41 protein-coding genes (2 of these 41 running past the window's edge) are annotated in these 57,671 nt (G+C 47.5%); 22 read left to right on the top strand and 19 right to left on the bottom strand.

Going from position 1 to position 57,671, the window contains the following annotated elements; genetic code table 11:
• From BMZ54_RS28035 to BMZ54_RS28005, 7 genes are all read left to right on the top strand, one after another.
• Positions 1 to 368 carry the 3' portion of a cellulase family glycosylhydrolase gene (locus BMZ54_RS28035; protein ID WP_089919786.1) on the top strand. Its footprint begins 1,087 nt before the window's first position, so only the last 368 of its 1,455 coding nucleotides appear in the window; the start codon falls outside the window, past its left edge; its stop codon occupies positions 366 to 368.
• A 111-nt stretch (positions 369 to 479) separates the two neighbouring features.
• A complete protein-coding gene (locus BMZ54_RS28030) occupies positions 480 to 2,942 on the top strand; it encodes a glycoside hydrolase family 2 TIM barrel-domain containing protein (RefSeq protein WP_089919784.1) in 2,463 nt (820 codons plus the stop codon).
• An 18-nt stretch (positions 2,943 to 2,960) separates the two neighbouring features.
• Positions 2,961 to 5,048 (top strand): beta-galactosidase, encoded by a 2,088-nt coding sequence (locus BMZ54_RS28025; protein WP_089919782.1) that lies wholly within the window; start codon positions 2,961 to 2,963, stop codon positions 5,046 to 5,048.
• Between the two features lie 27 nt (positions 5,049 to 5,075).
• Entirely contained in the window at positions 5,076 to 6,671 is a 1,596-nt protein-coding gene (locus BMZ54_RS28020) for a GH39 family glycosyl hydrolase (protein WP_089919779.1), read from the top strand.
• Positions 6,672 to 6,716: 45 nt separating this feature from the next.
• Complete coding sequence (locus tag BMZ54_RS28015; protein WP_089919778.1) at positions 6,717 to 8,795, top strand: discoidin domain-containing protein; 2,079 nt, start codon at positions 6,717 to 6,719, stop codon at positions 8,793 to 8,795.
• A 67-nt stretch (positions 8,796 to 8,862) separates the two neighbouring features.
• Positions 8,863 to 9,459, top strand: a complete 597-nt coding sequence (locus BMZ54_RS28010; protein WP_089919776.1) for an AraC family transcriptional regulator — start codon at positions 8,863 to 8,865, stop codon at positions 9,457 to 9,459.
• 56 nt (positions 9,460 to 9,515) lie between these two features.
• Positions 9,516 to 9,872, top strand: coding sequence for a nuclear transport factor 2 family protein (locus BMZ54_RS28005; protein WP_089919774.1), 357 nt, complete (start codon positions 9,516 to 9,518; stop codon positions 9,870 to 9,872).
• A gap of 73 nt (positions 9,873 to 9,945) precedes the next feature.
• Here the strand turns inward: BMZ54_RS28005 and BMZ54_RS28000 are convergent, their stop codons facing one another.
• From BMZ54_RS28000 to BMZ54_RS27955, 10 genes are all read right to left on the bottom strand, one after another.
• Positions 9,946 to 11,124: an MFS transporter gene (locus BMZ54_RS28000; RefSeq protein WP_089919773.1), complete on the bottom strand. Its 1,179-nt coding sequence runs from the start codon at positions 11,122 to 11,124 to the stop codon at positions 9,946 to 9,948.
• A gap of 5 nt (positions 11,125 to 11,129) precedes the next feature.
• Positions 11,130 to 12,299, bottom strand: coding sequence for a glycoside hydrolase family 76 protein (locus BMZ54_RS27995; protein WP_089919771.1), 1,170 nt, complete (start codon positions 12,297 to 12,299; stop codon positions 11,130 to 11,132).
• 51 nt (positions 12,300 to 12,350) lie between these two features.
• The gene (locus BMZ54_RS27990; RefSeq protein WP_089919768.1) at positions 12,351 to 13,550 is read right to left on the bottom strand and encodes a glycoside hydrolase family 76 protein; all 1,200 of its coding nucleotides are present in this window, start codon (positions 13,548 to 13,550) and stop codon (positions 12,351 to 12,353) included.
• 25 nt (positions 13,551 to 13,575) lie between these two features.
• On the bottom strand, positions 13,576 to 14,721 hold the full coding sequence (locus tag BMZ54_RS27985) for a SusE domain-containing protein (RefSeq protein WP_089919766.1): 1,146 nt from the start codon (positions 14,719 to 14,721) through the stop codon (positions 13,576 to 13,578).
• A gap of 38 nt (positions 14,722 to 14,759) precedes the next feature.
• Positions 14,760 to 16,364 (bottom strand): RagB/SusD family nutrient uptake outer membrane protein, encoded by a 1,605-nt coding sequence (locus BMZ54_RS27980; protein ID WP_162277689.1) that lies wholly within the window; start codon positions 16,362 to 16,364, stop codon positions 14,760 to 14,762.
• A 22-nt stretch (positions 16,365 to 16,386) separates the two neighbouring features.
• On the bottom strand, positions 16,387 to 19,476 hold the full coding sequence (locus BMZ54_RS27975; protein ID WP_089919763.1) for a SusC/RagA family TonB-linked outer membrane protein: 3,090 nt from the start codon (positions 19,474 to 19,476) through the stop codon (positions 16,387 to 16,389).
• A gap of 58 nt (positions 19,477 to 19,534) precedes the next feature.
• Entirely contained in the window at positions 19,535 to 21,862 is a 2,328-nt protein-coding gene (locus tag BMZ54_RS27970) for a GH92 family glycosyl hydrolase (protein ID WP_089919761.1), read from the bottom strand.
• Between the two features lie 58 nt (positions 21,863 to 21,920).
• The gene (locus BMZ54_RS27965; RefSeq protein ID WP_089919759.1) at positions 21,921 to 23,699 is read right to left on the bottom strand and encodes a class I mannose-6-phosphate isomerase; all 1,779 of its coding nucleotides are present in this window, start codon (positions 23,697 to 23,699) and stop codon (positions 21,921 to 21,923) included.
• 2 nt (positions 23,700 to 23,701) lie between these two features.
• A complete protein-coding gene (locus tag BMZ54_RS27960) occupies positions 23,702 to 24,616 on the bottom strand; it encodes an ROK family protein (protein ID WP_162277688.1) in 915 nt (304 codons plus the stop codon).
• A 76-nt stretch (positions 24,617 to 24,692) separates the two neighbouring features.
• Positions 24,693 to 25,424, bottom strand: a complete 732-nt coding sequence (locus tag BMZ54_RS27955) for a GntR family transcriptional regulator (RefSeq protein WP_089919980.1) — start codon at positions 25,422 to 25,424, stop codon at positions 24,693 to 24,695.
• A gap of 315 nt (positions 25,425 to 25,739) precedes the next feature.
• On the opposite strand from BMZ54_RS27955, the gene BMZ54_RS33020 reads away from it, so the two are divergent.
• Entirely contained in the window at positions 25,740 to 25,892 is a 153-nt protein-coding gene (locus BMZ54_RS33020) for a hypothetical protein (protein ID WP_156093031.1), read from the top strand.
• A 93-nt stretch (positions 25,893 to 25,985) separates the two neighbouring features.
• Here the strand turns inward: BMZ54_RS33020 and BMZ54_RS27945 are convergent, their stop codons facing one another.
• The gene (locus tag BMZ54_RS27945) at positions 25,986 to 26,450 is read right to left on the bottom strand and encodes a hypothetical protein (RefSeq protein ID WP_089919754.1); all 465 of its coding nucleotides are present in this window, start codon (positions 26,448 to 26,450) and stop codon (positions 25,986 to 25,988) included.
• Between the two features lie 216 nt (positions 26,451 to 26,666).
• Between BMZ54_RS27945 and BMZ54_RS27940 the strand changes: the two genes are divergently transcribed.
• The 12 genes from BMZ54_RS27940 (at position 26,667) to BMZ54_RS27885 (ending at position 42,924) form a co-directional block, all read left to right on the top strand.
• On the top strand, positions 26,667 to 27,674 hold the full coding sequence (locus tag BMZ54_RS27940; RefSeq protein ID WP_089919752.1) for a sensor histidine kinase: 1,008 nt from the start codon (positions 26,667 to 26,669) through the stop codon (positions 27,672 to 27,674).
• Between the two features lie 2 nt (positions 27,675 to 27,676).
• On the top strand, positions 27,677 to 28,372 hold the full coding sequence (locus BMZ54_RS27935; RefSeq protein ID WP_089919750.1) for a LytR/AlgR family response regulator transcription factor: 696 nt from the start codon (positions 27,677 to 27,679) through the stop codon (positions 28,370 to 28,372).
• Positions 28,373 to 28,793: 421 nt separating this feature from the next.
• A complete protein-coding gene (locus BMZ54_RS27930; RefSeq protein ID WP_089919749.1) occupies positions 28,794 to 31,631 on the top strand; it encodes a T9SS type A sorting domain-containing protein in 2,838 nt (945 codons plus the stop codon).
• Between the two features lie 189 nt (positions 31,632 to 31,820).
• A complete protein-coding gene (locus tag BMZ54_RS27925; RefSeq protein WP_238386707.1) occupies positions 31,821 to 33,716 on the top strand; it encodes a glycoside hydrolase family 97 protein in 1,896 nt (631 codons plus the stop codon).
• A 171-nt stretch (positions 33,717 to 33,887) separates the two neighbouring features.
• Entirely contained in the window at positions 33,888 to 35,537 is a 1,650-nt protein-coding gene (locus tag BMZ54_RS27920) for an alpha-L-fucosidase (RefSeq protein ID WP_089919748.1), read from the top strand.
• 157 nt (positions 35,538 to 35,694) lie between these two features.
• Complete coding sequence (locus BMZ54_RS27915) at positions 35,695 to 36,711, top strand: aldo/keto reductase (RefSeq protein WP_089919746.1); 1,017 nt, start codon at positions 35,695 to 35,697, stop codon at positions 36,709 to 36,711.
• Between the two features lie 15 nt (positions 36,712 to 36,726).
• Positions 36,727 to 37,062, top strand: coding sequence for an L-rhamnose mutarotase (locus BMZ54_RS27910; RefSeq protein ID WP_089919744.1), 336 nt, complete (start codon positions 36,727 to 36,729; stop codon positions 37,060 to 37,062).
• A 25-nt stretch (positions 37,063 to 37,087) separates the two neighbouring features.
• Complete coding sequence (locus BMZ54_RS27905) at positions 37,088 to 37,990, top strand: alpha/beta hydrolase (protein WP_317043259.1); 903 nt, start codon at positions 37,088 to 37,090, stop codon at positions 37,988 to 37,990.
• Between the two features lie 58 nt (positions 37,991 to 38,048).
• Entirely contained in the window at positions 38,049 to 39,482 is a 1,434-nt protein-coding gene (locus BMZ54_RS27900) for a family 43 glycosylhydrolase (RefSeq protein ID WP_089919742.1), read from the top strand.
• Positions 39,483 to 39,573: 91 nt separating this feature from the next.
• Positions 39,574 to 41,112, top strand: a complete 1,539-nt coding sequence (locus BMZ54_RS27895; RefSeq protein ID WP_202909381.1) for a glycoside hydrolase family 43 protein — start codon at positions 39,574 to 39,576, stop codon at positions 41,110 to 41,112.
• Between the two features lie 138 nt (positions 41,113 to 41,250).
• Positions 41,251 to 41,478 (top strand): hypothetical protein, encoded by a 228-nt coding sequence (locus BMZ54_RS27890; protein WP_089919737.1) that lies wholly within the window; start codon positions 41,251 to 41,253, stop codon positions 41,476 to 41,478.
• Between the two features lie 51 nt (positions 41,479 to 41,529).
• Positions 41,530 to 42,924 carry a sialate O-acetylesterase gene (locus tag BMZ54_RS27885; RefSeq protein WP_089919736.1) on the top strand — a complete coding sequence of 465 codons (1,395 nt, stop codon included), beginning with the start codon at positions 41,530 to 41,532 and terminating at the stop codon, positions 42,922 to 42,924.
• A 76-nt stretch (positions 42,925 to 43,000) separates the two neighbouring features.
• Here the strand turns inward: BMZ54_RS27885 and BMZ54_RS27880 are convergent, their stop codons facing one another.
• Positions 43,001 to 44,311 (bottom strand): alpha-L-fucosidase, encoded by a 1,311-nt coding sequence (locus BMZ54_RS27880; RefSeq protein WP_162277687.1) that lies wholly within the window; start codon positions 44,309 to 44,311, stop codon positions 43,001 to 43,003.
• Positions 44,312 to 44,432: 121 nt separating this feature from the next.
• Positions 44,433 to 47,228: a T9SS type A sorting domain-containing protein gene (locus tag BMZ54_RS27875; RefSeq protein ID WP_143081164.1), complete on the bottom strand. Its 2,796-nt coding sequence runs from the start codon at positions 47,226 to 47,228 to the stop codon at positions 44,433 to 44,435.
• Positions 47,229 to 47,877: 649 nt separating this feature from the next.
• On the opposite strand from BMZ54_RS27875, the gene BMZ54_RS27865 reads away from it, so the two are divergent.
• On the top strand, positions 47,878 to 48,465 hold the full coding sequence (locus BMZ54_RS27865) for a class I SAM-dependent methyltransferase (RefSeq protein WP_089919728.1): 588 nt from the start codon (positions 47,878 to 47,880) through the stop codon (positions 48,463 to 48,465).
• Between the two features lie 255 nt (positions 48,466 to 48,720).
• Here BMZ54_RS27865 and BMZ54_RS27860 read toward each other — a convergent pair whose 3' ends face one another.
• Positions 48,721 to 49,179, bottom strand: coding sequence for a MaoC family dehydratase (locus BMZ54_RS27860; RefSeq protein ID WP_089919726.1), 459 nt, complete (start codon positions 49,177 to 49,179; stop codon positions 48,721 to 48,723).
• Positions 49,180 to 49,305: 126 nt separating this feature from the next.
• Positions 49,306 to 51,558, bottom strand: a complete 2,253-nt coding sequence (locus BMZ54_RS27855; protein WP_089919724.1) for an excinuclease ABC subunit UvrA — start codon at positions 51,556 to 51,558, stop codon at positions 49,306 to 49,308.
• Positions 51,559 to 51,609: 51 nt separating this feature from the next.
• On the opposite strand from BMZ54_RS27855, the gene BMZ54_RS27850 reads away from it, so the two are divergent.
• Positions 51,610 to 52,035, top strand: coding sequence for a MarR family winged helix-turn-helix transcriptional regulator (locus BMZ54_RS27850; protein WP_089919722.1), 426 nt, complete (start codon positions 51,610 to 51,612; stop codon positions 52,033 to 52,035).
• 75 nt (positions 52,036 to 52,110) lie between these two features.
• On the opposite strand, the gene BMZ54_RS27845 is transcribed toward BMZ54_RS27850, so the two are convergent.
• From BMZ54_RS27845 to BMZ54_RS27830, 4 genes are all read right to left on the bottom strand, one after another.
• The gene (locus BMZ54_RS27845; RefSeq protein WP_089919720.1) at positions 52,111 to 54,552 is read right to left on the bottom strand and encodes an ABC transporter permease; all 2,442 of its coding nucleotides are present in this window, start codon (positions 54,550 to 54,552) and stop codon (positions 52,111 to 52,113) included.
• Positions 54,553 to 54,938: 386 nt separating this feature from the next.
• Positions 54,939 to 55,721, bottom strand: a complete 783-nt coding sequence (locus BMZ54_RS27840; protein ID WP_202909380.1) for a hypothetical protein — start codon at positions 55,719 to 55,721, stop codon at positions 54,939 to 54,941.
• A gap of 576 nt (positions 55,722 to 56,297) precedes the next feature.
• Positions 56,298 to 57,329: a ligand-binding sensor domain-containing protein gene (locus BMZ54_RS27835; protein WP_089919719.1), complete on the bottom strand. Its 1,032-nt coding sequence runs from the start codon at positions 57,327 to 57,329 to the stop codon at positions 56,298 to 56,300.
• Between the two features lie 14 nt (positions 57,330 to 57,343).
• Positions 57,344 to 57,671 carry the 3' portion of a hypothetical protein gene (locus BMZ54_RS27830; RefSeq protein WP_089919972.1) on the bottom strand. Its footprint extends 203 nt past the window's final position, so only the last 328 of its 531 coding nucleotides appear in the window; its start codon lies off the right edge, out of view; it ends in the stop codon at positions 57,344 to 57,346.

Below are 57,671 nucleotides of genomic sequence, written 5' to 3'. Positions count from 1 at the left end.
GTAAAATGTTCTATTACTGGGGTACCGGACATCATTCAACCATTGAACCTGAACGCAATGCCACCTGGGGTGAGGAAAGTGATGTGAACGCCTCCATGGCCAGAATGAAAACGAAATACACCGATAAGCAGATCCCGGTTATAATGGGCGAATATGGAACCTACAGACGTGGTAACACTAAGTATGTTCCCAAAGACCTGGCCACCCATAATGATGCAGTAGATTATTGGCTGACCTATGTAACCAAACAGGCCATAGCCAATGGTCTTAAGCCCTTTTACTGGGATACGGGCGGCGCTTTGGACCGGCGGAATAATACCGTGCTTGATAAACGTTCTATTGACGCCCTTTTAGCAGGCAGTAAATAGTTTCAGAAGATCGATTGACTTGTATGTATAAGGGATGAGCGTTAGTGCATCCCTTATACATTTTCTTAAATACAGACATGGAAAGTGAAGCCAGCGCTTAAGGTTCAACACATGAAAAAGTACAGGGGATTAGTAGCTGCATTGATTGCAGCGTTTTTTTACCAGCCGTTATGTTACGCCCGGATCGATTTGCCGGAAGCAGGAAATGAAACGCCCGCAGGCATTGCGCGGAAGCAATTATTTGATGATAGCTGGAAATTCTTTTTAGGCGATGTACCTGAAGCCAGGTCAAAAGACTTCAGGGATGAAGGTTGGCGTGATCTCAATTTACCACATGACTGGAGCATAGAAGGAAACATAAGTCCCAAAAATCCAACAGGAGGTGGAGGCGGATACTTCCCAGCAGGTGTAGGCTGGTACCGGAAAACCTTTCAGGTTCCGGGGGAATGGAAGGGCAAACATATCTCCATTTATTTCGAGGGTGTTTACATGAACTCCGAGGTTTTTATCAATGGGAGATCCCTTGGTATTTACCCATACGGCTATTCTTCGTTTAGTTATGACCTTTCCCCTTTTTTGGAGTTTGGACAGGAGAATGTTATAGCAGTAAGGGTAGATAATTCTCAGCAGATGAACAGCCGCTGGTATAGCGGCTCCGGGATCTATCGCCATGTTTGGATGATGGTTACGGGCCCTGTGCATGTGGCGCAATGGGGTGTAGCAATTTCAATTCCCAATGTTACTTCCCAAAAGGCAGCTGTTCAGGTAACAACGCGGATGAAAAATGAAACACCTGTAAGCCAAAGCATTGTACTTAAAGCCCTTCTCTGGAATAAAAATTCCAAAAATGCAGGTGCTGACCAGGTGAAGGTGGAGCTACCCGCCAATAGTGAAAAGGAAATTACACAAACCATACAGGTATCAAACCCTTTGCTTTGGTCACTAGAGTCTCCCAATTTATACCAGGCGCAGATCCAGGTGTTACAGGATAAAAAGGTAGTGGATGATACCCAAACCGCTTTTGGTATCCGTTCCATAAAATTTACTGCCGTAAATGGTTTTCAGCTTAACGGCAAAACAGTGAAAATAAATGGCGGCTGTGCCCATCATGATAATGGTTGCCTGGGCGCTGCCGCTTTTGACCGTGCAGAGGAACGCAAGGTGGAGCAGCTGAAGGCCGCCGGGTTCAATGCGGTAAGAACTTCCCATAATCCTCCTTCTGAAGCTTTTTTAAATGCCTGCGATAAATTAGGTATGCTGGTGATGGATGAAGCGTTTGATTGCTGGAGAAAAGGAAAAACGAAATATGATTACGCCATGTATTTTGATAAGTGGTGGAGCCGTGATCTTGGATCAATGGTGCTGCGCGACCGTAATCATCCTGCTGTTATAATGTGGAGTATAGGTAATGAGATACCGGAGAGAAGTGAGCCCGAAGCTGTAAATACCGCTAAAATGCTTGCAGATGCTATAAAGAAAATAGATAGTACCCGCCCCGTTACATCGGCTATTGTAGAAAATGGTAAGGATTGGACAGTGTTTGATCCGCTAATGGCAGTACACGATGTTGCCGGTTATAATTATCACCTGTTTGCTGCACCCTCAGACCATCAACGGGCTCCTTCACGTATGATCGTTCAAACAGAATCTTATCCGAAAGATGCCTTTACAAACTGGAAGCTGGTACAGGATAACAGTTATGTTATCGGAGATTTTGTGTGGACAGCCATTGATTACCTGGGCGAATCGGGAATTGGCCGCTGGTACTACTCCGGCGATGTTCCCGGCGAACATTGGGAGCATGATCTTTTCCCCTGGCATGCTGCATATTGTGGTGATATAGATCTGGTTGGATGGAGAAAACCCATATCGCATTATAGAAGCATGTTGTATAATAATGATGAAAAGCTCTACATGGCTGTCCGGGAGCCGGCTCCGGAACCCATTGACATCAAAGAAACCTGGTGGTCCGTATGGCCAACCTGGGAAAGCTGGACATGGCCCGGAGCTGAGGGCAGGAAGGTGCAGGTGGAAGTTTATTCCAAATATCCCAAGGTCCGGCTTTACCTCAACAACAAGCTTATTGATGAACAGGCAACCACCGCTGAACAGCAGTTTAAGGCAACATTCTCTGTGCCTTATTCACCAGGTATACTGAAAGCAGTTGGTGTGGAAAGTAATAAGGAAGTTGGATCGGCCATGCTCCAAACGGCCGGTATTGCAGCAACAATAAAGCTGACTGCCGACCGGAAAGAAATGCTGGCAAACGGGGAGGACCTGGTATATGTTACCATCGAAATAACGGACAGGGACGGAGTATTTCAGCCCAATGCCGCAAACCGTTTGCATTTCAAAATAGATGGGCCGGCAGTTGTTGCAGGAATAGCCAATGCTGATATTAAAGATACGGATCCCTATGTAGGCGATACCCGTAAAGCATGGCATGGAAGGGCATTGGCTGTGATCAGAAGCACTCTGCACGCCGGGGATATTAAGCTTATGGTTAGCTCACCCGGTTTGCCGGAAAGCACTATCAGCATTAAAGCAAATACCATTACGGCAGGCACTGAATAACACATAAAAGATCTTCAGATGAATAAATACGCAATACCCATTATCATAACCCTTTTGATCTCAGGACTGAACGCAGCTGCGCAGGGAGGCAACCGCTTTTTTCCTGAAAAAGATCTCATTACAACCGGTATCTATTACTATCCTGAGCATTGGAACGAAAATCAATGGGAACGGGATATAAAGAAGATTGCCGGTATGGGTTATGAGTTTGTACACCTGGCGGAGTTTGCCTGGTTTAAAATGGAACCCGAAGAAGGGAAATTTGAATTTGACTGGCTGGATAAAGTAATGGCGCTCTGCGCTAAATACAACCTGAAAGTGATGATGTGCACACCTTCTGCAGCCACGCCGGCATGGATGAGGGTGAAGTATCCTGAAACTTTTGTAATGGATGGCCATTATATCCGCGCTGAGCATGGCACACGCGGGTTAGGGTCAATCGTTAATCCTGCCTACCGGCGGTTTGTAGCAGCCATTGTAACAGAAATGGCTAAACGCTATGGGCAGCATAAAAATGTGATCGGCTGGCAGCTGGATAACGAGCCGGATGCCAAACCTGACTATAGCCCATCTTCGCAGGAAGCCTTCCGGCAATGGCTCAGGAACAAATACAAAACCATTGAGGCATTGAATGCTGCCTGGGGCGCTGCTTTCTGGAGCCAGTGGTACGATAGTTTTGACCAGGTTATTATTCCCAATACCAACCTGGTAGGCTGGTGGGGCAATAATCCCCATGCCTTGCTTGATTTTAAAAGGTACTCGGCAGATGCCCAGGCGGAGTTCCTGGATTTTCAGGCTGCAACATTGCGGAGCTACATTTCTAAGGAGCAGTTTATAACCACCAATTATACAGCAGTATCCACCGGCGCTGATCCGCGGCGGACGAATAAGCTTGATTTTGCAACTTATACCGCCTATCCGAATGGCGGTACCAATAATATCGGGGAGCTGGGTTTTCGTTTGGGAAATAGTAAGGTGATCCTCTTTGCCGCTGAATATTATAAAAACGTAGGCGGCGTATCCGGCGTAATGGAAATTCAACCCGGGCCGGTGAACTGGGGCAGCTACAACCCGCTGCTTTTGCCAGGCACCGTACGTATGTGGCTGTACCACACTTTTGCTGCAGGTGGAAAGCTGGCCTCTTCTTACCGGTTCCGCCAGATCAATTATAGTGCAGAGCAATACCATGCCGGCGTAATACTGCCGGATGGTGTAACCCCTTCACCCGGTGGTGAGGAGTATATGCAATTCATGAAAGAAATAAAAGCGCTGCGCAAACAATATAAGCCGGGTGCTACCATGCCGGCAACACTGGCTGCACGGTCAACAGCCATCCTCTGGAACCTGGAAAATTACTGGACTATTGACCGGCAAAAACAAACCTGGCAATGGGATACCTGGAACTACCCAATTAAATTCCTTGAAATAGCAAAATCATTCGGCGCGCCGGTAGATGTGATCCCGGAAACTGCCGACCTGTCTAAATACAGGTTTGTGATTGTACCGGCCTACGAAATGGCCGACAGTGCTTTGGTAAAAAAATGGAGTGAATATGCGGCTAACGGAGGGCATTTGATCATTACCTGCCGTACCGCAACCAAGGATCGCATGGGCCATTTCTGGGAGGCGGAATGGGCTGCTCCCATATCCACCCTTATAGGGGCGCAGGTAAAAGCAACCGATATGCTTTCAAATAGCGGCAAAGGAGAGATCCTTATGGGATCAGCCCATTACAGCTGGAATAACTGGGCCGATCTGCTGGCGCCGGATAAGAATACGGAAACACTTGCTGTATTCGATAACCAGTTCTATAAAGGAAAAGCAGCGGTAGTAAAACATAAGGTTGGTAAAGGCTCTATAACCTATATCGGCGTGGATACTGATGATTCAAAGCTGGAACAGGACGTGCTGCACGGCATTTATACCGGTGCAGGGGCTACCACCGAGAATTATCCGCCCGGCATATATGTTTACTGGCGGGATGGTTTTTATGTAGCGGTAAATTATTCCTCGGATAATTATACCATGAACATGCCTGCAACAGCTAACATTATGGTAGGTGAGAAAATATTGCAACCCGGTGGAGTGCTGGTATGGACTGAATAGTTATAAGAAAGATAAAAGGCTTTAAGAATGAAAAAGAATCTAATACTGTTAACGACCCTGTTTGCTTCCATTTCAGGAACACTGGTTGCGCAAACGGCAAAGCGCAGCGGAACGGCCGCGCAGGAACGGGCAATCAATATTGATTTCAACAAAACAGCGGGAAAGTTCAGCACCATGTTTAATGAGTGTGTGGGCGCAGGCCGCGCCAACGAAGGGCTGCGGGCCGACTGGCAGCAGCAGCTTGCATATGTAAGAAAAGAATGCGGTTTCAGGTACATCCGCATGCATGGACTGTTAACAGACGACATGGCTGTATATACAGAGGATAGTAAAGGTAACCCGGTTTACAACTATATGTACATTGATGCTTTAGTTGATTTTTTACAAAGCATTGGCATGAAACCCTTTGTTGAGCTGGGCTTTATGCCTTCAGCGCTGGCCAGTGGATCCAAAACGATCTTCTGGTGGCGGGGGAATGTAACGCCTCCGAAGGATTACGAAAAGTGGGGTGCATTGGTGAAGGATCTTACCCGGCATTTTACAGAACGTTACGGCGCCAGCGAAGTAAAGACCTGGTATTTTGAAGTTTGGAATGAGCCTAACCTGGATGGTTTCTGGGCAGGGACGCAGGATGACTACTTTAAATTATACACCTATAGCGCTAAAGCTATTAAAAGCGTTAATTCATCTTATCGCGTTGGAGGGCCGGGAACTGCCGGAGCTGCCTGGGAAACCGAAATGATTGCATACTGCCAGAAGAATAATGTACCCATAGATTTTATAAGCACCCATGCCTATGGTGTAAAGCAGGGATATCTCGATGAATTTGGCAATTCAGGTACCGTGCTCGATAAAAATCCCATGAGTGTGAGCGGTGATGTGCTGCAGTCACGAAAAGAAATTGCCGGTTCAGCAATGCCTGATCTGGAGCTCCATTACACCGAATGGAGCGCATCCTATACCCCGGCTGATCCTATTCATGACAGCTATCATGAAGCAGCATATGTACTGCAAAAGCTGAAACAGGTTGGTAAGGCTGCCAACTCAATGTCGTACTGGGTATTTACCGATATTTTTGAAGAGCCCGGGCCACGCTTTACACCTTTTCATGGAGGATTTGGCATGCTGACCATACAAGGCATTAACAAACCGGTATTCTATGCCTACCAGTTTATGAACCGGCTGGGAAATATTGAATTGGCAAATACAGATTCCACTTCATGGGTGTGCAGGGATTCAACCGGAAATATACAGGTGCTGGCCTGGGATTTTACCAATACGCATCCGGGAGATTCCGTGCACAATCAGCAATATTATATCCGCGATCTTCCTTCAAAACCCAAAGGGAAATTGAAGATCAATATTGCAAACGTACCTGCCGGAACATATGCGCTTGAAGTATATAAAGCAGGTTATCGCTGCAACGATGCTTATTCCACTTATCTCTCCCTGGGGAAACCCGCACAGCTTAGCAGGCAGCAGGTGGAGCAGATTAAATCGCAGAATGACGGCACGCCGGTTTCAAAAGAGATCATAAAAGTGAAAGACGGGACCCCTTTTTCAAAGGAGCTGGCGATCTGGGAGAACGATGTTTACTTTCTGAATTTCATTAAGGTGGATTAGAAAAAATTAATACATTGAGCTGAAGAATAATAAACCCATAGTGTGATGTTTCGGAAAATTTGTAAGGTAATAACGGTAATAGGATGTTTGGCAGTAAGTGGTTATGCTCAAACCAGGGCGCCCGCTCCCTGCGGCCCGGTTCCCTCTGAAAACCAGATGAGATGGCAGGAAATGGAATATTACGCATTCATCCATTTATCTACCAATACTTTTACAGACCAGGAATGGGGATACGGTGAAGACGATCCTAAGATCTTTAACCCGGTTAACCTGGATTGCCGTCAATGGGCCCGTGTTTGTAAAGAAGCGGGTATGAAGGGTATTATTCTTACAGCCAAGCATCATTCAGGATTTTGTTTATGGCCATCAAAGTATACTGAATATTCTGTTAAAAATTCTTCCTGGCGCGGTGGCAAAGGGGATATTGTTCGTGACCTGGCAAATGCGTGTAAGGAATACGGCCTGAAGCTGGGTATTTATTTGTCGCCCTGGGACCGGAACAGCGCGGTGTACGGAACACCGGAATACATCACTTACTTCAGGAACCAGCTGAAAGAGCTGCTTACAAACTATGGTGATATTTTTGAAATATGGTTTGACGGAGCTAATGGTGGTTCAGGCTATTACGGTGGCGCCAGGGAAACCCGCAAAATAGACCGGACCACCTATTATGACTGGAAGAACACTTATAAGCTCATACGCCAGCTGCAGCCAAAGATCGTTATATGGAACGACGGTGGCGATCGCGGTGACCTGCGCTGGGTAGGCACAGAGGGTGGTTATGTTGGGGAAACGAACTGGAGCCTGCTGAATGCTACCGGAGAAGTACCGTATGATATGTTGCATCATGGAGTGGAGAACGGTGATTCCTGGGTACCGGCTGAGGTGAATACCTCCATCCGTCCCGGATGGTTCTATCATGCCTATGAAGACAGCCGCGTAAAATCCCTGCCCGATCTGCTGAATACCTACTACAGCTCTTTTGGACGTAACGGCGCCCTGCTGCTGAACTTTCCTGTAGACAGGAGAGGCCTGATCCATGAAACCGATGAGAAGGCGGCGCTGGCGCTGGCAAAAGCCGTAAAGGAAGCATTTGCAGTGAACCTTGCTGAAAAGAAAAAAGTGAGCGCTTCAAATGTGCGCGGTAACGCAAAAACATTCAGCGCAGGCATGGCAGTGGACGGAAATAAGAACACCTATTGGGCAACCGATGATGCAATAACAAACGCATCACTGACTATAGACTTCAGCAAACCCACTACTTTTAACCGTTTTCTTGCCCAGGAATATATACGCTTAGGCCAGCGGGTAAAAGCTTTTAAGGTCGAGGGATTGGTAAACGGCAGCTGGAAGGAGCTGGCGAATGGAACTACTATTGGTTACAAACGTATCCTGCTTTTCCCGGCTGTAACTGCTACGCAGCTACGTTTTACCATTACAGCTGCAAAAAGCTGCCCGCTTATATCCAATATAGGGGTTTATAATGCACCGCCTATTCTTATAGCACCTGAAATTATCAGGGATCAATCCGGGACGGTATATATCAGGCCCGCTGATAAGGGATCTGTTATTTATTATACCCTGGATGGCAGTCAGCCCACAATGGATGCAAAGCGGTACGAAGCCCCTGTACAAACGGATGGAAAAGTGAATGTAAAGGCCATTGTTTATGACCCCATATCGAAAAAGAGCAGCGCCGTAGCAGAAGAGAAATTTGACATATCCAGGAAGGACTGGAAAATATCAGGTATTAATGACGAAAAAGTTAACCGTGTGATAGACGGAGACCCTGCAACAGCCTGGTACCAGGAACATGATACAAAACTGCCGGCAGATCTTGATATTGATATGGGTAAGACGGAGAATGTATCCGGTTTCAGATACCTGCCAGGCCAGGGCCGCACCGATGGGATTATTACGCACTACCAGTTCTATGTATCAGAAGATAACAAAGAATGGAAGATAGCAGATGAAGGAGAGTTTTCCAATATTAAGAATAATCCATTGTGGCAGATAAAGGAATTTAAGCCGGTAAAAGCCCGTTATATCAGGCTGCGTGCATTACGCAATACCCAGCAGAACGATGCGGCGGGTTATGCTGAGCTGGATGTGATCACCCATTAACTTCAGCTTTTTAAATAAATATAGGCCGGAGCATAGAAAACCACCTAGACTTTGTAATTTGGAGCCTATGATCCGGCTGTATGAAAATTTCAACCAGCACAAGGCAAAAGTAGAGCTGCTGTATGCAGATGGCGCCATGAAAATGGCATTCTGCCAGTACCGCCGCTCATCCGAAGATGCGTTCTTCATACCTTATACCACGCTTACGTATGTACGCGAAGGGCGGAAAGTGATTTTCCTTAACGGTGAGTGTTATGATATGAAAGCCGGTGATACGCTTTTGGTTCCGAAAAATTCCATTTTATATTCTGACATCCGCGTGAAGCGGGAACCTTTCGTAAGCCTGAACCTGTTGCTGGGCGATGCAGATACCTTGCTCAGTCCTATGGCCTGCCACATTGCAGACCGTATGCAGCTGCAATATTACGCCGGCATGCATAACATGAGTCTGAGCACCTTTAAACGGTGGTTCAAAAAGGAAGTAGGCTGCAGTCCCGGTCAATGGATGATCGAAAAACGTTTACAGCAGGCAAAATACCTGCTGCAGCACAAGCGTTTATCCGTGAAGGAAGCCTGCTATAACAGCGGGTTTGAGGATGTATCTTACTTTATCCGCAGGTACAAACAGGCCTTTGGCCATACACCGGGGCAGGCAGCAATTTGACCTTTTTGTCTTATTCCTTCATATTCCTGCGACCTACCTTTATTAAAAAAAAGAATATGATCTCACGTGAACAAGCCCTGCATTTTGCGGACGAATGGGTAGCTGCATGGAACGCGCACGACCTGGATGCAGTACTCGCACATTATACGGAAGACTTTGAAATGAGCAGCCCCTTTATACAACAGATGGGCATCAGCCCGGATGGCCGCCTGAAAGGAAAGGCAAACGTGCGGAATTACTGGGAAAAGGCTATGGTGAACTATCCTGATCTTCATTTCGACCTGCACGAAGTTTTATCCTGCATGAATACAGTGATCATTTATTACACCAGTGTGAAGGGAAAGAAAGCGGCGGAATTTTTTGTGTTCAATGAGGAGGGGAAGGTATTCCAGGCCATGGGGCATTACAATTAGCAGCACCTGCCTAATCCCGTGTAGTAAGCTGTTTCAGACGGCTGACTACCGGGCATTTTTACGTCCCGGAAAATCAGCCGCGCTCTTTTGTGGCCAGCCACCAGTGGTACAGGCAGCATAGCAGTAATACCACTACCGCGCCCCACTGCCCCCCTGCGGCATCGGATGTTATGCCCATCAGGAAGGGGAAGATAGCTCCGCCGGAAACCCCCATGATCAGCAGGCCGGAAACTTCGTTGGAGCGGTCAGGCATGCGCTGCAGCGCAAAAGAGAATAATATGGAAAAGATGTTTGCACAGGCAAAACCGGCCAGCGCAACCCCCGCATAGATCAGGCCTGCATTTGCTGCAAACAGCAGCACCACCATTGCAGCAACGGCCGCAAAAGCAGAAATACGGTAGAAAAGACGGGCCGGCCATTTAGCCAGCAGTAGGGCCCCCAGGAAGGCGCCTGCCGTTTTGAACACAAAGTATATGCTGGCTATATAACCCGCCTGCTCTAAGGCTATTCCTGTTCTTTCCATCAGGATCTTGGGTGCTGAAACATTCAGGCCCACATCAATACCCACCAGCGTAAGTATGCCCAGGAAGTAAAGGAATATTTTTACATCTCCCAGCAGCGCAAAACATTTCATGATGGTGGAAGTAGTTTCTTTACGGCTGTTCTCATATACAGGTGTAACACTCAGCCACAGGAAAGAAAGCAGGGTAATACAGGCATACACAGGGAACAGCCATTGCCACTGATGGAACCGCGCAACGGCAAAAGCGGCTATAACAGGGCCCAGGAAAGAGGATATTGCTTTGATGAACTGCCCGGCCGTTAAGCTGCTCGTAAGCCGGTCCTTACCTTCTACATCCGTAAGCAAAGGGTTGAGGGAAACCTGCATGAGCGTATTGCCTGTGCCAATGAGGGCAAAGGCTGCCAGTATCACCGGCAGGCTGTATGACAGCATGGGTACCAGCAACCCGGCGCCCGTTATCACCATGCTAAGCTGCACTGTGCGCTTTCTCCCGATCCTGTTCATCAGCATGCCGGTGGGCACGGAAAAGATCAGGAACCAGAGAAAAACCGCCATAGGCAGCATGTTCGACAACGTATCCGACAGGTGAAAATCCTTTTTTACATAGCTGGTGGCAATGCCCACTACGTCTGCAAATCCAACGATAAAGAACCCAAAGAGAATAGGCGCCAGCCGTAAAACATTTGATCCGGCAGCGGTTTGTGATGTGTTGCTGATTGTTTGTGACATAAATACTATCTTAAATCCAGGAGCGCTATACGGGCATATAATTCTGCAATGCAGGCTTCATCCAGCAGCCATTTCGGCTTGCCGGCGGTATCACGCGCATCTGCCCAGTTATGGTTAAGCAGGCCATTGCCGTCACGGTTATCCCAGGCATGGTCTATCCTTGCGATCATTGCTTTCAAATATTGCGGATCCTTATCCGCCTCATAAAGCGCCACATATCCGCGGAACAGTACCGTGGCAAACCAGGGCAGATCGCAGAACTCACTGCGCAGGCCTTTCTCGGGCCGGCCGAAGTAAGTGAAGGCAGCTGCCGCAGTTTGTCTGGCATCCCGGTAATACTTTTGCTCTTTCGTAAAATGATATAATAGCATGGCCGCTTCCAGCATGGAACCGGAGTTATAGGTGTAATACACCGGGTTGATGGCGGCGGTAACGGTTTTAATATCATTCACATACAGCCCGGTGGAATCGCGCAGGCGCTGGTTCATCCACTCATAAAAACGGATGCCCTGCTGCAGGTAATAAGGCTCTTTCGTGATCCCGTAAATTTTCAGCGCAGCCAGTGTAGCCATGCCATTGCTGCAGGCAGGTTTCTGATCATGGTGGCCTTCCAGCCAGGTAACGCCGCCATCAAGCACATTTGTCCAGCCACTCATAATGAAGGTGAACACTTCTTTTGCGCGGGCCAGGTACAGGGGATTGCCGGTATTGGTATAGGCTTCGGCGTAGTCTATTGCTACCAGGCCATTGTCGTCATAATAGCGGTCCACCTTTTCAAACTTTGCGGGGTAAGCCTGGTAACCGGCCGGTGTGCGGGATGTATCGCGGTATTGATACATGGCCTGCATGGCCGAATCTACATAAGGAAGGTAAGCGGCCTTCCGGCCACGCATACGTACCATGATATTGGCGGAGGAAGCCACACCGCTGAGCGGCCACAGATAGCTCACCTCTTTTGATTGCACATTTCCATCCTGCATATAAGTGAGTGAATCCTTATGTTGCTGCGGAAAATACTCTGAAAACAGGCCGTGTTGCGGTACACGGTACAAGGTCCATACCCGGTGGAACATTTCTGCTGCCCTGCGCTCATATTCCTGCGCGGGCTGCAGCTGCTGCGCCGCTGCTGTTATTGTCCATCCGCCTAATACCAGGCTGAAAAAGATCCTTTTCATAATATCTGTTAAAATGCATACCACGGCCCTGCGCCGCGGTATGCACACTATTTATTGTTCATGCTTCCAGATCGATATTCTTGCATAGATCTCTACCATAGCCAGCTGCGTAAGCAGTGAGTGATACCTGCCGAGGTCAGATCCTGTCCAGTCTTCATAGAACTGGTTGGTCTGCGGCATTCTTGCATGCTGCCATGCATAATCAACATTCGCAACAAGGGTATTAATGTAATCTGCTTTCTTGTCTATTGCATGCAGCTCAAGGTATCCCCTGAGCAGTACCGCCGTAAACCAGGGATCGTGCTGAACATAGAACCGTCCCAGGCCCGGCGCCTCATAGGTGAACAGGTTGTATGCAGCCTGCGCCCATGTTTTTGCATCAGTGAGGTATGCTTCGTCGCCGGTGATCTTATACAGCAGCGCTGCATTCTGGATCATGGCGCCGGAGTTATATGCCCATTTTGCATAGTTAATGCTGCCGTCTTTGATCCGGATGGAATTCCAGAAACCTTTGTCAACGGGGTCCAGCATTTTTTGTTTTACCCAGTTGTACCAGCGTGTGGCAGATGCCAGGTATGCATCACTTTTCTCCTGCTGGTAAAGCTGCAGCGCCAGTGTGGCCGACAATGCAGTTACGTTGGTGGCTTTAATGTAATCAGGATGGTCCGGGTTATTAAGCACCCCTTCGTTCCAGTACAATCCGCCACCAGCTTCCGTGCTTTCGCCAGAAGCGCAGAAGGTATAACACAGCTTTGCTTTCTGCAGCAGCTGCGTATTACCGGTTACGTGAAAGGCTTCAAGCATGTCTATCCCGGTAATGGCGTTATCGTCATAAAAACGGTCAGCCCTGCCTTCGCTAACGGGAACGGACTGATAGGCAGCGGGTGTCCGGCTGGCGTCAAGATAACCCTCCATGCCGCTGGCGGTGCTGGTGTAATAACCTTGCGCCACTTCATCTGTATATCCCAGCTGCTTTAACAGCGTAGCCCCGGTGAACATAGCTGAATAGGGCCATAGATAGGCATACTTCGGGTCTCCGGGCTGCACCGGAAAGCTTTCTTTAACGTACACACTACCGCTGATGCCGTAGCTTCTATAAATATCGTCGAGGACCTGGCGTGCCTTCAGCTTGTAGGTGAGCGTGGTGGAAGTGGTATCTCTGCCCACTTTCACCGGCACATCGTCCCGCTGTTTGTAACATCCTGTAAGCAGGAGCGCTGCGGCCGTTATACTTAAAATGATAGATCTCATGTGATTCTCTTTAATGATTCAGCAATCAATGCACGGTCAGTTGATAGGAGTATTCTCCCTGGGCATTCAGTTTCAGGGTAAAGTCGCCGGCTTTGCCGTCAGAACCGCCGGGGTACTTGTAGGTGTAATCCCATTGGGAATTATCCACCGGTACTATGCGGTAGTAAGCTTCCGGCGTATTGGCATCCGGCGGGGTTGAGTTAGACTGGTTTACGCTGCCGTAATACATAGTGCCGGCTGTGCCGCCTGCATCTGCAGTGGTGAACTGGAACTTGAAACGGTCATCTTTCCAGCTGCCAAAATCATAATAGGCAATGGGAACATTTTGCGCAGTCCATGTACCGTTGCCGGTGTAGCTAAGCTTGCCGATCACTTTATTATAGGCGGATGCAAAAACACCGGCATCAGTGATCTCTATCATTTCAGCAGCTGCGTTTGCGAAGTCCAGGCGTATGCGGTAAAGCTTTTCCGCGGCCTGCTGGTTCTCACCTCCTTCCTGGAGGCGGGTACCCTGTACAGAATAGGTAACAGGCGTGCCGCTGTTACGGTCTGCGAAATGGAAGGCGCCGGCCTTCAGGCGTGTGAAGATCTCGAAGATACCATCCGCACCCAGCTTCATGGCAGTTGCTTTTGAGAGATCCGTGCCACCTTCCGTAGCATCGCCTGTAATGAACACGTTGGCCGGTATTTCAGTGAAACCTGAAGGCCTTTCGATCACGATCGTGCGCGTAGAGTCTGCGCGTTTTTCATTAAGCCCTTTGCTGGCGATCACCGTCCATTGCAGCGATCCGGAGGTAGCGGGCTGAATGCCTGCCTTGCTGGCAATGCTGTTCAGCACCTTGTGTGAAAGTGAAAGGGAGTTCTGCACACCGTTGCCATTGGAAGCTACTGTGTATACCGGGCGTTTAAAATCTCCGCCAATGGTATCGAATGCTACCTCATACATCACCAGGCTGCCATCTTCCGCCCTGGCGGCGCTCCATTCAAAATTCACTACCGCATTGGTGGCAGGCTGCAGCTTGAAGTACCTGCCCACCTCCGGGTAATACAGTTCCTTTACGGTAGAGATGTTGCTGTTAAGCTCCTTTTCCTTTTCGCAGGAAGAGAAAGCGCCAAGGGCCGCCAGTACGGCGAAAATGGTATATATCCTGAATTTTAAAGTACGTGTCATGATAGTTGATTTGATAATTGTTGATATAGGTTGGATGATCACCAGCCGCTGTTGTTCGGCAGCAGGTTATTATTCATTTCAATATCCGCCTGCGGCACAGGCCAGAGATAATGTTTGCCGGCGTCAAACACACGGCGGTTTACAGCCAGGTTGCTTGTACCTACCTTCATGCCATAGAGGGTGCCGTTCAGCACCGTCTCTGCTGTTTTCCAGCGGCGGATGTCAAATATCCGGCCGCTTTCCAATGCCATTTCGCTTCTGCGTTCCCGGCGCACCATGTTGATCATGGCGGTATTGCCTATAGCTGCATAATTAGCGTAGCTGAGCGCTGCAGGGTCAGTGAAGCCGGCACGCTGGCGGATGGCTTTGATGGTTTTGTCCCATACATCCTCATTCATCTGGTTCAGCATGACCTTGGCTTCTGCATACATCAGCAGCACATCTGTATAGCGGAGCAGGATCAAATTCAGGCCGGAGTTGTTATTGCCGTCTGCAGTGCGGTCGTAGTACTTGCGGAAGTAGTACCCGGTTGGGGAGGCGTCTGCTTTATCCACAGCGTTATCTCCCGTACCCGGCGCAGTGCGTATGGTAACGGTTTCCCCTCGTTTGGTAACAAAAGAAGATCCGTCATGTATGATGGTAGCTTCCAGGCGGGGATCGCGTTGCGCAAAGGGGGTATTCTCATTGTAGCCGGAACCTGTTTCGTTGATGCCTTTGCCGTTAGCCATAATGAAATCATCTACCAGGGATTGCGAAGGCGCCATACCTGTGATGAGTGTACCTTCTGTAAAAGGAATAAAGAAGCGCTGCATAGACTGTGTTCTTTGTACGGGTACAAATTCCAGGTCAAGCATTACTTCGCTGTTGTTCTCATTCTCAGGCTGAAAGATGCCGGAGAAGGAGGGGTACAACGTGTACGTTCCATAAGTGCCGCCCAGTATGCCTTCCAGCACGGCAGCGGCATCTGCCCACCTGCTTTGATACAGCAGCAGCTTGGCTTTAAGCGCTGCTGCGGCGCCTTTGGTAATGCGGCCTTTGTCTGCTTCTGTATATGCTGACCGCAGCGGCAGCAGGGCCGTCACTTCATCCAGCTCCGAGAGTATATAGCTTACTACATCGGCTTTGGGTGAGCGGCCTATGTTGAAGCTTTCATCGTAAGAGATCTCATCTTTTATCAATGGTACATTGCCATACCAGTTAACAAGATGGAAGTAGTGGAAGGCACGGATAAAACGGGCTTCTGCCTGGTAGCGGGCCTTCAGGTCCGCAGCAAGGCCGGGCACCTTATCTATATTCGCAAGCAGGTTATTGACGTTGCGGATGCCGCCGTAATGGAAAGCCCATTCTCCTGCTACACGGTTGGTACGGCCATCATACGCGCCGGCAGCAATGCTCTGCACTGCGCCGCCGTTAACGGGACTGGAGCAGAAGGCATTATCGCTCAGGCTTTCATTAAAGAAAAAGTAATCGTCTGAATACATGCCTGCATAACAGTTGTTAAGGGTTTGCACCGCCGCTTCCGGCTTTTGCCAGAAACTAAGGTCGGTATCCTGGTAAGAAGGGCCCAGGTCAAGCTTTTTACAGCCTGCAGCAACCAGCAGCAGCCCACCTGTCACTATTAAGAAATACTTTCTTATCCTCATAAATTCGATCATTTAAACGTGGTTAAAAGTTAACATCCAGCCCTATAGCCCATACTTTCTGTACCGGGTAAATGCGTCCGCTGGTGGCGCTGCTTAGCTGGTTCAGGTTAAGGGTATTATTAAACTCCGTGAGCTCAGGATCAAAGCCGCTGGTCATGCTGGTAACGGTGAACAGGTTCTGGCCAGTGAGGTATATTCTCACTTTCTCGATCTTCACTTTCTTTGTAAGATCATACGGTAACGTATAACCGATCTGCGCGTTCTTCAATCTTGCATAAGCGGCATTGGCCAGCCAGAACGTTGAGTTGGCGTTGTTATTCACGGAAGCGGTGCCAATGGTCAGGCGCGGGTAGGATGCATCCGGGTTATTGGGTGTCCAGCGGTCAAGGTGCTGGGAATATACATCGTCCCAGTTATTGTGAAATGCCTCTACACCTTCACCACGCATGTAAACGTTACGTTTTCCAACCCCCTGTATAAAAATGCTGGCATCAAATCCTTTCCAGGTAACACCGTAGTTGAACCCGAAAGTGTAGCGGGGGAACGGGTTCCCCATAACAAAACGGTCCCGGTTGTCGATGATGCCATCTTCATTCCTGTCTACATACTTAATGTCGCCGGGTTTCACCTCATTTGCAAAAGTGGGCCTGGGACTGTTCTTGATATCATCAAGATTCTGATAGAATCCGTTTGCCTGGTATCCGAAGTAGGAGCTGATGGGAAATCCTTCCCGGTTGATGTAGGTAACATCACCTTCCTGTATGGTAGTTCTGCCGCGGAAATCCACGATCTCATTCAGGTTATCTGCCAGGTTGGCTCCAATGGTATGATTGAAGTTGCCTGTTTTAGCGGTATAGTTTATTGCCAGCTCAAAGCCCTGGTTCTTTACCTTTCCTGCATTCTGGAAGGCCGGCGTGGCGCCGTAAAGGCCGGGCGCTGGCAGCTGCAGCAAAATGTTGTCTGTGATCTTGTGAAAGTAATCGTAGCTGATGGTCAGCCGGTTGTTCAGCATAGACAGGTCAAACCCGATGTTCGCAGAATTGGCGGATTCCCAGGTGATCACCGGGTTGCCCACTGCAAAAGAGCTGCCGGATACCGGTATGTTGTTGAAACCGTAACCATTGCTTACCGTAGTGTATATATTCAGGTAACCGTAGTTGGAAATGATCTGCTGGTTGCCCAGCTGGCCCCAGGAGCCGCGGAGCTTCAGGTCGCCAACGTGCTCTTTCACCGCTGCCATGAACGGCTCGTCTGTAATGCGCCATGCGGCGGAGAAGGATGGGAAAAATGCGCCCCGGTTGCCTTTGGCAAAACGGCTGGATGCATCATAACGAAAGTTGAACTCGAAGTAATACTTGTTATTGAATGCGTAGTTTAACCTGCCGAAAGCAGAGTTCAGCGCCCATTGATCAACGCGGGTAACGTAGGTATCATTGAAGCCGGTGAGCGTTTGCGTGCCGGCTATAGAATCACCGGTGTTGTTATCTACGTTCAGGCGGCGGGTCTGGTAATATTTGTTCTTCCAGCCTTCTGTAGCATAACCCAGCAACACTTTTACCTCATGTACCTTATTGAAGGTCTGGCCGTAGTTCAGCAGCGCCTGGAAGTTATCCTGTACACTGCGTGCGTGGTTCACCGTTCTTGCGCTCTGGTTATCGGAGCCGGAGTACGGTGTATAATCAATGGAACGGCGGAACTCGTCCATGTTGTTTTCACGGATATCCGCGCCGTATACCAGCTTGGCCGACAAATATCTGGTGATGGCATATTCCGCATTGGCCATATAGTTATAGCTGTCGTTCTTATACAGCCTGCGGCCGCCCTGTTCAAGCTGTGCCAGCGGATTATTGGATGCCGTTGGCGCCAGGAAATAATGGCCTGCAGTGTCTTTGATCGGATAGATGGTTGGAATGCGGATGGCAGTAGATACCAGCCAGTCTGAATAATACGCATGCTCGCGGATATTCTGGCGGGCGTAAGCAAAGTTACCACCCAGCTTCAGCTTACCCAGCTGTGTGCTAAGATTGGCGCGTGTGTTATAACGCTGGTATCCGTAGCCGGGACCGCGGTAAAGACTGTTCTGATCCAGGTAACCACCGGATACCAGGTAAGCTACTTTGCCTACTGCGCCGGTAACGCCGAGATTATGGTTATGCTGTAAAGCCGCTTTTTTCATCACTTCATCCATCCACCATTTCTCCGTACCCTTTAAACCTTGCTGGCGGATCTGCTCCGGGGAGAACTGCGCTGTTTGCCCGGAATTAACCAGGGCTTCATTTTTCAGCTGCATGTATTCTACGCCGCTCACCGGTTTAAGAAGGAAGGTAGGCTGTTGTGCACCGGCGAAACCGTTGTACGTAACGCGCGGCACTTTATTATGCCGGCCGCTTTTGGTAGTGACCAGTATAACGCCGTTGGCTGCACGGGAACCGTAGATGGCGGAAGATGCAGCATCTTTCAGCACGCTGATGCTTTCAATATCGTTTGGATTGATCAGGTCCAGCGAGCCGGGCACACCATCCACCAGGATGAGCGGGCTGGAATTATTGACGGTGCTTACACCACGCACGTTGATGTTGATGGCTGCACCGGGTTCCGTAGCATTCTGCTGAATGATTAGGTTGGGCGCTGCGCCCTGTAATGCCTGTACGGCGCTTGTAACGGGCTTTCCCTGCAGGTCTTTGGCGGTTACCACGCTTACTGCGCCGGTAAGGCTGGTACGTTTTTGCGTACCGTAGCCTACCACTACAACATCTGATAAAATGCTGCTGGCAGATGAAAGTACTACGTTCAATTGTGCAGCATCCGTAACCGGTACCTCGCGCGGCGCATAACCGATGGAAGAAAATACCAGCAGGGGATTGCCGCCGGCAGGTATGCTTAATGAGAATGTACCATCGGCAGTGGTGGCGGCGCCAATGCCGGTTCCTTTGAGCGAAACAGATACCCCGGGTACCGGCTGGCGGGTGGTGCTGTCTGTGACGCGCCCTGTGATCATGCGTGACTGCTGCGCGTTTGCATAGCCCGTCACCGACACCAGGAGCAGCGCCATCCATAGGCGTCCGGCCCATCGCCGGAGTCTTTCAGGAATAACGTGATAATAATCTAACATAGGCTTAATTTTTCTTTTGATCAGTTGTGGAATGTTGTTTTATAAAATGGCCACCGCATTAATACGCAGCGGGTTTGTCGGAAAGGTTGTACTCCAGTTTTCCGCCCCGGGTCAGCTGCTCAAACGGGATGGCATTCTGTGCAAGCTTTTTGCCGTTGAACGCAGGCTGATGGAGGTAGATGTTGTTTGCGCTGTTATGATGCGTTACGATCTCCAGCTTGTCTCCCTTGTAATATTTTTTATTCAGCTTAATTTCCACCTTGTCGAAAAGGGATGACCCGATCTGCATTACCGGTTGGGCTAAAGCACCGCCCTGCACATCAAAAAGGCCGATAGCGCTCAGCACATACCATGCACCCAGCTGCCCCTGATCCTCATCCTGTCCGTAGCCATAACCGTGAATGCCTTCTATGCCATAGAACTCATTGCAGATGGCACGTACCCATTTTTGTGTCAGGTATGGTTTGCCGGAGTAGTTGAACATCCAGGACATTTGCAGGCAGGGCTGGTTACCATGGTTGTAGGGTGCGCTCAGGCCGGAGAATGCATCGATCGTATTGCCGCCGCCGAAAGTAGTTTTCTGAGCAGCGGTGAAAATGCTGTCGAGCCGTTTGTTGAACTCCGCCTTGCCCATTTTCATGATCAGGCCCTGCGGATCGTGCGGTACGTAGAATGAATACTGGCCTGCATTTCCTTCCTGGAATCCGCGCCATGGCTCAGTAGGTTTAAAATTGTCTGCGAATTTGCCGCTGGCATAACGGGGCCGCATATATTTTGTAGCAGGATCAAAAATGTTCTTCCAGCTGCCGGAGAGTTTCAGCAGGGTATTGTAATCTTCCGTTTTACCGAGCTTCTTAGCCCATTGCGCTACGGCATATGCGCTGAAGGAATACTCCAGTGTATGTGATCCGGAAAAGCACCATTCACCTGGCTTCGGATCTATATGATCAACATAGCCGTATTTGCGGAAGCGGTCTACATCATCTTTTCCGGCGCCTTCCGGCCGGTTTTTATATTCCAGCTCGTTTTTACGGGCAGCTTCATAGGCTTTTGCCACATCAAAATCGCGGATGCCGTAGTTATAGGCGCCGGCCATTACCAGCCCAACGAAGTTGGTACCCACGCCGGATACGTACCTGCTGTTGGCAATGCCATCGCCCAGCCAGCCTGCATCGTTATATACAAGCAGCTGGCTGCTTACGAAGTCGGAATAATATTCAGGATAAGCCAGCGCCCATAGCGGCGTAAGGTTCCAGTATGCGCCCCATACGGCATCGGTATTGTAATGGTTGTGCAGGGGCTTTCCTTTTTCATTCAGCGGTATTTGCCCAACACCGCCGGTGTTCTTCGGATAAGCGCCATTCACATCGCTGGCAAGGCCTCGGCCCAGTACCGCGTGATACAGGCTGGTATAAAATTTAACCCGGTCTGATTCCGTACCACCGCTTACGGCTATACGGCCCAGGTAATTGTTCCATTCCTCATGGGATTGTGTACGGGCTTCATCAAAGCTTAGGTTAGCCGCTTCTGTTTGCAGGTTCAGGCGGGCATTTTCAACAGAGGTGTAGGAAAGGCCGAGACGTACGGTTACTGTTTCCTGGCTGCCAGTAGCAAAAGTAAGGTACATGCCGGCTCCCTTGCCGCTGATCTCCTTTTCTCCGGCTGTTTGCGTTGTACCGCGGAATGTGCCGTAGGATGCGGGCTGCTTGTCTATCACCGCTGAAAAGTACATAGCTACTTCCGAGCCGCGCTGATACTTTTGTACATAGGCGGGCAGGGTGGTTACGTAACCTTCTATGCGGCCGTCCGCTGTCATGTACACACGAGCATCTTTCACATCACCGCTTTCGCCCTGTTTGTTGCCGATGTCGAACAGGATATGTGAGTCATTGCCAGCAGGGAATGTAAAACGTTGAAAGGCTACCCGTGGTGTGGCGGTCATTTCTGCTTTAATACCGTAGCGTTTCAGTAATACGGAATAATAACCGGCTGTTGCTTTTTCGTCTGCACGGTCAAAAGCGGAGCGGTAGCCGGATAACGGATCTTCCAGCTCACCGGGTATGGTGATCAGCGTTCCTTTTGTGGGCATCAGCGACACACCGCCTACCTGGAACTCATGGAAATTGGGAAACCCTTCAATGGAAGTATGCCTGTAATCGTACCCCACTGCTTCCCAGCCGCTTGGGTTGCCGTAATGCCCGTTGGTAGAGGGGCCTGGCTTAGCCATACCAAATGGTGCGGCGCCCGGTGCAAAATGGAACCAGCGGCAATGCGCGGTGCCGATCAGGGGATCTACATAACTGCTTAGCTCTTTCCTGTCCTGTGCGCCCAGGTGTGATACCGTTATAAGCAGCAGCACCCAGAGCATCCAATTTTCCTTTTTCATAACTGAACTTGTTTAGTTGTAATGGGTTTGTCCGCTTCAGCAGCCGGACAGCCTCCTGTTATTTTATAAAAGCCTTTACTACTTTGGCGGTACCGTTACCTTCGTTAATGATCCTGTAAGCGCCTGCTGCGGCGGGGATGGCAAATGTTTCCGCGTAGTTGTAGCGCTGACGCAGGCCGTTCGCTGTTTCCACGGTTATGGAGCTACCTTCCACCAGCATCAGCACATGGCATTTGCCAAAGGTGTTAACCGTTACGCTGCTATTGAATTCCATCCGGTGCAGGTCATAGAAATGTTCCGCATGGGTGGGCACATGCACCAGCTGCCAGTCATCTCCCGTTGCTATCACCTGTTGCCTGGAGATCAGCTCTTGCTTTACTTTCGCGCCTTTGCGGCTGAAATCGAGATTATGGAAGGCGTGATCTATGTTGATGGGGCGTGGCTTGCCATTGAGGTCCAGCCTTACCCAGTCGTACATCTTGAATGTGAAGATGTATGGCGTAGCGCTTACTTCCAGCACCAGGTTATTTTTCCCGGAGCTGTGCACAGTGCCGTTGGGAATAAGAAAGAAGTCGTGCTTATGTGCGTCGTGCACCTGCACATATTTATCAATAGCTATGGGTTGATTGGTGGCCACGCTTTCTTCCAGCGCATGGCGGAAAGCGGCAGGGTCTATATCTTCCTGGAACCCGAGATAAACTTTTGCGCCCGGTTTGCAATCCAGGATGTAATAGGTTTCATCCTGTGTGATGGTTTCCCCGAATTGCTCCTGAATATATTTCAGGCGTGGGTGGCATTGAATGGAAAGATCACCGCCGTTGAAAGTGTCGAGAAAATCAAAGCGGATGGGAAAGTCGATGCCAAAGCGCTGCTCATCCGGTCCCAGCACATCTTTTGAATGTTTCATCATAAGCCAGTCGAATGCGATCTCCAGCAGGTGGCCATCGCTTTCAAACACCAGCCCGTTCTCCGGCACTATCATTTCAAAAGACCATGCATAGTTCACTTCATCCTTATTGAGGCCGGGAATTTTTTCTTTCATCCAGTCACCGCCCCAGGCGCCGGCTTCAAACCAGGGCCTTACCCTGAAAACGTTTTGCGACAGCTGCTGCAGGCCTTCGCTGATAGCGGTCTGTGTGGCCCAGTTAATGGTATGCTGCCACTGGCCATCCGCGATCACATCAATGCGGGGCATGATCCGCTGTTTATAAGCGTTCAGCAGCACCCAGTCTACGAAATAGAAACGTTTGTAGGTTTCCTGGTTATTGTCCCACTCAAGCTTACCCAGGTTATTGGCCGTGCGGGCGCGCATGCGGTATTGCAGTTCGTTCTTGGGAAGATCTATATATACCAGGGGAGCCTGCAGGTTTGTGAGCGCTGCACCTGCACCAATAATAATGGTCATGCCTGCGGCAGGCGCCTGTATATTATTCAGCTTGTTTTCATCAAACAGCTCATCCAGCGTAATGGTAGCCCTTCTGCCCCAAACCGATCCTTTCTCACCAAGGAAAGGCGCTACCAGCGCTTCCACTTCATCTGCAGGTTTCATTAACGAGGATGTATACACGAAGTTCACCGCTATGCCGGATGCCAGCAGCTCTTTTTCCAGGCGGGCTGCAATGAGCTCCCAATCGTTGCCTATATATCCATCTATCAAAACGGTCTGGTAACCGGCCATCCAGGCGGCCAGGCTGGCATAACCGCTGTGGATCCTGCCTGCGCCAAGACCTGCAAAGGGATGCATATCGTATTTACCGGCAGGTGGAAGCTGTTTGCGTGTAACTTCGGCCGGCATCAGCGGCTGGCTTGTTTTTCTCCAGTTCGTCGTTGTGTTCATTATTATCGTGCGTTGTTTTTTACAAGTAGGGATTTGCATAACCATGCGGCGCCGGATAGGGCAGAGGCCTCTCCGCGGCTGGAAATGTGTATGTTGGTATTGATCTTATGCTGCTGCAGGCAGGCTTGCAGCGCCGGTAAAAAGTAGGGGTGCGCTTTGCGGATATTACCGCCTATCACCAAACATTCCGCTTCAAAATCTCCCAGCCAGGGCGCCAGTACTTCGCCCAATGCGCTGCCCATTTCCATGAACAATGTTAGCGCTGTGGCGTCCTGTTTTTCTGCCAGGTCGCCGATGCTTTTAACATCGGGCAGTCTTGTGCCGGTACGCCGGTGGTATTCATTGAGCAGCCAGCGGGAGGAGATATAATCTTCCGCAATGCCGTTCCTGTAAGGCAGGTTATAGATGTAACCGCCGGAGGGCACGCCTTTTCCTTCATGCAGAATGTGTTTGTTGTACAGGAAAGTGCCGCCCAGGCCTGTACCCAGGGTTACAGCTACTATGCGGTTACAGCCTGCGCCTTCTCCGGCCCATGCTTCACCCAATGCAAAGCAGGAAGCATCGTTCTCGAAATAAACATCGCCGCTGAAGTTCAGCGATACTTTCAGGGCCGTTCTTATATTCATGCCGTAAAGGGATTCATATTTGGCCACACCCCTGATCAGTGAAATGCCCTCCGGATAATCAAATGGGCCCGGCATGGCTATACCGATGGCTGGTATTCCGGAACCTGCAAAAGAGAGTACATCATCAATGGCTTTTGACCAGCAGCCAATAATATCTTCCGCACCGGCGCCGGCGTTCACCTGCTCCTTACACTTTGAACCTTCGGCTACCACGCCGTTTGACAGATCAATGAGCGCAGCGGTGATGTGTGAACCGCCAATGTCCGCCCCAAGTACATAGATTTTGTTCATATGTTTGAACATATTGAAAATGAAGAAAAAAATATCCCTTTTCTGCGTGGATACAGAAAAAGGATGTGCTATCGGATCAGCCTTCTGATCTGATCTCTATAGAGTACGTGAATTTGTCTGAACGGTAATAACCCACATTATATTCTACGGGCCTGTCGCCCGGATCGTAAACGAAGCGTTCACGGAACAGCACCGGGGACCTGGGATCCACCTGCAGCTTTTTTGCAATGCTGCCGGCAGCAAGGGCCTTGATATGTTCACTGGAACGTACTACAACAATATCGAATTTTTCAGCCAGCAGCTCATATAACGGCCTGTTTAGGTCGTCGTTTTCTGTAAGAACGATACGTGGATGAAAATAACTTTCAAAGTATACAATGGGTTCGCCATCTACACCTTTTAACTTACTGAGCTTGCAGATGGGAGTGCCTTCAGGAACGTTGAAGAAGCGGGCCATTTTTTCATCGGCCTTTCCTTTTCCAAGCGCCAGCAGAAGGTTGTCTGTATGAATACCCCGTTTAGACATTTCCCTGGTAAAGCTTTGCCAATCCTGCAGGCTGGTGGAAAGCTGCCGCTGTGCCACCTTTGTGCCTACTCCCTTTTTCCGGGTCAGCAAGCCTTCATATTCCAGCTTATTGGTAGCCTGGCGGATGGTATTGCGGGATACACCAAGACGGTTGGCCAGCTCCACTTCTTTTGGCAGAAAGGTTCCGTTCTGGTATTCCGGCTGGCTGATCAGCTTTCGTAACAGTTCTTCTACCTGGATGTGGAGTGGTAGTTTGCTTTTATGATCGATCTTCAAACTCATGTATGAATGTTCAAACATACTAAATTTTGGAATAAAAAAATATTTTCCGGAAAAATATTCTGTTAGTGGGTGAATGATATCTGTGCTCCCGCTAAGCTTCCCGGGGCCATCCGTCCAATACTGCATTGACATTTTGAAAAGGTTGGTTGACGATGCCGTATATGGACTAATTATGATCATGGACGGCACCGGACGTTTGCAAAATGATCAATATGCTGTTTTCCAAATATCCCTTTTTTACAGGATAGCGGTTAACAGGCGTCTTTTGTAACTTCAGTAATTATCCTTCTTTGTTTAACTGTTTAATCACATCTTATGAAAAAGAAAACAGCACAAAAACTGCAATTAGGGAAAATCAAAATTAGCAGCTTATCCGGCCCAAAGGTTGCCATCCAGAAAAGGCTTACTGCTGATCCGGACAATCCTTGTGATCCTATACACACTATGTTCACTTGCCGGACTATATAAGCAGAAAACAACTTATTGATAAAAAGACCAGTAAAAGGCCCCGGAGCATTACAGCAACGGGGCCTGTTTTATGCAGCAATGCTTACCTGGAAATCAGGCGGAGTTACGGGAACGTATGGCTTTTCCTAAAATATACGTTTTGAAAAAGTACCCCCATGGCATGGCCACGATAGGTAAAATAACCCACATAAAAACATTGGTCATTCCCTCTGCGGAAGAACCAGCCAGCTCATTTTTTATCCATAAAGGATAAGCCACTACCATAAGCCAGGTCACTTTATAAATAACCTCAAATAATATAATGGGCAGCATTTTTAACGGACGAATAACACCAATAAAAGAGATAGCAGAATACGAACCCCACATACACCAGGCTGCGGCTTCCAAATTGTTCCATGGCCCTTTGTGCTGAAGGATGTATGACCAGGAGTCATAGGTAACAAATACAAACATCAAAAAGAAAAGCAGCCTTAGTAAATAGATATTTATTTTAGGAACACCTTCATAACGTTCAAAGTCCCTTTTGAAAAGATCAGGTATAAAGCGTAAAACTTGCATAGTGAAATAATTTTACTGCAAGCTGGCGTGTTTTGATCTTAAAAAGAAGCAATCCGGACCAGCGCTAATGATTCCGGGACGGAAACCCGGAAAGCAATGGCGAAATACGGTTCATCAGTCAAAATGGTATGTTTGTGCATTCCGGGAGCTTGTTTGTCAGCACCGGGAGGAAAAAAACATTAAAAAAACAGACATTCGCACCAGAAACAACAATGAATGAATAGTTCCCTGAAGAAAAAACTGATTTGGGCATTGATAGCCGTTTGCATTTTTGTACTATTCCTTTGGTTGTTTAAGCTGGGAATGCCCGAAGCTGCTTTCCAGTTTGCCACAGGAATCACTGCCATCATAATGGCGGGATTACTCTCCGGCAGGTATGCAGCCAGGCTATGGTATAAATCCGGTGATCGCACCTTCAATAAAACCCTTACTGTGTTGATCGCAGGCGTTCTTATAGGGCTGTTTTTAATTGGCTTCTTTGTCAATAAAATGATTGAACATACCCGGTTCAATTATTTTTTCTTTACCATCATCGCCTTGTTTTTGGTAAATGCTTTCATGGCAATAATCATAAGCCTGGTGCGCTACCGGATCAGGCGCAACATCCATTCTGCACAAACAGCGCTTGCGCAAAGCAAAACCGAGCTGCAGCTCATGCAGGCGCAGCTCAGCCCGCATTTTTTATTCAACACGCTGAATAATTTGTATGGACTATCCCTTACAGACCATCAAAAAGTACCTGGATTGCTTTTGAAGTTATCAGATTTATTACGTTATTCTGTTTATGAAGCCAAAGAAGTATTTGTACCCCTACGGGAAGAAGTGAACTACCTGAAAAACTATGTGGAATTTGAAAAAATAAGGCTGGAAGAAAGACTATTGCTGTCGCTGGAAATGCAGGAGGAAATAGATGCATCTGTCACCATTGCACCCATGTTGCTGATCATATTCCTGGAGAACGCATTCAAACATTCAAAGAATAACGAAGATGAGAAGATATTTATTGACGTTGTGCTAAGAGCTGAAGAGGATTCCATTTTCTTTTCGGTTAAAAATTCCTGCTCCCCGCCAATGTTAATGCCGGCATCCTCAAAAGCGCATTCCGGTTTTGGAATGGAAAGTGTAAAAAAGCGATTGGACCTGCTGTATCCCAACCGGCATGAATTGAAAATAGCGCGGTCAGAGAGAAGCTATTCAGTAATATTGTCATTAAAACGTCCATGAAGATGAAGTGCCTGATTGTTGATGATGAACCCATTGCCAGGAAGATCCTGGAAAATTATTGTGCTTTTCTGCCCGAAATAGAAGTGCTGGCCAGCTGCAGCAATGCTTTGGAAGCCAAACGCGTTATTCAAAACAAACTCCCTGATCTCATTTTTTTAGACATCAATATGCCGGTGCTGGATGGTTTGTCGTTTATGAAAACGCTGGCTAAGCCACCACTGGTGGTATTTACGACTGCTTACAAAGAATTTGCTCATGAAGCTTTTGATCTTGCCGCCTGCGATTATTTGTTAAAACCTTTTTCTTTGGAACGCTTTATTATCGCAGTTGACAAGGCAAGAGAAAAGCTGGAACCGAAAAATAAGGTAACAGAAGCAGTACCTGCAGAAAACTTTACCTATTTAAAGTCAGAAGGAAAGATCTACAAAATCAATTTTGAGGAAATTTTATTTGCAGAAGCCTGGGGCAATAGTGTAAAGATTGTAACCAATAACGGTGTTATAAAACCTGCCATTACATTCACGGCGCTGGAAGAATTATTACCTAAGCCGCTGTTTATCCGCCTTCACCGTTCCTTTATCATCAATAAAAACAAAATAGGCCATATAGAAGGTAACCGCGTTTTTATCGGATCAACGGAAGTGCCTATTGGCGCTAACTATAAAGAACATTTTTTCAGGGAGCTCGGTATTAAATGAGTGATGAATAAACCCCCGTTCATCAGTAATGATCGAAAATCGAGCATGACAGAGTAGCAGTTGGGATCAGGCGAAAATAAAGTGATATTTCGCGGTCGTCTTCACAGCATGCCGATACCGGAATAAAAGGGCCGGTAAAGAAGTTTACCCGTGAAATCCCTATGAAAACCAGCATTTGAAACATTTCCCCCCATGATCTGCAACATTTAACGCCCCCCTCTTAAAGAATAGCCGGGTAGTTTTACAACATTCAGTAAAAGAACAATTCCCGTTATGAAAATACGTCTGCTCCCGCTAAGCCTCCTGGGGCTATCCCGGTATAATGACAGGTTGTCAGCCCTGTCATCAAACACCCAGGCAGGGGTAGCGTATTTCGTTGTATCAGTTTTCTCCACACAATTTTACTTAAACCATAACCTTTATGAAACCAAAATTACCAACATCACTTAAACCAAAGGGTACGCTGCCTTTTGTCTTCAGATCTTTTACATCCCCGCGGGTATTCCTGCAGTTCAGGCAAAAGAAACTTGCCTGTCTCTGTTTACTGCTCCTGAGTGTTCTGTTTCCGGGCTATAAAGTGGCGGCGCAGACCAACGGTTATGTCTGGAAGAATGCGCCTGTTGGCGGCGGCGGATTTGTAACGGGTATTGTTACCCACAAAACATCCGGCGACAGGTACTGCCGCACAGATGTGGGCGGGGCTTACCGCTGGGATGCAGCGAACAATAAATGGGTTCAGCTGCTCGACTGGCTTAACGAATCGGAAAATGGATTTGTTGGCGTAGAAGCATTGGCGCTGGATCCGCAGAACGCCAATAACGTTTATATGCTCTGCGGTACCTCCTATATCAACAACGGAAGAACGGCTATATTGAAATCCACGGACAAAGGAAATACTTTCACCTATACAGATGTTACGGCTAAATTTAAAGCGCATGGAAATGGGAACGGACGGGGGAACGGAGAACGTCTTGCAGTAGATCCTAAAAACAGCAACATTTTATTCTGCGGCACCCGGGCTAACGGATTATGGAAAAGCACGGATGCCGGCGTTACCTGGAACCTTGCCTGGAACGGTGTAACTACCACGCCTAATGAGAACGGAATATGTTTTGTACTTTTTGATCCTTCCGGCGCCGTAGTGGGCGGAGCCTCGCAAACCATGTACATAGGCGTTTCCCGCACCGGAAGCGCGAATATTTATAAGAGCACGGATGGAGGCGCCACCTTTACCGCCATTTCAGCAACCACCAGCTTTATGCCGCACCGCGCAGCGCTGCAGGGTACTACCATGTATGTTACCTATTCGGATGATGCAGGTCCGCAATCCAGTAATGGAGATGGGAAGGTATATAAGCTCAACACGGCTACCGGTGTGTGGACAAACGTTACCCCCGTTTCTTCAAAGGATTATGCATACGGAGGTGTAAGTATTGATCCGGCTAATGTTAACCGGGTAATAGTTTCTTCCTGTGGCCTGTATTGGAATAACCAGTTTGGTACCGGCTGGGGCGATTTTGTTTTCCTCACTACCGATGGCGGATCCAGCTGGACGCTTAAGAACGGCACAAACGCCACCTATGATAGTAATGGCATAGGATGGACTGTGGGAGGCGCAGTTAACTGGATGGACTGTATCGAGTTTGACCAGTCCAATCTTTCAAAAGTGCGGGTAATTGGCGGCGGCGGCGTATATACCTGTTCCGATATTACAGCCGCAAATCCTTCATGGAAATACGATGTGATCGGGCTTGAAGAAACCGCATTGCTTGACGGGACAAGCATTCCGGGAGGGCCGTTTATTTCTTCCTTTGGAGATGTAACAGGCTTTGTACATGAGCCGCTGACTTCTTATCCGTCAAAGAAGCTTACTCCTTCAGACGGGAACAACCAGAGCATTGCTTATGCTGCCGGCAACACCAGCAAAGTCGTAAGAGCTTCCAACGGGGGAAATGTTGTTTACTATTCCAACGATAAAGGTGCTACATGGACAGGGGCCTCCACCAGTAAGGGTGCAGGAGGAAGGGTTGCTGTCAGCGCTGACGGAGGTACTATACTGCATTGCCCCGGCGGTTCTGCCACTACCTGGTATACTACCAACAACGGCGCCAGCTGGTCTGCCTGTTCAGGTGTATCCCTCGGAGATGCTGCTCCGGTTGCCGACCAGGTGAACGCAAACTATTTTTATATATACATTCCAAACAACGGACAGATGTTGCGGAGCTCCAATAAAGGAGTCAGTTTTTCATTGGCAGGCACGCCGGGTGCGTCAACCGCGAATTACCCGTGGGAACCGGCTTTGATCCGGACCGTACCGGGCCGCGAAGGGCATGTGTGGGTACCGCTTGGCCGCAATGGATTAAAATATTCAACCAACTACGGCGCGGCATATACGAATGTTTCAAATGTAACTTATTGTAAAACAATTGGCATAGGAAAGGCGGTATCAGGCGCCAGCTATCCTACTGTTTTCATCTGGGGAACAGTTTCCGGCGTAACAGGGCTTTTCAGATCAACAGACCAGGGTGCTACCTGGACCAGGCTGAATGACGACGCCCACGAGTTTGCAGGCGCGCCATTGCTGATCGGCGATATGAACGTTGCCGGAAGGGTATATATGAGCGCCGGCGGCGGAAGAGGTTTAATTTACTGGGAGCCTGCCGCCTGTACGCCCACTGCCATCACACCGTATGTAAATATTAATAACGGAACCTGGCAGCAGACAGCCAATGCTTCTTTAGCTGCAGGTGGCAGCGTGCAGTTTGGTCCTCAGCCCACGCAGGGTGGCTCCTGGAGCTGGACCGGGCCAAATAATTTTAGCGCAGCTACGCGGGAAGTATATATTTCAAATGTCCAATCCAGCCAGGCAGGGAACTACGTGGCTACCTACACCAACAGCGGAGGATGCAAAAGCACGCAGACCTTTAACATTACCCTGACCGGCTCTTTAATGAGAGACTCCCGGGCAGGAGTGAGCGATACTTCAGCTGCCGGCATATCACAGAAAATCAGCGTGAATGAAGATGCTGTTAGCATTTATCCGAATCCTGCCAGTGAGGGAAGGTTTACCATCCTGCTGAAGGAGATTTCAGAACACGCGATCGTGAGGATCTATGATAACCAGGGCAGAATGCTTTATGAAAGGAAAACGCAGGGCGGTAACAAGATAGAGATTGATTCGCGGCTGAATGCAGGGTTTTACATTGTCACAATAGATTCAAATGGATCCAGCTTCACGAAGAAGCTGATCGTTCATTAACAGATCTTTTATCCATTTCCCGGGAATGCTTCCAGCGAAGCATTCCCTGTTTCATGTACAGGATGGATCGCCATAATAATTTTTGGAGTTGATAAAATTGTAAGTCACATAGTTATGAAAATGAGTTTTAAGAACACAATCCTTTTAGTTTGGCTCCTGATCGGCATGAATGGCTGGGGGGGTGGAATAATGAATCCGTTAAAAGCACAGCAGGTTGCTCAATTACAAAGCCCGGACAAGTCCATTGTACTAAACGTATCCTTATCAGCTTCCGGTGAAATTCAGTACGGGATCCAGAGATCCGGCGTTGATGTCATTCACCCTTCGGCTTTAGGGCTGATGATGAAGGGACATGATTTTACACAAGGCATGAAGCTGGTCACTGCATCAAAACCGGTACGTATAACAGACAGCTACCAAACGAAGAATGCAAAAAAAAGCAGCATCCTTTACCAGGCCAATCAGCTGGTGATGTCTTTTACGAATGGTGAAAAGGAGAAAATGGACATCATTTTCAGGTTATCCAATGATGGAGTGGCTTTCCGGTACCGGTTTCCCTGGATAAAGAATAATGAAACGATCGTTAAGGAACATTCCTCATTTGCATTTGATAAGGGAACAAGGGCTTGGCTGCAACCTATGAGTGAAGCAAAAACAGGCTTCGAACACTGTCACCCGTCTTATGAAGAACATTATTTGCAGGATATTCCTGTTGGTACGGTATCGCCGTTAAAGTCAGGCTGGGTGTACCCTGCTTTGTTTAAAACAAATGATACCTGGGTGTTGATCACTGAAGCAGCACTGGATGGTACTTATTGCGGTACAAGATTGATCAATGATTCGGCCTCGGCTGTTTATTCAATTGGCTTTGCCGATCCCAGAGAGGTGTTTACAGGCAGGGGCTATTTACCGGAAAACAATAAGCCCTGGCTTACACCCTGGCGTATTATTGCAATCGGAAGCCTGAAAACAATTGCTGAATCAACATTGGGCACGGATCTGGCGCCGGCAGCAGCGTTAAAAGACACCTCTTTTATAAAACCCGGAAAAGCCAGCTGGAGCTGGATCAACAGCAAGGATGAAAACATCACCTTCGATGAACAAAAAAAATATGTTGACTATGCCGCTGACATGCACTGGCAATATTGCCTGATAGATGTAAACTGGGATACGAAGATCGGATACGATAAAATAGCTGAGCTGTCAGCGTATGCAAAACAAAAGAAAGTTGGATTGATACTATGGTACAATTCTGCGGGCGACTGGAACACGATCACTTATCATCCTAAAGACCTGTTGCTTACGAAGGAGGGAAGGGAAAAGGAATTTAGCCGTTTGCAGGCAATGGGTATTAAAGGCGTAAAGATCGATTTCTTTGGTGGAGACGGCCGGAGCATGATCCAATACTACATTGACATTCTAAATGATGCTGCAAAATATAAGCTGCTTGTAAACTTTCATGGCGCTACATTGCCAAGAGGGTGGCAAAGAACCTATCCTCACCTTGTGACAGCCGAAGCAATTTATGGAATGGAGATGGTAACATTTGACCAGAAAGCAGCTGACGTACAAGCCAACCATTGCGCCATGCTGCCGTTCACCAGGAACGCATTTGACCCGATGGATTTTACACCCATGAACTTAACGGGGCTTACGTCGTCTACCTGTACGAGAAGAACTACTCCCGCCTTTGAGCTGGCACTTCCCATTTTATTCTTATCGGGCATACAGCATTTTGCACAATCACCTGAAGGAATGGTGCAGGTACCCGCTGATGTAAAAGATCTTTTAAGAAAGCTTCCTGATAACTGGGACGATGTGAGATTCCTGGAAGGATACCCGGGTAAATATGCTGTTATAGCCAGGCGAAGCGGCAAACGCTGGTATGTTGCCGGTATTAATGGCGAAAAAGATGAAAGGAAAATAGCGCTTGACCTTACCTCATTCAGGAAAAACCAGGCAACACTGTTTACAGACGGTACAAAAGATGAGCTGTTTTCAAAAACAGTTCTGAACACGGCAAAGCAAAAAAAGCTTGATCTTACCTTAAATGCAAATAGTGGATTTGTAATGGTGCTTGAGTGATGCTAAAACAAAAAAGGTCGGTTTTGTATAAAAAAAAGTCCTATTCAGCTAAATGTTTAGTACCCATTTAGCACTAAGTTTGATCTGCCGGCCGTAATTATAAGCCGTAGGCTGTTATAAATATGCGGTAACGGTTACCGGCTAGAATTGAAACAAGTAAAACTAAATTCCATGCAAAGAAGAACGCTGATAAAAGGTTTAGCCACGGGTCTGTCATCCCTGTATCTATCTAATCTTTATGCACGCAACCTGTTAGCCCCCAGGACGGGTCATCCTATGGCTGCAGGCCCTTTTAAGCCCAGCTGGGATTCGCTGGAGCAGTACCAGGTACCGGAATGGTTCCGGGATGCAAAATTTGGGATCTGGGCGCATTGGGGCCCGCAATGCCAGCCGGAACATGGCGACTGGTATGCCAGGGGCATGTACCAGGAAGGCAGCGACCATTATAAGTATCATTTACAGAAATACGGTCATCCCTCAAAATTTGGCTTTAAGGATGTGATAAATGAATGGAAGGCGGAGAACTGGGATCCGCAGGAGCTGGTGGCCTTATACAAAAAAGCCGGCGCCAGGTATTTTATGGCCATGGCCAATCACCACGATAATTTTGACCTGTACAATAGTAAATATCAGCCCTGGAATGCTACTAAGCTGGGGCCTAAAAAAGATATCATTGGCGGCTGGGCAAAAGCAGCTAAGGAACAGGACCTGCCTTTTGGTGTAACGGTGCATGCCTCCCATGCCTGGACCTGGTACGAGGTGGCGCAGCGCTCCGATAAAAGCGGCCCATATGCAGGTGTGCCTTACGATGGTAAGCTCACGAAAGCCGCCGGCAGTAATAAATGGTGGAATGGTTACGATCCGCAGCAGCTGTATGCGCAGAATCATGCGTTGAGCAAGGATAGCCTCAATGACAATAGCATGAGCGATCATTGGTACTGGGGCAACGGCGCCAGCGTACCTGATAAAGCCTACTGTGATAAATTTCTGAACCGTACCCTTGAGCTCATTGATAAATACGGTCCTGAGCTTGTTTATTTTGATGATAATGCGCTGCCGCTTTGGCCGGTAAGCGATGCAGGATTAAAAATAGCGGCGCATTTATATAATACCAGCATAAAGAAACATGGAAAATTGCAGGCTGCCTTGTTTGGTAAGATGCTCAACGAGCAGCAGCGTAAATGTATGGTATGGGATATTGAGCGCGGGCAAAGCAACCAGATAGAACCCTTGCCCTGGCAAACGGATACTTGTATAGGTGGCTGGCATTACGACCGCCGCGTGTTTGATAACAAAGGCTATAAAAGCGCTAAAACAGTAGTGCATACCCTGGCCGATGTGGTAAGCAAGAACGGTAATCTTTTACTGAATATTCCCGTACGTGGCGATGGTACTATTGACAGTGAAGAACGTACCGTAGTAGAGGAAGTGGCCGCATGGATGCAGGTGAACAGCGAAGCTATTTACGGCACCCGTCCCTGGAAAGTATTTGGGGAAGGGCCGGCCATGGAATCAGTTGTGGCTTTAAGCGCCCAGGGTTTTAACGAAGGAAAAGGCAAGCCGTTTGAAGCAGCGGATATTCGTTTTACCACAAAAGGCAAAACGCTTTACGCAGTTATGTTAGGCTGGCCGGAAGATAAAACCGCATTGGTTAAAACACTGGCTGCAAATGATCAGACAGGAAAGGTAAGCCGGGTAAACCTGCTGGGAAATGACAGCTTGAACTTTCAGCAAACGGCTGAAGGATTAAAGGTACAGCTGCCGGAACAGCCGCCCTGCAAAAATGCGTTTGTATTGAAAATTGAAGGAGCTATCGTATAAATGTTCAAGACCATTGTCCTACCGGACAAAGCAGGTGACTGAGCAGGTAAAATGATTCATAATTTTTACCCAGCTGGTCACCTGCAAATTTAAGATGCGAATATGCCTGAGTATTTGCCTGTTTCAACTATTCTTTGAAAATTTAGTGGTCTTTAATATGCAGGGAATCACATTACCCAAGGTAATTTTTGGCACCAGCGGGTTAGGAAATTTATACGTAGCGCTCCCGGATGAAGTGAAGCTGTCTATTGTAAGCGAAAGCATAAAATGCTCTCCCAGGCCTGCTGTATTTGATTCAGCAGGCAAATATGGCGCAGGACTGGCCCTGGAAGCGCTGGGCAGGTCCTTAAAACAATTAAACGTCAGCCCTTCGGATGTGCTGATCAGTAATAAGCTGGGTTGGCTGCGTACTGAATTAAGAACAGCCGAACCCACTTTTGAACCCGGCGTATGGCGGGATCTGAAGTACGATGCCGTTCAAAAAATAAGCTATGAAGGCATCCTGGAATGTTATGAACAGGGAAATGAGCTGCTTGGCGGCTATCATGCGGAGCTGGTATCTGTGCATGACCCCGACGAATACCTTGCGGCATCAAAGAACGGAGAAGAACAGGCGCAACGCTACCAGGATATCCTGGATGCTTACCAGGCATTAAATGAATTAAAGCAGGCAGGCAAGGTTAAAGCTATTGGAGTGGGTGCAAAGAACTGGCAGATCATAAAAAGAATAACGGATGATGTAAAGCTGGATTGGGTAATGATCGCTAACAGCATGACGATTCACAGTCACCCTGCGGAATTGGTGGAGTTTATGCTAAACCTGCAACGGCAGGGGACTGTAGTTATAAATTCTTCTGTTTTCAATGGCGGATTTTTAACAGGATCCGCTTATTATAATTACCAGCTGACAGATCCGGTAAAAGACGAAAATTTATATCACTGGCGGCAGCGGTTTAATCAGTTGTGCCTCAGCTATAAGATAAAACCGGTACAGGCCTGCGTGATCTTTGGCCTGAATGCGCCCGGGGTGCAAAGTATTGCGCTGAACACTACCCAGGCAGAAAGGGTGGCGCAGAATGTTGCATTGCCCCAGTCAATGATCCCCGAAGGTTTTTGGGAGGATATGGCAGCACAGGGATTGATTGACCGGTCTTATGCTGCCAGCTACTTATAAGCATTAAATAGAAATATGAAAAGATACTGTTTAGCCCTTGATCTGAAAGATGATCCCCAGCTGATAGCAGAATATGAATATTGGCACAAGGCAGAAAATGGCTGGCCGGAAATTAAAAAGAGCATTCTTGATGCGGGCATCACGGAAATGCAGATCTATAGAACGGGTAATCGTTTAATGATGATCATGGAAACAAATGACCAGTTTGATGCAGCCGCAAAAGCAGCTGCAGATGCCACCAATCCTAAGGTGCAGGAATGGGAGCAGCTAATGTGGAAGTTTCAGCAACCTTTACCCTGGGCAAAAGAAGGAGAGAAGTGGGTACTGATGGAGCAGATCTTTCAGCTTTAAAGGATTAACGGGTAAAATTAACGTTATGAAAAGTAAAATGAATTTATTCATTTCGATTGTACTTATTATTGCCGGTCATGTATGCCGGGCACAAACAAATTCAGCTTCATTTAAGGCGGACAGTATACCTACTTTGCCTGATCCACCCGCCGGATATAATGCCCAGCGCAATAATGTCCCCCACGGAAAATTAACAGTAGTGCGGTATGATTCAAAAACAATCGGGAAACTTCGGGAAATGAGCGTGTATACGCCCCCGGGATATTCTGCTGACAGGAAATATCCTGTGTTATACCTGTTACATGGTTTAGGGCAGGACTATCGTCAATGGATTGAATGGTGCCAGGCAGATAACATTGTAGATAACCTGATTGCAGATGGTAAAATGCAGCCTGTAATAATGGTTTTTCCCAACTGCGATGCCAGGCTGACTGTAACCGATACTTCGGCTGCCGGCCGTTCGGGGCGGGCAGATAATTTTAAAGGTTACGGAAAGCCATTTGAAGAGGATCTATTGAAAGATATCATTCCCTACATCGATGCTCATTATTCCACTATCAGCGATCCTGAGCATCGTGCATTGGCCGGTTTGTCAATGGGCGGCGGGCAGTCGTTAAATATAGGCTTGTATCATCTTGAAACGTTTGCCTATGTAGGTGGGTTTTCTTCTGCGCCTAATACAAATCAGTTTGGTAATATGTATACAGTTAATCAATTGATCCCGGATATTAAAGCTGCCCGGGAAAAGTTGAAGCTGCTATGGATAGGATGTGGGAATAAAGATGGCCTTTGGCGGATCAGTGAAAAGGCCCATCAGTACCTTAACGGGATTAGCTTTCCCCACGTTTGGAATGCAGACACGAATGGGCATGACAATATGGAGTGGGATCGTAACCTCTATCTGTTTTCCCAGCATATTTTTAAATAGGAGCAAGGAGTAGTTTATTATTATACGGTCACTGCATCGCTTCAATATAAGTACACAAATGAAAATTGTAAAAGCACTTGGTACGCTCGCATTCTTTTCGTTCATTTTATTGAAGGCCGGCGGCCAGGGGCGTAATGACCAGGGTTCAAAGAAGGAAGCGTACCTGCAAAACCCTTTTGGTAATGCATTAGTTCCGGATATGATCGCTGATGCCAGTATCCAGGAGATCAATGGAACGTTTTATTGTTATGCAACAACAGATGGATATGATCAGGGTTTAAAAACATCTGGTCCGCCGGTGGTATGGAAGTCCAAGGATTTTGTTCATTGGAGTTTTTCCGGTTTTTATTTTCCTTCCGCAGTGGGGCAAAAATACTGGGCGCCCAGTAAGGCCATTGCAGCCAATGGCAGGTACTATATCTATCCTACGGTGAATGGTTTTATGTATCCTGCTGTTTCAGATTCACCTGACGGGCCATTTAAGCTGGCAAAGGGCATAGACAGTTTTTATTTGCCCTTTACTCCGGCAACCTTATTACAGTCAAAAGGCCGGAAAGAACCTGCCGGTATAGATGCAGAAGTTTTTATTGATGATGATGGGCAGCCTTATATTTTCTGGCAGCTCCGGTTTGCGGCTAAGCTGAACCAGGATATGGTATCTGTGGATACTGCTTCTGTTATTCAAATTGCTACAAAACGCCCGGGATATTCGGAAGGGCCGGCCTTCTTTAAACGGAAAGGGATCTATTATTACCTGTACACTCTTGGCGGTGATGAAAAATACCAGTATGCATATGGAATGAGCAAAACGTCGCCCCTGGGCCCATTCGAATATCCGGAGAATGATATTATAACCACTACCAATTATGAGCGGCAGATCTTTGGCCCGGGCCATGGTGGAGTGTTTAATTTGCCGGGCACGGATGATTACTATTTTGCTTACCTGGAATATGGCCGCGGAAGCACTAACCGCCAAACCTATGTGAATAAGCTGGAATTTAATGAAGATGGAACCATTTGCCCGCTTGATCTTACACTTAAGGGCGTAGGAGCATTGCATACCGCGCCCTCTGAGAAAAGGATCCGCGTGGTTAGCTCAAAAGCATCCAGTGTTCGCCGGGGGGTGATTATAAAACCCAGAAAGGATTCTTTGTTTAAAAGAACAGAATCCTTTTCTTCCCAGTTTGCTTTCGATGATGAAAATGGATCACGGTGGATGGCTGCTGCCGAAGACTCAGCATCCTGGATCATGGCCGATTTAGGAAAGCTGCAGCTTGTTAAACGTAGTGAAGTGGCTTTTGTAAGGCCCACTGCCGGCCATGCCTATGTGCTGGAGTATTCTGCCGATGGCAGGGCATGGAAGGATTGCGGGGAGCATCAGCAGCTTGTCATGGAATCACCGCATACTGACAAACTGAATATTAAAGCCCGTTATTTGCGGCTGAGGATCTTAAGTGGCGTTAATGGCATCTGGGAGTGGCATATTTATTAAAAACAAAGCGGTATTATTTTCAATGATTCATCTCAGATTCTTATCACTCTTGCTTTGTTGGCAATTGGTAAGTGTATGTTCGAGAGCTCAAATGAGTGGAAGCTGGGGCGGCCAGGGAGATGGAACCTATGCTAATCCTGTGCTGCCGGCAGATTACAGCGATCTTGATGCCATACGCGTGGGTGAGGATTATTACGCCATATCTTCTACCATGCAATTTTCGCCCGGCATGGTAGTGCTTCATTCTAAAGATCTCATAAACTGGGAAATCATCGGCCATGTGGTGAATGATCTCACCCGCATTAGCCCGGAATTGAACTGGGACCGGATGAATTGTTACGGTAAAGGCATTTGGGCAGGTTCCATCAGGTATTATAAGAACAAATTCTGGGTGTATTTCGGTACACCTGATGATGGATTTTTTATGAGTACCGCTACCAATCCCGCAGGCCCCTGGGAACCTGTTCATCAATTGTGGAAGGTAAATGGCTGGGACGACTGCTGTTCCTTTTGTGATGATGATGGACAGCTCTATTTTATTGCTACCAATTTTGCAGCTGATCCAAAGAACGGAAGAAAATACAATATTCATTTATTTAAAATGACGCCTGATGGAAGAAGCCTCGTCATGGAGTCTGATTCTATCATACATCAATCCAATGGAAGTGAGGCAAATAAGCTTTATAAGATCAACGGGCTGTATTACCACTATTTCAGCGAAGTGAAGCCGGAGGGCCGCGTGATCATGATGGAGCGTTCAAAGAGCCTGTACGGTCTCTGGGAAATAAGGCAATTAAATCATGTTGATCAAAAACTTGACAGAGAACCCAACCAGGGCGGATTACTGCAAACACCCACAGGAGAATGGTATTTTCTCACCCACCATGGTAGTGGTGATTGGGAAGGACGTCCGGCCAGCCTTTTACCTGTTCACTGGATTGATAAATGGCCGGTCATTGGCCAGCCGGGCGCCGACACAATAGGACGCATGGTTTGGACGGGTAAGCAACCTATATCCGGCAAAAAAAAAGTATCCATTCAAAGCAGTGACGAGTTCAATACCGGAAAGCTAAATGTTCAATGGGAATGGAACTATCAGCCACGGCCCGGCAAATGGTCTTTAACAGAACGTAGCGGTTTTCTCCGGTTGTATGCTTTTACGCCCAGTCATTCAAACAAACAGGGTAAGATAATACTCAGGGCCGGAAACACGCTCACGCAACGCAGCATGCGTACACCTGCCAATGTAGCCACCGTAAGGATTGACCTTAGCCATATGGCCGATGGCCAGTTCAGCGGATTGACACATTTTTCAACTACCAGCCATAGCTTATTTGGAGTTAAACAGGAGAATGGAATACGGACTTTGGTGTATGACAACAATGGAAAGGATACTTCAGGTATAAGGATCAATGGAAGAGCTGTCTGGCTCCGGTCAACCTGGGATGCCAACGGAGTGAGTCACTATGCTTTTAGTACGGATGGTGAGTCTTACCAGTCTTTCGGAAGCCCCTATCAGCTGACCTGGGGTAGCTACCGGGGAGACCGGATCGGGATTTTCAATTTTAATACCAAAGAGGATAGGGGATCCGTGGATGTTGACTGGTTCCGGTATGATTACAGGAAATGATATACAAAGCGATAACAAATTCCAATACAAATTATAGAACGGTATGAAATTTAAGATCCTTGGCCTTTTGCCGGTGTTCATTAGCAGTGTACTATTTGGGCAAAAAGTGGCTGTTCAATCGCCAGTCAAAAGATCAGCGTGGAACTTCTCAGCAAACAAGGCAATGATATTGGTGAATGGGGCCTCAAAGCATCTTACAACAATAGTGGAAAAATTCCAGCAGCGATTCCCTGGATTGATTTGGGATTATCCCGCAGCGACCAGGATTTTTTTAAGGATCTGAAGTTTTTGAAAGCCGGTAAGCAGATTTTAATTAATGAAGCATACACGGCGCTGCATGGCAAAAGAACGGTATGGTTCCAATAAAATAAACCGTCAAAGTGATTATTTTTAATACCTAAATTATTAAGCACGATTATGAAAAAAATCCTCTTTTACAGCATTGCACTGTTATTGCCTGCAGCACTTCATGCCACCATCAGGTTGCCGGCACTGGTTGGCAGCAACATGGTGCTGCAACAAAACGACAGTGTAAATATCTGGGGATGGGCAAGCCCTTCAGAAAAAGTTACGGTATTTACAGGCTGGGATAACAGCACAACGACGGTCACCACCAGCGGTGATGCAAAGTGGACTTTGAAAGTACATACACCCGCAGCAGGAGGGCCTTATGAAATAAGACTGAAAGGATCCAATGAGATTGTACTGAAGAATATCCTGATCGGTGAGGTATGGCTGTGCTCAGGGCAATCTAACATGGAATACAGCTACTATAACGGCATCCGGCAGATAGCAGCTGAGCTGCCTGTTTGCAGTAACAATAATATCCGGTTCTTTAACATACCCAAAACTACGGCTGCAGATCTCCAGGACGACTGTCACGGAAGCTGGGAAGTATGCGACAGCAATAGCCTGAAGCCCTTCAGTGCGGTGGGGTACTTTTTCGGATCAAAGCTACAGAAGACGTTGGGTGTGCCGGTTGGGCTGATCAATGCCAGCTGGGGAGGAACACCGGCTGAAGTATGGGCGCCGGAACGTCTTGTAACCGGTGAGCCACAGCTGTCTGCAGCTGCCGCTAAGTTACAGCCTTCTGCCTGGTGGCCCAATAAGCCCGGATATGCTTATAATGCTATGATAGCGCCTCTTACCAATTTCAATATAAAAGGAGTGATCTGGTACCAGGGAGAAGCCAATGTGAACACCGCGGATACCTATACGCCCTTGTTCACCGGCATGATAAAAGCATGGCGTGATGCATGGCATAAACAGCTACCTTTTTACTATGTGCAGATAGCACCGTTCACCTACGATAAGGAAAACCAGGCTGCGCTGCTTCGTGAGGCGCAGGCGCGCAGCAGCGCTCTTGCGGGAACCGGTATGGTAGTAGTAGCCGACGTTACAGAAAATGTGAAAGATATTCATCCACAGGATAAAAGAACAGTTGGCAACAGGCTTGCCAATTGGGCGCTTGGGGAAAATTATGGTAAAACGGGGTTTACCTGGAAAAGCCCGGTGTTCAAAGAAATGAGCATCAGCAAAAACAAGGCAGTGCTGCGTTTTAGCAACGTTCCTGCTTCTCTGAAGATCAATGGCAAAACACCTGCTGCCTTGTACATAGCCGGTGCAGACCATGTTTTCCATGAAGCATCCGCAAAGGTGGAAAAAGATGCGCTGATCGTTTGGAGTAAACAGGTAGAGAAGCCTGAAGCGGTAAGATACGCTTTCTCCAATACCGGTATCGGTAATATCTTTTCTTCGGATGGTTTGCCTGTTGTGCCTTTCCGTACTGATAACTGGCCGGTTGCACAGTAAATGAAAATTAGCATTTACAGATTGTGAAGCCTCCCTATTGGCCGGTAACATCATTCACCGGCCAATAGGATCCAGGCTATTTCAAAGTTAGCTTTACGATCACATCTGTTTTATTTTCTTTATTAGTGATCCCATTCAATACAATTTCACCTTCACTTTGGCTGAAGCTTACCTTTACATTTGTTCCCAGGTATTTTGCAGCAGCAATTTTTTGAGGAACAGATGGCAGAATGATCTTTCCTTCCGGAGGAGCTTTTAAAATATGAACATAGACCGCTTTATCTGTAAAAGTTGTTCCGCCCCATTTTGTATCCCATACTCCTCCTTTTGTGCCATAAATACTTTCTCCATATCTGGAAAGAAAATCGCCGATCTCTTTCAACCGCTGCACCTGTGCAGGCTCAATTTCTCCATCTGGCTTGGGGCCAACGTTCAACAATAAATTTCCATCCTGGCACACAACGGACACCAGTAAACGAATGCAGCTGTCAAGGGATATCATACGGTCTGCTGCCTGAGGTGTCCAGCCCCACGCCGTTTGACTGAGGTTGGTACATAATTCCCAGGGCCTGCTTTCTCTACCTCTTAATGTTACTTCCTGTGTATTAAAATCGCCCATCCATCCGCTGCGGGGATTGATCACGATCTTTGGTTGCAGCGCTCTTACCATTGAATTGAGCTTGACTGGCTCCCAGCTGAATTTTCCGGTATAAGGTTTATCAAAACCACGTGAGTACCAGCCTTTGGCTCCGTCCCACATGAGACCTGCAAAGCCAAGCCAGTTATCTTCTCCGCCGTCATACCATAAAACATCGATCTTGCCGTAATTGCTTAAGAGCTCACGCACCTGTGTGTAGGTTTGCTTTTTCATTTCCAGGGCATTGGAATAGTACAGATCGGGAAAAAAGAAACCGGGATACCGCCAGTCCAGCGGAGAATAGTAAATGCCGGCCTTCATGCCGGCATCATGGGCTGCATCAACATATTCTTTGATCAGATCTTTTTTCACAGGGCTGTTCATTGAATTGTAATTACCAAAACTGGTATTAAACAAACTAAAACCGTCATGATGTCTTGATGTTACCACCATATACCTGCATCCGGCCTGCTTTGCAACATCTACCCAGCTTTTCCCGGAGAATTTTGAAACGGTGAACGAGTCTTTCAGCTTTCCATATTCAGACGTGTCCATCCGTTTGTTGAACATGGCCCATTCCCCCTCGCCTAAAACTGAGTACAATCCAAAATGAATGAACAATCCAAACTTGGCATCTTTCCACCATTGCAGGTCTTTTTGCGGAAGCAGCAGTGAGGAATCTATGACTGCCTGTGCAAAGGAATGGTGTGTGATGATGATGAGCGGCAGCATTAAAAGCAATCTTTTCATTGAATTTGTTTTTGCATATAATGAATGGCAAACAGGTGCAGGTAGCTTCCTAAACACATCCACACACAAAAATAGGGAATGCTTCCTGCGAAGCATTCCCCGGGAATGGATGAGAAATTTGTCAATGAACAATGAGCTTCTTCGTAAAACTGGAACCTTCCGAATCTACCGTAACGACATAGAACCCTGCATTCAACCGCGAATCGATCTCTATTTTATTACTACCCTGCGTTTTCTTTTCATAAAGCATTCTGCCCTGATTATCATAAACCCTCACGATCGCATGTTTTGAGATCTCCTTCAGCAGGATCGTAAACCTTCCCTCATTGGAGGGGTTCGGATAAATGCTGACAGCATCCTCATTAATGCTGGCAGCCGAAGTATCACTAATGCCTGCTCTCAGTAAAGAGCCGTTCAGGGAGATATTAAAGGTCTGCGTGCTTTTGCATCCTCCGCTGTTCGTATAGGTGGCCACGTAGTTCCCGGCCTGGCTGGCCTGGACATTTGAAAGGTATACTTCCCGTGTAGCAGCGCTAAAATTATTCGGCCCGCTCCAGCTCCAGGAGCCGCCCTGCGTAGGCTGAGGGCCAAACTGCACGCTGCCGCCTGCAGCCAGAGAAGCATTGGCTGTCTGCTGCCAGGCGCCGTTATTTACATTTAAATATGGTGTGATAGCAGTAGGCGTACAGGCGGCCGGGCTTCCATAAACGATACCTCTGCCTGCTGTGCTCATATATACTCTCCCGAAAATATTCATATCTCCCTGCACGAATTGCCCGTTACCCGGACCGCCATATTCATGCGCATCATCATTTACACGCACCCAGGAAGTCCCCTGGTCTGTTGAGCGGTAAAGACCTCTGACATTGTTGATGGTACCCCAAATGAAGATGGTAGGATAATTTGCCCCGGAAGCAGCTATCCCAAAACCAACGGCTCCGCAATTGCCGACACCATTTATGGTTGAAAAGGATTGCCCGGAATTAGTTGAACGTGCCAGCCCGCCACCGTTCAAAGCTATCCAAACATGCCCCTCCACTCCGGGTGCCAGCCGTATGATCTTTGAACCGCCGCTGGCAACTGAACCGGCCTGAGAAAATGAAGCGCCGCCGTTGGTGCTAACCAATACCGCCCCATTTCCGGGATTGTATGCATAGAATTTATTGGAATTAACCGGATCGCCAACCGGCCGTGCTTCGGTAAAGCTTAAGCCGCTTACCGTTGACCAGGAAGATCCGTTATCCGTTGACCGGTAGGTGGTAGAAGATTCCTTCGGCGAATGCAGAACCGTATTACCGTTAGCGGATAATGCCACCTGTCCCTGGCTGCCATTCATGCTATTCTGGGTCCAGGTTGATCCCATATTATTGGAGTAATACATGTTGTTGCCTACCCGCACAATTTTGCCGGTGTTTTGAGCAGCTACTGCCAATCCGGTGGTGGTGCCCATTTGCGGATTGTGAATGGGGGCGTATTGATCAACATTGGTATGTCTGAATCCGTCATAGTCGCCAATAACAGATACCACCGGACCATTGGGAATACTTTCCAGGCCAAGCGGCACGGTTTCTTCGAGCCCTTTTACTGCAAATCGCCAGGTACCGCTGGAGCTGATGTTGTCATTTACAAAAATGCCATTGCCAGAAGTAACCCAAACCTTTTCCGTATTAAAGGGATCAAATTCTATAGAGCCGGCCCAATGGATGGCATGCCCGCTAACCCAGGTAATGCCATCGGGGTTCATGGTAAATCCCCGGTCCACCACATCCACCCAGCTGGAACCGCCGTCTGTGCTCAGGAACATCCTGTCGCCCCAGGCGCCGTTCTGGTTCATATAGGTGTTGATAGTAGAAGCTACAAGCCTGTTGGGATTATTAGGCGCAACGCTGATCCCTCCGAATGCCCTGCTGAAACCGGAAGGGGTGATGTTGGTCCATGCGCCGGTGGAAATGTTGTACTTCCAGATCTGCCCGTTATCCATGGGCTCCGGTAGTGACCAATGCCCGCTCGGCCCCGCACCGTTGCCATAAGTGATGAACAGGGTGCCATTACTGGCCAGCACTGCCCGGTGCGGCATAAAGCTGGTAGTAGCGCCGGCAACAGCAGAAAAGGACTGCCCGCCATTATCACTGCGGTACAGGTTGGTGCTTCCACTGCGTGATACCCCCACAATGATCCTTTGGGTAACACCGCCGGAGACGCTGCTTCCGTCTAAGATCACAAAGCTTATCCCGTTTTCATTCGGGGTGGTGGTTACATTAAGTGAGCTTAACCGGGTCCAGGTGGCGCCGGCATCGGTGCTTCTGAATAATCCGTTCCACCGCGTGCCGCAGTATAGAATGTTGCTGTTGTTAGGGTCTACTACAAGCTTTTCACCGCTTTGCCGCCCCATGCCATTGCCGTGGGCCTTGAATTGGTTGGTAACATCTGTAACGCTAAAGGAGTTGCCATAATCGGAAGACCGCAGAATAGCTGTTTTGCCACCGTTGAAATAGGAGATTCCTACCAGCATATACACTCTGCTGGGCAATTTGGGATCTATGGCCAAAGACTCAACACCCAGGTAACCAACTTCATTGTCAGATACCCAATCTAACAAAGGTACCCAGCTGGAAGTGGAAGCATTCCAGCGGTAGGCGCCTCCCACATCCGTCCGGGCATAGACCAGGTTTTGCTCGGTTTTACTGGGAATGACCGCGGAAACAAATCCGCCACCGCCAATAGGCAAATTCTTCCAGGTGTAGCCGGTCTGGGCCTTCGCTTCATAGCCCTGAAGCGCAATAATAATGGGAAGTAACCAGAGAAAGGCAAGTGCTTTTTGCCTGAATTGCGGGCGTACTTTAGCAGACATAAAGCATCCGGAAATAAAAGGCCATAGGATACACTCTTTAAATAGTGTAGGTAGTGTTGTTTTCATACAGGTTAATGGTTTAGGTAGATCAATAATTCTAAACGGGTTAAAAGAATACAGTGACGGAGAAAAACTGGCAAAAGATACGCGCTACCCCTGACCGGGTAATTGGCGAAAGTGCTGACAGGATGACATTATGCAGGGATGACCCCGAGAAGCTTCGCGGTAGCAAACGTATTTTCATAACGGGAATCTTTCTCTTAACTGAATGGAGTAAAAATACCCGGATGTTCCTGGAAATGGGGTACTCATATGTTGCAGATAACGGCGGAAAATGTTTCAGATCTATGCGGTGAATAGGCCCCCTAAATATGGTTTTAAAGATCCGCTCAATATTCCCGGCCTTTGGGCGTGGATGCACAGCCCTTTCAGGGTGGAGGCCGGCTACCGCGGGACCGGTGATCTTCGTACGATCTTAACTGTTATTCTGTCATACTTAATTATATGGACTAATTATGTCAGGGACAGGGGCACCGGACGTTTGTAAAATGACCAATATGCCGTTTCCATTGAGAGTAATTAAACCAAAGAGAAATGGAGACACAATACAAGAAATCAATACATTTGATGGCGACGGAATGTGCATGGGATTTCATGACTGTTTGCATGTCATTGGAATCAATTTGTATCAGTTATTTTAAACTCAAACCTAACTATGACAGACGAGTCAAATGGCTACGAAAGCATTGCAGAAATATATATTAAGGGGAGAGGCCGGGCGATTAATGGAATAGGTGCGTCAACTGCCCGCGCCTGGGCCCGAACGTTAAAGGCAGGTTCCGTAGTGCTGGATCTTGGATGCGGAACCGGCATTCCGGTCACTAAGATACTGCTTGAGGCCGGATTGAATGCCTATGCAGTGGATGCATCTCCAAAAATGGTTGAAGACTTCCGGCATAATTTTCCCGGTGTGCCTGTTGTTTGTGAATCAGTTGAGCGGTCTCCTTTTTTTAACCGCACCTTCGATGGCATTATTTCCGTTGGATTGATGTTTCTGCTCTCTGAAGAAACTCAGCGGACCTTAATCCACAAAATGGCTGCAGCTTTGAATCCCGGCGGAAAATTATTGTTCACCGCTCCTCTTGACAAAATTGAGTGGAAAGATGCGATGACGGAACAAGCCTCGAGATCTTTAGGAGCTGAACAATATAGATTGCTAATTTCAACTTCGGAATTATCCATCGGTGAAGAGTTCGATGATGAAGGTGGGAACCATTATTTCAGTGGTATCCGGCCAGGTTAGGCAACGCTATTGCTTTAATCCGGATCCATTTGAACACCCGGGGGCATCATCACTAGTTCAAGTGCGGTCCCGATTTCGAACCATTTTCGGTTTAGCAGGAAGCCGCTCTGATATAAAGTGTTCTTTTCCATATTTGCAAAAATCGTTATTTAACCGTCACAGAAGCCCGCAATAGAGTCAGGGTCTCGTGGCAGCACAGTGAACGCTGTTGCGCCAGGTTGGATGTTGTCCCATATCCCTGGTAATTTGCCTCAATTAATTGAAATGATACAGGAATATCACATCTCCTGTATACACCGGTTTGGGATTGTCTCTGAGCATTAAAGTTGCTTCGATAACCGCCTTCACGGTTCCCCTGAGGTTTGTTATTGATTTTACCTTAGCCTGTAATTGGATCTCGCTGTCAACCAACACAGGCTGGCCGAACTTGAAGTTTTCGATCCCATAATTGATCTCCATTTTTACATTTCTTACATCAGCAATCTGTTTCCATAGGTAAGGAATAAGAGCTAGCGTCAGGTAACCGTGTGCAATCGTTGACTTAAAGGGGCCTTCGTTTTTTGCCCGGTCTTTATCAACATGTATCCATTGATGGTCTAATGTCGCATCGGCAAATTTATTAATTTGCTCCTGGTTAATTCTGTGCCAGTCCGAAACTCCTAAAATTTGTCCTTCAAAAGATTTGTATTCTTCAAAACTGTTAATAATCACCATAGTAAAAATTATATTAATCAACACATTTGAATTCAATATACAAGTTTTATAATTGATGTGATAATATCAATCTTATAAATAAATAATAAATCTTTGTAAGATTGGCATGCTGGAAACCGTCCAGACTTACAGGCCCAAATGAATTTTGAGGTGTTGTCCGGTTGCTGAAGAATTATTTGAAAGCAAATTTTCGGGAGTGCCTTCAAAGATAACCCTACCTCCGAACTTGCCCGCACCAGGGCCAATGTCGATAATCCAATCCGCCTGTGCGATAATGTCCAGATTATGCTCAATAACAATCAGTGTATTGCCATTGGTTACCAGATCATTTAGGTAACGCAATAGTTTTTTAGTGTCGCTGGGATGCAATCCTGTGCTTGGTTCATCAAGTACAACAATGTTATTGCTTTCCCTGAGTTCTTTGACGAGCTTTAGCCGTTGTCTTTCACCGCCGGAGAACCCGTCCAGTCTTTGGCCCAGGGTAAGGTAGTCCATGCCAAGCTTGGTTAACAGGTCGAATTCGTGATGGAATTGATCATCGGTAAAAAATGTCTTAGCCTCATTAACGGTCATGTCCATTACCTGGGTGATATCCTTGCCGTTAAAAAGATATTGTAAAACATCCGGGTTGAATCCCGAGCCACCGCAAACCTCACAAGGTTGTTCTATGTCATCCATAAAGGCCAGGTCTATCTTTTCAATCCCAAGCCCTTTGCAGTTCTGGCATGCCCCATCGCTGTTTCTGCTGAAAAGCCGGTCTGATACTTTATTGGCTGAGGCGAAAAGCTTTCGTATGGGATCTGACAGGTTAAGGTACGTCAGCAAAGTTGAACGGGAGCTTGCTACAAACATTGACTGATCGATGATCTTCACTTCGGGGTAACGCAGTGGCAAAATTTTATTGATGAGCGTACTTTTTCCTGAACCGGCGACCCCGGTAACCACCGTCATTACCGACTTCGGGATATTAACATCGATATTTTTCAGGTTATGCAGATCTGCATTTTCAATCACCAGATAACCTTCGTGCTGGCGTGGCTTCCTGTTATATACTGGTTTTTCAGAAAAGTAAAGGCCGGTCTTTCCGGTTGATTTTTTTAATGCTGAAAAGCTGCCCTGGTATATAATTTTGCCTCCCTTTTTACCCGAGCCTGGCCCCATGTCCACGATATGGTCTGCAATCTTTATCAGATCAGGATCGTGTTCGACTATGAGAACCGTGTTTCCTTTATCTCTTATCTGCCCGATAATTTCAGCAATATTTTTCAGGTCATGGGGATGCAGGCCAATGCTTGGCTCATCAAAAATATAGAGAAGGTCAACCAGGCTGTTCCCAAGGTGCTTGACCATTTTTATCCGCTGGGATTCACCACCTGATAAGGTATCCGTACGCCGGTCGAGTGTTAGATACTGAAGCCCGATATTCATCAGGTTCTGTAGTTTCATTGATAATTCCTTTATAATCGACGCATAAGGTTTGGAGGTCAGCCCCTCTATGAAAATAAGCAGATCGTCAATGGAAAGCGCTGCACAATCCGCAATATTTTTACCTCCGATCCTGCAGGACAAAATTTGCTTGTTTAATCGTTGTCCATGACAGGAAGCGCAGGGTTTTCTGACTACCACCTTATTAAGGGAATCTTTTCTTGTCATATTTTCTTTGGAATCCTTTGTCAAAAAGCCTTTTTCAATTCGGGGGATAATGCCTTCATACTTTACTGTTTTCCCCCATTCCCTGCCTGGCTTTTTAGGTTTGTGCTCTTCGGCATACAGGAGCAGATCAAGTTCCCGGGCAGTATAATCTTTCAATTTTTTATCGTTGTCAAAATATCCTGAGTATACATATCTTGTCCATCGCCACCCACCCGGCTGAAAAGTTGGAAACCGGATGGCGCCTTCATTAAGCGTCTTTTCCGGGTCTATCAGTTTCTTTATATCGACAGTTTGAGTGAAGCCTAAACCTTCACATTCGGGGCACATCCCCTGGGGATGATTAAAAGAGAATACATTGGAGTAGCCAACGAAAGGACTGCCCATCCGGGAAAAAAGCAGCCTTAGTGATGCATAAATGTCCGTGGCCGTGCCGACTGTTGATCTGGCATTTCCGCCCAGCCTCTTTTGGTTTATGATCACAGGCACATTGAGATTTTCAATTTTTTCAACATCGGCTACTCCAAGATGCTGTAACCGGTTTCTTACAAAACTATTTTGCGTTTCGTTTATCTGCCGTTGGGCTTCGGCTCCTATCGTTTCGAAAACCAGGGAGGATTTGCCCGAGCCGGAAACCCCGGTAAATACGGTTATCTTGTTTTTGGGTATGGACAGTGATAGGTTCTTCAGGTTATTCTGCCTGGCGTTGGTTACAATAATGGATTTCATGCTTCTTTTTATTAACTTTGTTAATATTTAACGAAGTTAATCATTTTCGTGATGAATGCGAACCAACAAATGTTTTTTGAAGTATTTACTGATTTTCAGTGTTTTATTTTAGCCCACATGAACAAGAGCGATTACAATGGAGTCACAGCAACGCATTATAACATCGTCGAACTTGTATATAGAAAAGGCAAAATGAATGGCAAGGAGCTGGCCCGGAATCTCGGGGTCAGTCAACCGGCTATCTCCAGGCAATTGAAGTTCCTGATTGAAAATAATCTTTTAACCCAGGAACAGGGAAGTGCAGATCGTAGAACATTTTATTTAAATGCGACTGAAAAAGGAAAACTACTTATTGACGGATCGGAAAGCTTCCGCAAAAATGTAACCACACAAATTGGTAATATTCTCAGTGAGAGCGAACTACAAAATTTGACTTTGCTATTGGCAAAGGCCCTGAAAGGCTTAAAAGTGGACTAGTTGTAATAGCCACTACTTGAACCAACAAATAAGAAATATAAGTCAAGGGTTAATCTTACAAATCCAAAGTCGAAATCATTCGCTGCGGAGGGATTTTATCGGGTTGGCGAGGGCCGCGCGGATGGTCTGAATACTGACCGTCAACAGGGCAATGGCTAGGGCGACGGCACCGGCCACGAGGAAGATCCACCAGCTGATCTCCGTACGATAGGCAAACGTCTCGAGCCATTTGTACATCGCCCACCACGCGACGGGGAAGGCAATGAGCGCAGCGATCCCGACAAGCATCGTGAAGTCCCTGCTGAGGAGGCCGACGATACCACTGACGCTGGCGCCGAGGACCTTGCGGATCCCGATCTCCTTGGTGCGTTGTTCGGCAGCATAGGTAACGAGGCCGAAGAGCCCGAGGCAGGCAATGAGGATGGCGAAGACGGCGAAGGTGATGAAGACCTGGGCGGTCTGCTGCTCGGTGTGATACAGTTTATTAAAGTCGTCATCCATGAAGGTGTAGCTGAAGGGCAATCCTTGCCTGGCCGCATGGAACTTACCTTCGACCTGCCGGACGAGACTGAAAACATCATTCGTGTGGAAGCGGACGGCAATGTTGCTCCAGTTAGACGTGTTGACCACCATGAGAAGGGGGTGGATCTTGTCATGCATGGAGTTATAGTTAAAATCCTTTACGACGCCAACGACATGAAAGGTGAGAAGCTTGAACTGATCATCGTGATTGTAAAGGATCAGATTGAGCGGGTCCTTCACGCCGAGCATCGCTACGGCGGCTTCATTGAGGATGATGGCGGTGGAGTCGGTAGGAAATTGCGCGAGGTCAAAGTTGCGGCCTTTGATCATCTGCATGCCGAGGGTAGGAATATAATGGTCGTCGACCCTGAGTGTGGTCATGATGATCGCCTTCCTGGCGTCGAGCGAGGCATCCGGAAACCAGCCTTCCTGCCAGTAATGGCCATCGACGGTGGGGATGTCGGGGGTGACGGTTGCGTCGGTGACCGCGGCAAGGGTGAGCAGGTTCTTGCGAAGATTGGTCGTGCCATCCTGGCCGAGCGGCCAGGTACCATGGATGACGAGTACATGATCCCGATTGAAGCCAACTTCCTTATTTCGAATATAGTGCAGCTGGCGATAGATGACGAGCGTACTGACGATGAGTCCAATAGAAATAAAAAATTGAAAGACCACCAGGCTGTTACGAAGCCAGCTGCTCCTAAAGCCTGCGGCTATCTTTCCTTTTAATACATGGATCGGCTGAAAAGAGGAAAGGTAGAAGGCGGGGTAGCTGCCTGCGAGACAGCCGACCACCAGCGCCAGGAGGATGAGGACGGGCAGGAACCGGCCGCTGAAGAGCACGTTGGGATTGAGCGATTTGCCGGCAAGCTGATTGAACATCGGTAGCAGCAGCACAGCGATGCAAAGGGCGAGGACGAGAGAGAGGAGGCTGAGCAGGATGGACTCGGTGAGGAACTGGAGGATGAGGTGTCCTTTTGTCGAGCCGGCGACCTTGCGGATGCCCACTTCCTTGGCGCGGTTGGCGGAGCGGGCGGTGCTGAGGTTCATGAAATTGACGCAGGCGATCAGGACGATGAGCACGGCGATGACAGAGAAGATGTATACGAACTGGATATTGCTGTTGGCTTCGAACTCACTGGACTTATTGGAATGGAGATGCACGTCGGTGAGGGGGAAGATGGGGCACCGGAAATGATTACCCGCTTTCTCGAGGTCGGCACCCGAAGTGTGGAACATTTGCTGGAGGGCCGGACTGATGTGGAGGTTGACGACTTCGTCCACATCCTTCTGGACCTCGGCTCGCGTAGTGCCGGGTTGGACAAGGATATAGGTATAATAAGCATTACTTACCCAGTTGTTGTCGCTGGGGTCATTAAAGGTCCAGGATTCGCGCATTGGGCGAATGAAGCTGAAATGGAACTGGGACTGTTCCGGCATGTCCCGGATGACCCCGGTGATCGTGAGAAGTGTATTGTCGGCACCAACCTCCAGCGTGCGGCCGATGACATCGGTGCTGTTGAAATAACGGCGGGCGGCAGTTTCATCGATCACAATCGAATGAGCATCGTTGAGGGCGGTATTGGGGTCGCCGGCGATCATAGGCAGGGTGAAGACCTTGAAGATGGTCGAGTCGGCAAAGACAAAGTGATGGTCGAGGACGTGATCGTTGCCCTTCCTCACCAGCAGGCCGCCCGGGTAGCGGAACCTGACCATTTGCTGGATCTTCGGATACGAAGCGACCAGAGTGGGACCGAAAAATTTGGATGTGGTGACAGCGTCGTATTGGGTGTTATTAAAGTATAGATCCTCATCGATCCGATAGATGCGGTCGGCGTTGACGTTGTAGCGATCGTAACTTAGCTCATCGGTGACGTACAGGACGATCAGCAGACAGATACCGAGGCCGGTGGCGAGACCGAAGATATTGATAAAAGAGTAGCCGCGGTTCTTGCGAAGTTGGCGGAGAGCCAGGAGGAGATAGTTTTTGAACATACTCTTAGTTTAAGAATGCAGCAGAATAGTAGCCAGAAAAGTGCCTGTTTTTTTACACATTAATAATCATCCAGTTGCGATTTCTTTAATTTGATTAATTGTACGGTTCCGCACACTTTATGTTCAGTTTTATACTTTCTGGATATCCCGCTATGTTGATTAAATGTAAGATCAAATGTTGCCTTAGCTTTCAATAGGGTACGGTTAAATAGTGTCTATTACAGATTAGTTGATAAGACCTCAGTGAATATACAGACAGGAGCCCGCAAGTGTTTCGCTTGCAGGCTCCTTCCTTTTCCACTACTTTGTTAAGTCGATCGGATCCTTTGCCAGCATTACGCAGCAGTTGCGTATCCTGGGTGTTCAACAGGCTGGATTCGAAACTGCTAATCGAGTTTATTTATGCTCACATCTGTAAAATAACCCAGCGTTCCCGGACCAATCCAGAGTCCTACGCTTCCACGCAGATCTTTGCCCTGCTTCAGGTCATTGACAATTAAAGTAGGTTGTTCAGCACCGTTGATATAGAATTTGGCCGTTTCATCTTTTACTTCAATTTTCACTCTGATCCATTCAGCTGGCATCATATCGGCATAAGCCTCGTATTTTCCTGGTGTTTCTTCCCGCAATCTATCCCAGGGGTAGCCCGGCAACGAAACATACTGAGTCGAATGATTCCTTCGTACCTGGTCATTTGCCCGGCCGTTGGTTGGACGAATGTAAAACAGCTCCATTTTGGAGGTATCCTTACTCACTCGAAAGGCAATGCCAACAAACCCACGTGCGCCTTCTCCGGCATTCATTTGTGGTTGTCCTGAAATTGTTGCTTCAATGATACCATTATGAAAATCGGTGTTTTTGAGCAATGCAACGGTCTTTTCGTTAATGAATGCCGCGGTCTCCTGTATTTGTAAAGCCAGCGCGTTTCTGCCTTTATAATCTGACTGCGTAACAGTCACCTGATAAGGAATGACGCTATTAGGAGCCAGAGAAATGCTCTGCGCTTGAGACGATGCAAAAAAAAAGACACTTATCCCCAAAGTAATCAATAAAACTTTTCTCATTGGAACTGATTTTAGTAGATATTTCAATGCTATTGCTTTTATTTGAACAGTAAAGTTCAGCAAGGTTTTCAAAGCAAAAACCAATCTTTCTTCATTGGCTTTCAAACAGTCTTTTTGCTGAGAACTTCTTAAAAAAATATAACTCCTTTCTTAAGGGACTTACTTTTTGGGTCATGATAATATGGCGGATGCCGCGTGGCCATCCGGACATAGGATTTCAAACGCCAATGCCTTCTAAACTAGAATATTCAATAAGAAGATGATGTCGTTGCTGAATTCCATAAATTTCAAAAGAAAAATACCGTGGCGATACAATGCTATTGGTCAGGACGAATAATTGAACGTTTGGGTATAACGCTGAATTGCTATGAGCATTGGTTCGTTGCAAAAGGTATCACTGTTTTATGCCCGCGGAGGTCTGTTTAAATGTCTTCCATCCGTTGAACGGAGCGTATGCTAAGTCAAAAATAAGTATTTAAACAGAAAAGAATGTGAAGTAATATAAAACGAAAAAATGCAGGAATAGAAAAAACCTGAAGGCCGCGAAGGCCTTCAGGCTCGATGAAGTAAATTATGTGTGAGTGATTAAGAGTCCACCGGGTAAAAATGTCGGCCACTTGCCGGTGCCGAAAATGTACCGCTTGAAGCATCACTCCATCTTAAAATTGCCGGCAATACATATTACTTCTGACCGGCTGCACTTTTAAAGTCCGTAAAGGTCTTTCCATCATAACGATGCACCCCACTTCCAGATCCGAACCAAATACTTCCATCGTTAGCTTCTAAAAGTCCCAAAAAAGCTGGTGGTCCTGATATAATTTCGGTTACAGTAGGCTTTTTGTTGTACAAGGACTTTGCATCATAACGTGAGAGTGCCCAGCCGTTAAAATTTACTTCACCAGTAGTCCAGATGTTTCCTTTTTTATCTTCGATTATTGCATAAGCCCCCCTCTGCGATACCTTAGTAAAGGTGCTGCCGTCATAGCGCCAAAGACCATCAACGTCACCGAACCAAATGCTTCCTTTTTTATCTTCGATTATTGACCAAACGTTTTTAAACGCTTTGCCATCTTTGTTTTTGAAAATGGTAAATGTTTTTCCATCATAAAAACAGGGCTCGCCCCTTGTGCCAAACCATATTTTCCCGGTTTTGTCTTCCATGATGGTAGTAAGATCATTATTGGAAAGTCCTTCTTTCGTTGTGAAATTTTGAAAAGATTGCCCGTCGTAACGGCTTGCTCCACCCCCGGTGGCGAACCAGATATTACCGGCTTTATCTTCATAAATACACATAACCCGATTATTGGCAAGTCCCTCCCTGGTTGTGAAATGCTGAAAGGCTTTTCCATTGTAATTATAAACTCCGGAATCAGTGGAAGCGAGCCAAAGGTTTCCATGCCGATCTTCCAGAACATCCCAGAATCTGTGCGGACCTATTTTACTACTGGTGAGATTAGTAAACGATTTTCCATCGTAACGAAAAGCACCACCCCATGCTGCAGCAATCAAAATGTCTCCGTTTCTGGCTTGCTTTACATGCCGAACCTGACTCACGGGCACCTTGGAGGTAGCCAACTCTTTAATTTGAGACTCGGAGTGGCCATTGTGCTCTTTACTGAAATTATCTTGTGATGCATTTGTTTGGTTTTGTCCATCACAGGAGGTGTGAAAAACAAGCATCAGGAACAGACTATATAAGTGAATGTATTTCATAATTTATTTAATCCTTAACAACCGCCTTTGCGGGGGGCATGCTTATAAAGTACTTTACTATCCCGTTCTGCATATTCGCCCGATACTATTGGATATGCATACTTGGGCGCGTGCGATACGCCATGGCTTCTTATAATTATTTTGTCGTTAACCTTCAGACTACGTAGCTGCTGAGGCTCATCGTCAAACCTGAGAATATAATCGTCACCATTAATCCTGGCCATCACTCCGAAACCTAATCGTGAGCCTGGCGGAAGAGAAAGAGAGGTTACCACTGCCTCCATATTGGTATAATCTTTAATGTGCTTCCTTATTTTAGCTTCAGCGGCATACACTTTTTTC

Origin of the sequence: Chitinophaga rupis (assembly GCF_900109685.1) — a bacterium.
GTDB lineage: Bacteria > Bacteroidota > Bacteroidia > Chitinophagales > Chitinophagaceae > Chitinophaga > Chitinophaga rupis.
Note: the sequence above shows the minus strand (reverse complement) of the source record. Positions and strands in the feature narration are given on the sequence as shown.

Excerpts from the sequence above, each read along its gene's own strand:
- BMZ54_RS28030 (WP_089919784.1), top strand. The coding sequence starts at position 480 with ATGAAAAAGTACAGGGGATTAGTAGCTGCATTGATTGCAGCGTTTTTT.
- BMZ54_RS28025 (WP_089919782.1), top strand. The coding sequence starts at position 2,961 with ATGAATAAATACGCAATACCCATTATCATAACCCTTTTGATCTCAGGA.
- BMZ54_RS28020 (WP_089919779.1), top strand. The coding sequence starts at position 5,076 with ATGAAAAAGAATCTAATACTGTTAACGACCCTGTTTGCTTCCATTTCA.
- BMZ54_RS28015 (WP_089919778.1), top strand. The coding sequence starts at position 6,717 with ATGTTTCGGAAAATTTGTAAGGTAATAACGGTAATAGGATGTTTGGCA.
- BMZ54_RS28010 (WP_089919776.1), top strand. The coding sequence starts at position 8,863 with ATGATCCGGCTGTATGAAAATTTCAACCAGCACAAGGCAAAAGTAGAG.
- BMZ54_RS28005 (WP_089919774.1), top strand. The coding sequence starts at position 9,516 with ATGATCTCACGTGAACAAGCCCTGCATTTTGCGGACGAATGGGTAGCT.
- BMZ54_RS28000 (WP_089919773.1), bottom strand. The coding sequence starts at position 11,124 with ATGTCACAAACAATCAGCAACACATCACAAACCGCTGCCGGATCAAAT.
- BMZ54_RS27995 (WP_089919771.1), bottom strand. The coding sequence starts at position 12,299 with ATGAAAAGGATCTTTTTCAGCCTGGTATTAGGCGGATGGACAATAACA.
- BMZ54_RS27990 (WP_089919768.1), bottom strand. The coding sequence starts at position 13,550 with ATGAGATCTATCATTTTAAGTATAACGGCCGCAGCGCTCCTGCTTACA.
- BMZ54_RS27985 (WP_089919766.1), bottom strand. The coding sequence starts at position 14,721 with ATGACACGTACTTTAAAATTCAGGATATATACCATTTTCGCCGTACTG.
- BMZ54_RS27980 (WP_162277689.1), bottom strand. The coding sequence starts at position 16,364 with ATGAGGATAAGAAAGTATTTCTTAATAGTGACAGGTGGGCTGCTGCTG.
- BMZ54_RS27975 (WP_089919763.1), bottom strand. The coding sequence starts at position 19,476 with ATGTTAGATTATTATCACGTTATTCCTGAAAGACTCCGGCGATGGGCC.
- BMZ54_RS27970 (WP_089919761.1), bottom strand. The coding sequence starts at position 21,862 with ATGAAAAAGGAAAATTGGATGCTCTGGGTGCTGCTGCTTATAACGGTA.
- BMZ54_RS27965 (WP_089919759.1), bottom strand. The coding sequence starts at position 23,699 with ATGAACACAACGACGAACTGGAGAAAAACAAGCCAGCCGCTGATGCCG.
- BMZ54_RS27960 (WP_162277688.1), bottom strand. The coding sequence starts at position 24,616 with ATGAACAAAATCTATGTACTTGGGGCGGACATTGGCGGTTCACACATC.
- BMZ54_RS27955 (WP_089919980.1), bottom strand. The coding sequence starts at position 25,424 with ATGAGTTTGAAGATCGATCATAAAAGCAAACTACCACTCCACATCCAG.
- BMZ54_RS33020 (WP_156093031.1), top strand. The coding sequence starts at position 25,740 with ATGAAAAAGAAAACAGCACAAAAACTGCAATTAGGGAAAATCAAAATT.
- BMZ54_RS27945 (WP_089919754.1), bottom strand. The coding sequence starts at position 26,450 with ATGCAAGTTTTACGCTTTATACCTGATCTTTTCAAAAGGGACTTTGAA.
- BMZ54_RS27940 (WP_089919752.1), top strand. The coding sequence starts at position 26,667 with ATGAATAGTTCCCTGAAGAAAAAACTGATTTGGGCATTGATAGCCGTT.
- BMZ54_RS27935 (WP_089919750.1), top strand. The coding sequence starts at position 27,677 with ATGAAGTGCCTGATTGTTGATGATGAACCCATTGCCAGGAAGATCCTG.
- BMZ54_RS27930 (WP_089919749.1), top strand. The coding sequence starts at position 28,794 with ATGAAACCAAAATTACCAACATCACTTAAACCAAAGGGTACGCTGCCT.
- BMZ54_RS27925 (WP_238386707.1), top strand. The coding sequence starts at position 31,821 with ATGAATCCGTTAAAAGCACAGCAGGTTGCTCAATTACAAAGCCCGGAC.
- BMZ54_RS27920 (WP_089919748.1), top strand. The coding sequence starts at position 33,888 with ATGCAAAGAAGAACGCTGATAAAAGGTTTAGCCACGGGTCTGTCATCC.
- BMZ54_RS27915 (WP_089919746.1), top strand. The coding sequence starts at position 35,695 with ATGCAGGGAATCACATTACCCAAGGTAATTTTTGGCACCAGCGGGTTA.
- BMZ54_RS27910 (WP_089919744.1), top strand. The coding sequence starts at position 36,727 with ATGAAAAGATACTGTTTAGCCCTTGATCTGAAAGATGATCCCCAGCTG.
- BMZ54_RS27905 (WP_317043259.1), top strand. The coding sequence starts at position 37,088 with ATGAAAAGTAAAATGAATTTATTCATTTCGATTGTACTTATTATTGCC.
- BMZ54_RS27900 (WP_089919742.1), top strand. The coding sequence starts at position 38,049 with ATGAAAATTGTAAAAGCACTTGGTACGCTCGCATTCTTTTCGTTCATT.
- BMZ54_RS27895 (WP_202909381.1), top strand. The coding sequence starts at position 39,574 with ATGAGTGGAAGCTGGGGCGGCCAGGGAGATGGAACCTATGCTAATCCT.
- BMZ54_RS27885 (WP_089919736.1), top strand. The coding sequence starts at position 41,530 with ATGAAAAAAATCCTCTTTTACAGCATTGCACTGTTATTGCCTGCAGCA.
- BMZ54_RS27880 (WP_162277687.1), bottom strand. The coding sequence starts at position 44,311 with ATGAAAAGATTGCTTTTAATGCTGCCGCTCATCATCATCACACACCAT.
- BMZ54_RS27875 (WP_143081164.1), bottom strand. The coding sequence starts at position 47,228 with ATGAAAACAACACTACCTACACTATTTAAAGAGTGTATCCTATGGCCT.
- BMZ54_RS27865 (WP_089919728.1), top strand. The coding sequence starts at position 47,878 with ATGACAGACGAGTCAAATGGCTACGAAAGCATTGCAGAAATATATATT.
- BMZ54_RS27860 (WP_089919726.1), bottom strand. The coding sequence starts at position 49,179 with ATGGTGATTATTAACAGTTTTGAAGAATACAAATCTTTTGAAGGACAA.
- BMZ54_RS27855 (WP_089919724.1), bottom strand. The coding sequence starts at position 51,558 with ATGAAATCCATTATTGTAACCAACGCCAGGCAGAATAACCTGAAGAAC.
- BMZ54_RS27850 (WP_089919722.1), top strand. The coding sequence starts at position 51,610 with ATGAATGCGAACCAACAAATGTTTTTTGAAGTATTTACTGATTTTCAG.
- BMZ54_RS27845 (WP_089919720.1), bottom strand. The coding sequence starts at position 54,552 with ATGTTCAAAAACTATCTCCTCCTGGCTCTCCGCCAACTTCGCAAGAAC.
- BMZ54_RS27835 (WP_089919719.1), bottom strand. The coding sequence starts at position 57,329 with ATGAAATACATTCACTTATATAGTCTGTTCCTGATGCTTGTTTTTCAC.